The sequence below is a fragment of the Saccharothrix sp. NRRL B-16314 genome (genome assembly GCF_000716595.1).
Taxonomy (GTDB): domain Bacteria; phylum Actinomycetota; class Actinomycetes; order Mycobacteriales; family Pseudonocardiaceae; genus Actinosynnema.
The window spans coordinates 1-50,379 of record NZ_JNXC01000043.1 but is presented as its reverse complement, the minus strand read 5'-3'; the positions used below and the strand labels follow the sequence as shown (position 1 = coordinate 50,379).

The 50,379-nt window shown below is 71.8% G+C and carries 48 protein-coding genes and 1 tRNA gene; 37 read left to right on the top strand and 12 right to left on the bottom strand.

Going from position 1 to position 50,379, the window contains the following annotated elements; genetic code table 11:
* The first annotated feature begins 2 nt into the window (after positions 1–2).
* Both OQ02_RS36415 and OQ02_RS36410 read left to right on the top strand, forming a co-directional pair.
* Complete coding sequence (locus OQ02_RS36415; protein ID WP_269321662.1) at positions 3–356, top strand: Rv3654c family TadE-like protein; 354 nt, start codon at positions 3–5, stop codon at positions 354–356.
* 265 nt (positions 357–621) lie between these two features.
* Entirely contained in the window at positions 622–1,233 is a 612-nt protein-coding gene (locus OQ02_RS36410; protein WP_033443231.1) for a bifunctional DNA primase/polymerase, read from the top strand.
* Here the strand turns inward: OQ02_RS36410 and OQ02_RS36405 are convergent.
* A complete protein-coding gene (locus OQ02_RS36405) occupies positions 1,203–3,881 on the bottom strand; it encodes a DEAD/DEAH box helicase (protein ID WP_033443241.1) in 2,679 nt (892 codons plus the stop codon). The genes OQ02_RS36410 and OQ02_RS36405 overlap by 31 nt on opposite strands.
* Before the next feature lie 269 nt (positions 3,882–4,150).
* Here OQ02_RS36405 and OQ02_RS36400 point away from each other — a divergent pair, with 269 nt between their 5' ends.
* From OQ02_RS36400 to OQ02_RS36365, 8 genes are all read left to right on the top strand, one after another.
* A complete protein-coding gene (locus OQ02_RS36400; protein ID WP_033443230.1) occupies positions 4,151–6,454 on the top strand; it encodes a sodium-translocating pyrophosphatase in 2,304 nt (767 codons plus the stop codon).
* A gap of 117 nt (positions 6,455–6,571) precedes the next feature.
* Positions 6,572–7,156, top strand: a complete 585-nt coding sequence (locus OQ02_RS36395; protein WP_033443229.1) for a hypothetical protein — start codon at positions 6,572–6,574, stop codon at positions 7,154–7,156.
* 46 nt (positions 7,157–7,202) lie between these two features.
* Positions 7,203–7,823, top strand: coding sequence for a hypothetical protein (locus OQ02_RS36390; RefSeq protein WP_033443228.1), 621 nt, complete (start codon positions 7,203–7,205; stop codon positions 7,821–7,823).
* 102 nt (positions 7,824–7,925) lie between these two features.
* Entirely contained in the window at positions 7,926–8,507 is a 582-nt protein-coding gene (locus tag OQ02_RS36385; protein WP_033443227.1) for a hypothetical protein, read from the top strand.
* A gap of 126 nt (positions 8,508–8,633) precedes the next feature.
* Entirely contained in the window at positions 8,634–11,417 is a 2,784-nt protein-coding gene (gene topA, locus OQ02_RS36380) for a type I DNA topoisomerase (protein ID WP_051773239.1), read from the top strand.
* A gap of 12 nt (positions 11,418–11,429) precedes the next feature.
* A complete protein-coding gene (locus tag OQ02_RS36375; RefSeq protein WP_033443226.1) occupies positions 11,430–11,885 on the top strand; it encodes a hypothetical protein in 456 nt (151 codons plus the stop codon).
* Between the two features lie 84 nt (positions 11,886–11,969).
* Positions 11,970–14,000, top strand: coding sequence for a bifunctional MFS transporter/dTMP kinase (locus OQ02_RS36370; RefSeq protein WP_081916190.1), 2,031 nt, complete (start codon positions 11,970–11,972; stop codon positions 13,998–14,000).
* Between the two features lie 20 nt (positions 14,001–14,020).
* Positions 14,021–15,220, top strand: coding sequence for a DNA polymerase III subunit delta' (locus OQ02_RS36365; protein WP_033443225.1), 1,200 nt, complete (start codon positions 14,021–14,023; stop codon positions 15,218–15,220).
* A gap of 3 nt (positions 15,221–15,223) precedes the next feature.
* Here OQ02_RS36365 and OQ02_RS36360 read toward each other — a convergent pair whose 3' ends face one another.
* On the bottom strand, positions 15,224–16,813 hold the full coding sequence (locus OQ02_RS36360) for a hypothetical protein (RefSeq protein WP_033443224.1): 1,590 nt from the start codon (positions 16,811–16,813) through the stop codon (positions 15,224–15,226).
* Between the two features lie 125 nt (positions 16,814–16,938).
* On the opposite strand from OQ02_RS36360, the gene OQ02_RS36355 reads away from it, so the two are divergent.
* A tRNA-Thr gene (locus tag OQ02_RS36355) sits at positions 16,939–17,012 on the top strand.
* A 197-nt stretch (positions 17,013–17,209) separates the two neighbouring features.
* Positions 17,210–17,380, top strand: a complete 171-nt coding sequence (locus OQ02_RS36350) for a hypothetical protein (protein ID WP_156077524.1) — start codon at positions 17,210–17,212, stop codon at positions 17,378–17,380.
* Here OQ02_RS36350 and OQ02_RS36345 read toward each other — a convergent pair.
* Positions 17,367–18,317: a TIGR03617 family F420-dependent LLM class oxidoreductase gene (locus OQ02_RS36345; protein WP_033443222.1), complete on the bottom strand. Its 951-nt coding sequence runs from the start codon at positions 18,315–18,317 to the stop codon at positions 17,367–17,369. The two genes, OQ02_RS36350 and OQ02_RS36345, sit on opposite strands and share 14 nt — an antisense overlap.
* A 27-nt stretch (positions 18,318–18,344) precedes the next feature.
* A complete protein-coding gene (locus tag OQ02_RS36340; RefSeq protein WP_081916189.1) occupies positions 18,345–19,130 on the bottom strand; it encodes an excalibur calcium-binding domain-containing protein in 786 nt (261 codons plus the stop codon).
* A 96-nt stretch (positions 19,131–19,226) separates the two neighbouring features.
* Between OQ02_RS36340 and OQ02_RS36335 the strand changes: the two genes are divergently transcribed.
* Complete coding sequence (locus OQ02_RS36335) at positions 19,227–19,664, top strand: uL11 family ribosomal protein (RefSeq protein WP_033443221.1); 438 nt, start codon at positions 19,227–19,229, stop codon at positions 19,662–19,664.
* A gap of 12 nt (positions 19,665–19,676) precedes the next feature.
* Here OQ02_RS36335 and OQ02_RS36330 read toward each other — a convergent pair whose 3' ends face one another.
* On the bottom strand, positions 19,677–20,129 hold the full coding sequence (locus tag OQ02_RS36330; protein ID WP_033443220.1) for a DUF4442 domain-containing protein: 453 nt from the start codon (positions 20,127–20,129) through the stop codon (positions 19,677–19,679).
* A gap of 126 nt (positions 20,130–20,255) precedes the next feature.
* Here OQ02_RS36330 and OQ02_RS36325 point away from each other — a divergent pair, with 126 nt between their 5' ends.
* Both OQ02_RS36325 and OQ02_RS36320 read left to right on the top strand, forming a co-directional pair.
* Complete coding sequence (locus OQ02_RS36325; RefSeq protein ID WP_033443219.1) at positions 20,256–20,771, top strand: MarR family winged helix-turn-helix transcriptional regulator; 516 nt, start codon at positions 20,256–20,258, stop codon at positions 20,769–20,771.
* A complete protein-coding gene (locus OQ02_RS36320; RefSeq protein ID WP_033443218.1) occupies positions 20,771–22,453 on the top strand; it encodes an MDR family MFS transporter in 1,683 nt (560 codons plus the stop codon). Before OQ02_RS36325 ends, OQ02_RS36320 begins: the two co-directional genes overlap by 1 nt.
* A 67-nt stretch (positions 22,454–22,520) precedes the next feature.
* On the opposite strand, the gene OQ02_RS36315 is transcribed toward OQ02_RS36320, so the two are convergent.
* Complete coding sequence (locus OQ02_RS36315) at positions 22,521–23,024, bottom strand: inorganic diphosphatase (protein WP_033443217.1); 504 nt, start codon at positions 23,022–23,024, stop codon at positions 22,521–22,523.
* Between the two features lie 375 nt (positions 23,025–23,399).
* Between OQ02_RS36315 and dacB the strand changes: the two genes are divergently transcribed.
* From dacB to hpt, 4 genes are all read left to right on the top strand, one after another.
* Entirely contained in the window at positions 23,400–24,746 is a 1,347-nt protein-coding gene (dacB, locus tag OQ02_RS36310) for a D-alanyl-D-alanine carboxypeptidase/D-alanyl-D-alanine endopeptidase (RefSeq protein ID WP_156077523.1), read from the top strand.
* Positions 24,747–24,890: 144 nt separating this feature from the next.
* Positions 24,891–25,904 (top strand): zinc-dependent metalloprotease, encoded by a 1,014-nt coding sequence (locus OQ02_RS36305; protein ID WP_033443216.1) that lies wholly within the window; start codon positions 24,891–24,893, stop codon positions 25,902–25,904.
* 80 nt (positions 25,905–25,984) lie between these two features.
* Positions 25,985–26,896 (top strand): tRNA lysidine(34) synthetase TilS, encoded by a 912-nt coding sequence (gene tilS / locus OQ02_RS36300; protein WP_033443215.1) that lies wholly within the window; start codon positions 25,985–25,987, stop codon positions 26,894–26,896.
* A gap of 17 nt (positions 26,897–26,913) precedes the next feature.
* Positions 26,914–27,465, top strand: a complete 552-nt coding sequence (gene hpt, locus OQ02_RS36295; RefSeq protein ID WP_033443214.1) for a hypoxanthine phosphoribosyltransferase — start codon at positions 26,914–26,916, stop codon at positions 27,463–27,465.
* Positions 27,466–27,513: 48 nt separating this feature from the next.
* Here hpt and OQ02_RS36290 read toward each other — a convergent pair whose 3' ends face one another.
* Positions 27,514–29,214: a substrate-binding and VWA domain-containing protein gene (locus OQ02_RS36290; RefSeq protein WP_033443213.1), complete on the bottom strand. Its 1,701-nt coding sequence runs from the start codon at positions 29,212–29,214 to the stop codon at positions 27,514–27,516.
* 421 nt (positions 29,215–29,635) lie between these two features.
* On the opposite strand from OQ02_RS36290, the gene ftsH reads away from it, so the two are divergent.
* From ftsH to OQ02_RS36250, 8 genes are all read left to right on the top strand, one after another.
* Positions 29,636–31,939 carry an ATP-dependent zinc metalloprotease FtsH gene (gene ftsH / locus OQ02_RS36285; RefSeq protein WP_033443212.1) on the top strand — a complete coding sequence of 768 codons (2,304 nt, stop codon included), beginning with the start codon at positions 29,636–29,638 and terminating at the stop codon, positions 31,937–31,939.
* A 20-nt stretch (positions 31,940–31,959) separates the two neighbouring features.
* A complete protein-coding gene (gene folE / locus OQ02_RS36280; RefSeq protein WP_051773240.1) occupies positions 31,960–32,583 on the top strand; it encodes a GTP cyclohydrolase I FolE in 624 nt (207 codons plus the stop codon).
* A gap of 29 nt (positions 32,584–32,612) precedes the next feature.
* A complete protein-coding gene (folP, locus tag OQ02_RS36275) occupies positions 32,613–33,404 on the top strand; it encodes a dihydropteroate synthase (protein WP_033443235.1) in 792 nt (263 codons plus the stop codon).
* Positions 33,397–33,759, top strand: coding sequence for a dihydroneopterin aldolase (gene folB, locus OQ02_RS36270; RefSeq protein WP_033443211.1), 363 nt, complete (start codon positions 33,397–33,399; stop codon positions 33,757–33,759). Before folP ends, folB begins: the two co-directional genes overlap by 8 nt.
* The gene (gene folK, locus OQ02_RS36265) at positions 33,752–34,234 is read left to right on the top strand and encodes a 2-amino-4-hydroxy-6-hydroxymethyldihydropteridine diphosphokinase (protein WP_033443210.1); all 483 of its coding nucleotides are present in this window, start codon (positions 33,752–33,754) and stop codon (positions 34,232–34,234) included. Before folB ends, folK begins: the two co-directional genes overlap by 8 nt.
* A 66-nt stretch (positions 34,235–34,300) precedes the next feature.
* Positions 34,301–34,957 (top strand): maleylpyruvate isomerase family mycothiol-dependent enzyme, encoded by a 657-nt coding sequence (locus OQ02_RS36260; protein ID WP_033443209.1) that lies wholly within the window; start codon positions 34,301–34,303, stop codon positions 34,955–34,957.
* Between the two features lie 18 nt (positions 34,958–34,975).
* The gene (locus OQ02_RS36255; RefSeq protein WP_033443208.1) at positions 34,976–35,428 is read left to right on the top strand and encodes a DUF3180 domain-containing protein; all 453 of its coding nucleotides are present in this window, start codon (positions 34,976–34,978) and stop codon (positions 35,426–35,428) included.
* 50 nt (positions 35,429–35,478) lie between these two features.
* Positions 35,479–37,317: a DUF6779 domain-containing protein gene (locus OQ02_RS36250; protein WP_156077522.1), complete on the top strand. Its 1,839-nt coding sequence runs from the start codon at positions 35,479–35,481 to the stop codon at positions 37,315–37,317.
* A gap of 19 nt (positions 37,318–37,336) precedes the next feature.
* Here the strand turns inward: OQ02_RS36250 and OQ02_RS36245 are convergent, their stop codons facing one another.
* From OQ02_RS36245 to OQ02_RS36235, 3 genes are read right to left on the bottom strand one after another with little or no spacing between them, the layout of a single operon-like run.
* Positions 37,337–38,401 (bottom strand): NADH-quinone oxidoreductase subunit D, encoded by a 1,065-nt coding sequence (locus OQ02_RS36245; RefSeq protein ID WP_033443206.1) that lies wholly within the window; start codon positions 38,399–38,401, stop codon positions 37,337–37,339.
* Between the two features lie 42 nt (positions 38,402–38,443).
* The gene (locus OQ02_RS36240) at positions 38,444–38,965 is read right to left on the bottom strand and encodes a DUF1203 domain-containing protein (RefSeq protein ID WP_156077521.1); all 522 of its coding nucleotides are present in this window, start codon (positions 38,963–38,965) and stop codon (positions 38,444–38,446) included.
* Positions 38,953–39,864, bottom strand: a complete 912-nt coding sequence (locus OQ02_RS36235; protein WP_033443204.1) for an SAM-dependent methyltransferase — start codon at positions 39,862–39,864, stop codon at positions 38,953–38,955. The genes OQ02_RS36240 and OQ02_RS36235 overlap by 13 nt, the downstream gene beginning before the upstream one ends.
* Before the next feature lie 30 nt (positions 39,865–39,894).
* On the opposite strand from OQ02_RS36235, the gene OQ02_RS36230 reads away from it, so the two are divergent.
* From OQ02_RS36230 to OQ02_RS36210, 5 genes are all read left to right on the top strand, one after another.
* The gene (locus OQ02_RS36230; protein WP_442973731.1) at positions 39,895–41,067 is read left to right on the top strand and encodes a PrsW family intramembrane metalloprotease; all 1,173 of its coding nucleotides are present in this window, start codon (positions 39,895–39,897) and stop codon (positions 41,065–41,067) included.
* Positions 41,068–41,157: 90 nt separating this feature from the next.
* Positions 41,158–42,051: a Rossmann-like and DUF2520 domain-containing protein gene (locus tag OQ02_RS36225; RefSeq protein WP_033443203.1), complete on the top strand. Its 894-nt coding sequence runs from the start codon at positions 41,158–41,160 to the stop codon at positions 42,049–42,051.
* On the top strand, positions 42,048–42,938 hold the full coding sequence (panC, locus tag OQ02_RS36220; protein WP_033443202.1) for a pantoate--beta-alanine ligase: 891 nt from the start codon (positions 42,048–42,050) through the stop codon (positions 42,936–42,938). The genes OQ02_RS36225 and panC overlap by 4 nt, the downstream gene beginning before the upstream one ends.
* Positions 42,939–42,948: 10 nt before the next feature.
* Complete coding sequence (panD, locus tag OQ02_RS36215) at positions 42,949–43,434, top strand: aspartate 1-decarboxylase (protein ID WP_033443201.1); 486 nt, start codon at positions 42,949–42,951, stop codon at positions 43,432–43,434.
* A 24-nt stretch (positions 43,435–43,458) separates the two neighbouring features.
* The gene (locus OQ02_RS36210) at positions 43,459–44,244 is read left to right on the top strand and encodes a type III pantothenate kinase (RefSeq protein WP_033443200.1); all 786 of its coding nucleotides are present in this window, start codon (positions 43,459–43,461) and stop codon (positions 44,242–44,244) included.
* Between the two features lie 28 nt (positions 44,245–44,272).
* Here OQ02_RS36210 and OQ02_RS36205 read toward each other — a convergent pair whose 3' ends face one another.
* Positions 44,273–45,028: a class I SAM-dependent methyltransferase gene (locus tag OQ02_RS36205; RefSeq protein ID WP_231500386.1), complete on the bottom strand. Its 756-nt coding sequence runs from the start codon at positions 45,026–45,028 to the stop codon at positions 44,273–44,275.
* A gap of 573 nt (positions 45,029–45,601) precedes the next feature.
* On the opposite strand from OQ02_RS36205, the gene OQ02_RS36200 reads away from it, so the two are divergent.
* The 4 genes from OQ02_RS36200 to OQ02_RS36185 all read left to right on the top strand — a co-directional run bounded on the left by OQ02_RS36200 (position 45,602) and on the right by OQ02_RS36185 (position 49,062).
* Positions 45,602–45,949 carry a histone-like nucleoid-structuring protein Lsr2 gene (locus OQ02_RS36200; protein ID WP_033443198.1) on the top strand — a complete coding sequence of 116 codons (348 nt, stop codon included), beginning with the start codon at positions 45,602–45,604 and terminating at the stop codon, positions 45,947–45,949.
* Positions 45,950–46,214: 265 nt separating this feature from the next.
* Positions 46,215–47,204, top strand: a complete 990-nt coding sequence (locus OQ02_RS36195) for a FecCD family ABC transporter permease (protein ID WP_033443197.1) — start codon at positions 46,215–46,217, stop codon at positions 47,202–47,204.
* Complete coding sequence (locus OQ02_RS36190) at positions 47,201–48,250, top strand: FecCD family ABC transporter permease (protein ID WP_033443196.1); 1,050 nt, start codon at positions 47,201–47,203, stop codon at positions 48,248–48,250. The genes OQ02_RS36195 and OQ02_RS36190 overlap by 4 nt, the downstream gene beginning before the upstream one ends.
* Positions 48,247–49,062 carry an ABC transporter ATP-binding protein gene (locus tag OQ02_RS36185; protein ID WP_033443195.1) on the top strand — a complete coding sequence of 272 codons (816 nt, stop codon included), beginning with the start codon at positions 48,247–48,249 and terminating at the stop codon, positions 49,060–49,062. Before OQ02_RS36190 ends, OQ02_RS36185 begins: the two co-directional genes overlap by 4 nt.
* Positions 49,063–49,108: 46 nt before the next feature.
* Here the strand turns inward: OQ02_RS36185 and OQ02_RS36180 are convergent, their stop codons facing one another.
* On the bottom strand, positions 49,109–49,942 hold the full coding sequence (locus OQ02_RS36180) for a (2Fe-2S)-binding protein (RefSeq protein WP_197043655.1): 834 nt from the start codon (positions 49,940–49,942) through the stop codon (positions 49,109–49,111).
* A 338-nt stretch (positions 49,943–50,280) separates the two neighbouring features.
* Here OQ02_RS36180 and OQ02_RS47330 point away from each other — a divergent pair.
* On the top strand, positions 50,281–50,379 hold a 99-nt coding region (locus tag OQ02_RS47330; RefSeq protein WP_156077520.1), incomplete at its 3' end, for a Clp protease N-terminal domain-containing protein.

The window sequence follows — 50,379 nt, the reverse complement described above, 5'->3', positions numbered from 1 at the left end:
GGGTGGGGCGGCGAGGGCGGTTGGGGGGTGATCGGGGGTCGGCGTCTGTGGTGGCGGTGGCTGTTGCGGGGGTGTGGTTCGCCTTGGTGGTGGTTGGAGTGCAGTTGGGACAGGCGGTCGTGAGCAGGCATCGGGTGGCTGCGGCGGCTGATCTTGGGGCGTTGGCGGCGGCCGGGCAGTTGGTCTCCGGGGCCGATCACGCCTGCGGGCGGGCCGCGTGGGTGGTCGGGCGGATGGGCGGTCGGCTGGCTGCGTGCCAGGTCAGCGGGTGGGAGGTGACCGTCACCGTGTCCGGTGAGCCGTCGGTGTTCGGCGCGCCGACTGCACGGGCACGGGCAGGTCCGGCCGAAGAATGACCCGTTCCGCCGCGACGAACGGTTGTCCGCCGGCGGTGAGCGGACTCACATGACCGCAGTTCCGCGGCTTAGCGGCGGATGAACGGCCCCCACGGCGTTCTGCTCCCCGCCCCCACCCTCCGCGCTCACCTGGCCACATCGACCAGTTATCGACAGGCGACTACCAAACCTCCCGGCCATGTCGTTAGTTCAAGTGGAGGCACCGACACGGTGTCGAACAACACGCGACACGGTGTCGTTGATAGCAAGCAGGAGGCGACGAAAGATGGAGTGGTCGGATAGCTGGCGCGGGGCCTTCCGCATCGAGCTGCGCGCAGAGGCGGTCAACCTCGCGTGGCACGGGTGGCCTGTGCTGCCGGGCACCTATCCGGCGGGCGAGCAGTGGGCCGGGCGCGACGGGGTCGAGGACGACGGCCCGACGCCGGTGCACCACGACTGGCAGGAGCGCATCGGCACCAAGGCGGAGCAGGTCGCCACCTGGTGGACGGGTCACTCCTACAGCATCCTGCTGGCCACCGGCCATGGCGTCGACGCCATCGAGGTGCCCGCCGACCTCGGCCGCCGGGCCGCGGTCGAGCTGCGCGCCACCGGCATCCCGGTGCCGATCGTGGCGACCCCGGCGGGCCGCTGGATGTTCCTCGTCGCCTCGGGCGGGAGCGCCGCGGGCACGGACGCCGACGCGGACGTCAGGCACTACGGCAAGGGCGAGTACGTCCCGCTGCCGCCGAGCCCGTGCGACGTCGGCGTCGTGCACTGGCGGGTCAAGCCGCAGATCTGCGCGTGGCAGCTGCCGCACGCGAGCGTGGTCCGGGAAGCCCTCGTCCAGGCCGTCAACCCGACCGCCGACTACGGCTTGGTCGCCGCCGACCGGTCGTGATCGACATGGCCGTGCCGGACGTCGTGGAATTCCTCCCCGACCACCCCGAGCACGACGTCCAGCACGGCCACCCCGCCCGCCTTGTCCAGCGGATCGTTGCCGTTCCCGCACTTCGGCGACTGCACGCAGGACGGGCACCCGGCCGGACACGCGCAAGCAGCGATGGCCTCCCTAGTAGCGACCAACCACGGGACTACCGCGTCGAATCCGCGGTCGGCGAACCCGGCTCCTCCGGGATGACCGTCGTGCACGAACACCGTCGCCTCCCCGGTGTCCTCGTGCAGCGCGGTCGAGACTCCGCCGATGTCCCAACGGTCACAGGTCGCGAAGAGCGGTAGCAGGCCGATCGCCGCGTGTTCGGCGGCGTGCAGTGCGCCGGGGATGCGCGCCGGAGCCAGACCGGCGCCCCCCGGCGCACTGCCTGACAACCCACTGTCGGGCAACCCACCGCCGGACAACCCACCGCCGGACAACCCCCTGTTCGGCACCGGCACCGGCACCGGCTCCGGCACTGAATCCGGGCCGGATTCTGCGGCCGACCCCGAGCCGAATGGCCCTGTGTCCGGTGAGTCCGAGCCCGGTTCGAAGCCGGATTCAGCGTCCGGCGAGTGTGTGCCGGGCGAGTGGGTGCCGAGCGAGTTTGGGCCGGGTGAGCCGGTGTTGGGCGAGTGGGTGTCGGGCGGGTGGGTGCTGGGCGAGCCGGTGTCCGACAATGCCTTGACCAGCAAGTCGGCGGACACCGTGTACCAGACAGCCCGCGTCACCAGCGTCTGCGCGGGCAGCGCCAACGGCACGGAGTCGATCACCTGGCCGGACGGCAGCTTCCGCAGGTAGCCGACGACCTGTGACGTCACCTCCACCTCGCCCAGGCACACCGTCACCCCGTCGAACGACCGCTGCTCCAGCACCCGCACCACCGCGATGTCCTTGGTGTCACGGGCCGTCGTCGTCCACTCCGGCTTCTCCGCGTGCACCAGCGCGATACCGCTGTCCAGGTCCAGCTCGTCCACCACGTACGACTCGCCCTGGTGCAGGTAGACGGCCCCGGAGTGCACCTGCCAGCACGCCGAGCCGTGGTCGACCGTGCCGAGCATCCGCCCCGAGTCGGCCTCCACCACCACGACCTGCTCGCCACCGGACCCGCGGATGTCCACCTCGCCGTGCGGACGGTCGTGCGCGGTCCAGTACCAGCCGTTCGGGCGGCGGCGCAGCACTCGCCGCGCGACCATGTCCTCCACCACGGCGAGCGCCGCGTCACCGCCGAACGCGGCCAGCGACTCGGGTGTCAACGGCAGCTCGGCCGCCGCGCACGCCAAGTGCGGCTCCAGCACGTACGGGTTCGTCGGGTCCAGCACCGTCGCCTCGACCGGCTTGTCCAGCACCGCCGACGGGTTGTGCACCAGGTACGTGTCCAACGGGTCGTCCCGCGCCACGAACACCACCAGCGCGTCCGTCGCCTCCGTCCGCCCCGCCCGCCCGGCCTGCTGCCAGAACGACGCCAGCGTGCCGGGGAACCCGGCCACCACCACCGCGTCGAGCCCGACGATGTCGACGCCCAGCTCCAGCGCGTTCGTCGTGGCGACACCGAGCAGCTCACCCGACGACAGCGCGCGCTCCAACGCCCTCCGCTCCTCCGGCAGGTACCCGCCGCGATAGGCCGCGACCCGCGCACCCAGCGACGGGTCGACCTCCGACAGCAGCCTCCGAGCGCCCAACGCGGTCAGCTCGGCACCCACCCGCGACCGCACGAACGCCAGCGACCGCGCTCCCTCCACCACCAGCTCGGCCAGGATCCGCGCCGTCTCCGCACCGGCCGACCGCCGCACCGGGGCGCCGTTCTCGCCTTCCAGCTCCGCCAGCAGCGGCGGCTCCCACAGCGCCACCGTCCGCCCGGCCCGCGGCGACCCGTCCTCCGTCACCGCCGCGCACGGCACCCCGAGCAGCGCCGAGGCCGAAGCCCCCGGATCGGCCACCGTCGCCGACGCCAGCACGAACACGGGGTCCGCGCCGTACCGCTGGGCGACCCGCCGCAACCGCCGCAACAACAACGCCACGTGCGAACCGAAAACACCCCGGTACGCGTGGCATTCGTCGACCACGACGTACGACAGCCGGCGCAGGAACCTGATCCACCGGGCGTGGTTCGGCAGCACGCCTCGGTGCAGCATGTCGGGGTTGCTGAACACCCAGTTGGCGTGCGCCCGCACCCAATCGCGTTCCGCCATCGGGGTGTCACCGTCGAACGACGCCGCCCGAACACCCGGCACGCCCAACGAGTCCACCGATCTCAACTGGTCCGCACCCAACGCCTTCGTCGGCGACAGGTACAGGGCCGTTGCCTTCGGATCAACGGTCAACGCGCTCAGCACCGGCATTTGGTACGCCAGCGATTTGCCCGAGGCGGTGCCCGTCGCCACCACGACGTGTGATCCGGACCACGCCAGCGAAGCGGCTTCGGCCTGGTGCCGCCACGGCGTCGTCACACCCCGTTCGACCAGCGCGGACACCACTTCGGGCGGCGCCCACGAGGGCCACGGAACGGGCTGCGCCGGGCGCGCCGGCTGGTCTTCGGTGTGCGTCAACGGCGATTCGCCCGCCGGAACTCCGGCGAGGACCCGGTCCAGCAAACGACGTCCCTGGTTCGCCACGGGGCGCAGCTTCGCACACCCCACCGACAGCACCGCTCCACGGCGGGCACCCCCGACCGTGGTCAGTTAAAACTGCCTGTGTGGATAACGGTGTGTGCACGGATCGGGACGCGTTGTTGCCTACTTGCGGTCTATGAATAGACTCCGCCGCTATCGCATCCAATGAGGGGTGCATCACGTTGTGTCGGGGTAGACAGTCGCGTGAGTGACCCGCCCCACACCGCGGGGTGGCCCTGCCATTGGGCTTGGAAAACTCACCAGGAGGACGGATGTCCCGGCATTTCCTCGCGGAGGGCCTAGAGCTCTCCGGAGGTGATCGCGGCCTCGTGGCCGTGGTCGCCGTGGTCGCCCTGGCTGCCCTGGCCGTGGGCTATGTGCTGCTCCGGGAGGTGCTGGCCGCGGGCCAGGGCACCTCCAAGATGCAGGACATCGCCAAGGCGGTCCAAGAGGGCGCAGCGGCCTACCTCAACCGGCAGTTCCGAACGCTCGGCATCTTCGTCGTCATCGTGTTCGTGCTGCTGTTCCTGCTCCCCGCCGAGGACATGGGGGAGCGCATCGGCAGGTCGCTGTTCTTCATCGTCGGCGCGGTGTTCTCCGCGATCATCGGTTACCTGGGCATGTGGCTGTCGACCCGCGCGAACGTGCGCGTCGCCGCCGCGGCGAAGGAGACCGGCGGCCGGGAGAAGGCCATGCGGATCGCGTTCCGCACCGGCGGCGTGGTCGGCATGTTCACCGTCGGGCTCGGCCTGTTCGGCGCGGCGCTGGTCGTGTTCGTCTACGTCGGCCAGGCACCGCGGGTGCTGGAGGGCTTCGGCTTCGGCGCCGCCCTGCTCGCCATGTTCATGCGGGTCGGCGGCGGCATCTTCACCAAGGCCGCCGACGTCGGCGCGGACCTGGTCGGCAAGGTGGAGCAGGGCATCCCGGAGGACGACCCGCGCAACGCCGCGACCATCGCGGACAACGTGGGCGACAACGTCGGCGACTGCGCCGGCATGGCCGCGGACCTGTTCGAGTCCTACGCGGTCACGCTGGTGGCGTCGCTGATCCTCGGCACCGCCGCGTTCGGCGCGAAGGGCCTGCTGTTCCCGCTGATCGTCCCGGCGATCGGCGTGCTCACCGCGGTCATCGGCGTGTACATCACCAGCGCCAGGACCGGCGAGAGCGGCCTGGCCGCGATCAACCGCTCGTTCTACATCTCGGCGGTCATCTCGGCGGTGCTGTGCACGGTGGCGGCGTTCGTCTTCCTGCCCAGCTCCTTCGGGAGCCTCCAGGGCGTGTCCGAGGACGTGGCGGCGACGCCGGGCAACCCGGCCCTCATCGCGGCCGTCGCGGTGATCATCGGCATCGTGCTGGCGGGCGTCATCCTGTGGCTGACCGGCTACTACACCGGCACCGAGCACAAGCCGGTCAAGGAGGTCGGCCGCACCTCGCTCACCGGCGCGGCGACCGTCATCCTGTCCGGCATCTCGGTCGGCTTCGAGTCGGCGGTCTACACCGCGCTGGTCATCGGCGGCGCCGTCTACGGCGCGTTCCTGCTGTCCGGCTCGGTCGTCGTCTCGCTGTTCGCGGTCGCGCTGGCCGGCTGCGGCCTCCTGACCACGGTCGGCGTCATCGTGGCCATGGACACGTTCGGCCCGGTCTCCGACAACGCGCAGGGCATCGCCGAGATGTCCGGCGACGTCGACGGCGAGGGCGCGCAGATCCTCACCGAGCTGGACGCGGTGGGCAACACCACCAAGGCGATCACCAAGGGCATCGCGATCGCGACCGCGGTGCTGGCCGCGACCGCGCTGTTCGGCTCCTACAAGGACGCCATCGAACAGGCGCTGCGGGAGGTTCAGGTGGGCCTCGGCGAAGTGCCGGTGTCGTTCACCAACGTGGTGTTCAGCCCGAACGTGCTGGTCGGCCTGATCATCGGCGCGGCCGTGGTGTTCATGTTCTCCGGCCTCGCGGTCAACGCGGTGACCCGTGCGGCGGGCGCGATCGTGTTCGAGGTGCGCCGCCAGTTCCGCGACAACCCCGGCATCATGGACGGCACCGTCAAGCCCGAGTACGGCCGCGTGGTCGACATCTGCACCAGGGACTCGCTGCGCGAGCTGGCCACCCCCGGCCTCCTCGCGGTGATGGCGCCCATCGCGGTGGGCTTCGGCCTCGGCGTCGGCCCGCTGGCCGGCTACCTGGCCGGCGCGATCGCCACCGGCACGCTGATGGCGGTGTTCCTGGCCAACTCCGGTGGCGCCTGGGACAACGCGAAGAAGCTGGTCGAGGACGGCAACCACGGCGGCAAGGGCTCCGACGCCCACGCCGCCACCGTCATCGGCGACACGGTCGGCGACCCGTTCAAGGACACCGCCGGTCCGGCCATCAACCCGCTGATCAAGGTGATGAACCTGGTCTCGGTGCTGATCGCGCCCGCGATCGTCGGCTTCTCGGTCGGCGCCGACGCGTCGGCCGGCGTCCGGTACGCCATCGCGTTCGTGGCGGTGGCGGTCATCGTGGCGGCCGTGGTCGTGTCCAAGCGGCGCGGCACGGCCATCGCGGACGCCCCGGCGGAGGCGACCACTTCCGCGTGACACCGGTGTGAAGGCGGGGCGTCCCCGGTCGGGGGGCGTCCCGCCTTCGCTTGGTCGGGGTAGGCCGAGTGGGTGCACACTGGTCGGTGACGATTGGGAACTACCGGGAGCGACCTCATGAGACTTCTGCCGCTGATCGCCGCGACCGCGCTGGTCGTGACGGTGACCGGGTGCGGGTCCGGGGGTGACTCCACCGCGCCCACGACATCGTCCACCTCGCCGTCCGACGCCGCGGCCGTGGAGTACATGGACAAGGTGTGCACGGCCGCCGCGTCGTTCGCCACGGTGCAGAAGACGCCGCCGAAGCTGGACGCGAACGACCCGGCGAAGCTGAAGGCCGAGATGGGCACCTACATGGGCCAGATGGCCGACGCGTTCACCCAGACCGCGACCAAGCTGCGCGGCATCGGGCCGTCGCCGGTGGCCGGCGGTGACGAGCAGGTGGAGAAGATGGCGGTGACGTTCACCGGCATCGCGAAGAACTTCACCGACGCGAAGGTGGCCATCGAGGCGGCGGACGCGAACGACCCCGTCGGCGGGCTCCAGGCGGCCGGCGAGGCCATCACCCGGTTGGATGACTTCGTGGCGCCCTTGAAGCAGCTGGAGGCGTCCCCGGAGCTGTCCGACGCGGCCCGGAAGGCGCCGAGCTGCCAGGACCTGCGGACGGCCACGCCGTCGGAGCCCGCGGCACCCACGTCGTAGTAGGTTGTGCCCCCTTCGGTTTTCGGACTTCCTCCGGGGGGATTTAGTGCAGCGCAACTTCAAGTCTCGGGCCGGGCTGGCGGGCGTGTTCGCCGCGGTCCTCGTCACCGCCGCGTGCGGAGGTGGGGGGACGTCGTCCTCCGGCGCGTCGACGACGGCCGCCACCACCACGACGACGGCTGCGGCGGCGGCCGACCCGGTCAAGTGGACCGGCACGTTCTGCGAGGGCATCGGCCCGACCATCGAGGGCGTGATGGCCCTGCTCAAGACCATGTTCGAGGGCGGCGCGGAGGACCCGGCCGTGCAGAAGGCGGCGCTGCTCGACTACAGCGGCAAGGCCGGCAAGTCGATGTCCGAGGCGGGCGAGAAGCTGGACGCGCTCGGCGCGCCGTCGGCGAACGCGCAGGAGCTGCACGACGAGCTGGTCAAGTTCTTCACCGAATCGGGCAAGACGGCGACCGAGGTCAACACCGAGCTGGCGAAGCTCGACCCGGCCGACCCGGAGTTCTCCGCCAAGCTGGAGAAGCTGGGCGGCGACCAGGCCGACCCGTCCAAGCTCCAGGAGCAGATCAAGAAGCTCCAGGAGGACCCGGAGCTCGCCGCGGCGTTCAAGCAGGCGCCGGAGTGCGTGGCGATGGCGGAGACGCTGAAGGGCCTCGGCGGCTGACCTGCGGTCGGGTGCTGGTGAGACACCTGAGGCCGTTGGGGTGGGTGGTTCAGCCCTTCGGAGACTGGCCGTGGTCGAACGTGTGTTCTACGCTGCCTGTCCGTGGGGCAACTGTCCTTCTTCTCGGCCGAGGCGCGACAGCCTTGCGTCGGTGACCTGGCGGGCCTGCTGTGCGGGCCCGGCCAGGCGCTGGGCTTCGCCCGGGGTCGGGCGGCCAGGGTGTCGGTGACCGTCGACACCCGTGCTCGCGCCGCGGCCGTCGCAGCCGCGTTGGCCGAGCGCGGGGTGCAGGCGAAGACCGATCCGGACGAGGCCGGGTCGGTGCAGGTCACGACCCCGTTCCGGACCGACCTCACCGGCCTGGCCGGGCAGTGGCTGGACGGCTGCCGCAAGATCGTCCCCACCGATCTCGCGCTCGACGGCGGCGCGCTGCGGCTCTGGGCGCTGGCCTCCGGGCGCTGGGTGGAGACCGGGTACTTCCTCGGCCTCGACCCGGACGCGCCGGACACCCACGAAGCATTGCGAAAAGCGTTGGCCACGTCGGGCCTCCCCTCGACACTCTGGACGGGGAAAGAAGGGGGACCGGCGCTGCGCGTCGTCGGCCGGCGGCGGCTCGAACGGCTCGCGGAGCTGGTCGGACGGGCGCCGCGGGGCGTCGCCGAGCGCACCTGGCCGGCTGCGTAGCGCGTCCTCCTGACGGAAGATCAGGCACAGTTGTGTCACCCTGTCCCGACCAGGGCTGCCCAGCGGCGACAAAGGACAGTGCACACTGGCGGGTCGGGACACAGTGTTCGAAGAGAGCGGGACGGCGTGGCTGGATCGACACGGGCGAGGAAGACAAACGGGGGATCAGCGAGCGGAAATCGACGGTTGGTGATCGTCGAGTCGCCCGCGAAGGCGCGGAAGATCGCGTCGTACCTCGGCAGCGACTTCGTCGTGGAGTCATCCAAGGGGCACATCCGGGACCTCCCCCGGGGCGCCGCCGACGTGCCCGCGAAGTACAAGGGCATGCCGTGGGCGCGCCTCGGTGTCGACGTCGACCACGACTTCGAGCCCCTGTACGTCGTCACGCCCGACAAGAAGGCGACCGTCTCGGAGCTGAAAGAGCTGCTCAAGGACGTCGACGAGCTCTACCTCGCGACAGACGGCGACCGCGAGGGCGAGGCCATCGCCTGGCACCTGCTGGACACGCTGAAGCCGAAGGTCCCGGTCCGGCGGATGGTGTTCCACGAGATCACCGAGCCCGCGATCCTCGCCGCCGCCGCGAACCCGCGCGACCTGGACCAGGACCTGGTCGACGCGCAGGAGACCCGCCGCATCCTCGACCGCCTCTACGGCTACGAGGTCAGCCCGGTGCTGTGGAAGAAGGTCATGCCGAAGCTCTCGGCGGGCCGGGTGCAGTCCGTGGCGACCCGGATCGTGGTGGAACGCGAGCGCGAGCGGATGAAGTTCGTCACCGCCTCGTACTGGGACGTCTCGGCGACCATGGACGCGGGCGAGGACGCCTCCCCGAGCACGTTCGGCGCCCGCCTGATCGCGGTCGACGGCACCCGCCTCGCGGCGGGCCGCGACTTCGGCTCGGACGGCAGGCTCAAGGCCGGTTCCGAGGTCCGGGTGCTGGACGAGGCCCAGGCGAGGGCCATCGCCGACGGCCTGGTCAACGCCACGATGAAGGTCTCCTCGGTCGAGGAGAAGCCGTACACCCGCAAGCCGTACGCGCCGTTCATGACGTCCACGCTCCAGCAGGAGGCGGGCCGCAAGCTGCGCTTCTCCGCGGACCGGACCATGCGCACCGCGCAGAAGCTGTACGAGAACGGCTACATCACCTACATGCGCACCGACAGCACGACGCTGTCGGAGACGGCGATCACGGCGGCCCGCGCGCAGGCCACCGAGCTGTACGGCTCCCAGTTCGTGGCCAAGGAGCCCCGCCAGTACACCCGCAAGGTCAAGAACGCGCAGGAGGCGCACGAGGCCATCCGCCCGGCCGGCGAGGTGTTCCGCACCCCCGGCCAGGTGGCCCGTGAGCTGGAGTCGGACGAGTTCAAGCTGTACGAGCTGATCTGGCAGCGCACGATCGCCTCCCAGATGGCCGACGCCCGCGGCAACACCACGTCCATCCGCATCTCCGGCACGACCCAGGCCGCCGGCTCGGGCGGTGGCGGTGGCGAGGAGGTCACCTTCGCCGCTTCCGGCCGCACGATCACGTTCGCCGGCTTCCTCAAGGCGTACGTGGAGACGGTCGACTCGGAGGCGGGCGGGGAGTCCGACGACGCCGAGTCCCGCCTGCCGCAGCTGGTCAAGGACCAGGCGCTGCTGGCGGCGGAGCTGTCCGCGGACGGCCACTCGACGTCACCGCCGCCGCGCTTCACCGAGGCCAGCCTGATCAAGACGATGGAAGAGCTGGGCATCGGCCGGCCCTCCACCTACGCCTCGATCATCAGCACCGTCCAGGACCGCGGCTACGTGTGGAAGAAGGGCTCCGCCCTGGTCCCGTCCTGGGTGGCGTTCGCCGTGGTCGGGCTGCTGGAGCAGCACTTCGGCCGGCTGGTGGACTACGACTTCACCGCCGCCCTGGAGGACGAGCTCGACGGCATTGCCGCGGGCCGCCAGGAGCGGACCACGTGGCTGTCCGGGTTCTACTTCGGCGGCAACGTCGGCCCGGAGTCGTCGGTGGGCCGGTCCGGCGGGCTGAAGAAGCTGGTCGGCTCCAGCGTCGAGGCGATCGACGCCCGCGAGGTCAACTCGATCCCGCTGTTCGCCGACGTCGACGGCCGCACGGTCTTCGTCCGGGTCGGCCGGTACGGGCCGTACCTGGAGCGCGAGGTGCAGGGTCCGGACGGCGAGGTCGCCGCGCAGCGCGCGAACCTGCCCGACGACATGCCGCCGGACGAGCTGGACCGCGAGATCGCCGAGAAGCTGTTCGCGACGCCGCAGGAAGGCCGTTCGCTGGGCAACGACCCGGTCACCGGGCACGAGATCGTGGCCAAGGAAGGCCGGTTCGGGCCGTACGTGACCGAGGTGCTGCCGGAGGCGCCGGAGGGCGCGAAGAAGCCGCCGAAGCCGCGCACCGGCTCGCTGTTCAAGTCGATGGCGCTGGACTCGGTCACGCTGGACGACGCGCTGAAGCTGCTCTCGCTGCCGCGCGTGGTCGGCAAGGACCCGGAGACCGGCGCGGAGATCACCGCGCAGAACGGCCGTTACGGGCCCTACCTGAAGAAGGGCACCGACTCGCGGTCGCTGACCAGCGAGGACCAGCTGTTCACGGTCACCCTCGACGAGGCGCTGAAGATCTACGCCGAGCCGAAGAAGCGGGGCCGGGCCGCCGCCGCCCCGCCGTTGAAGGAGCTGGGCGCGGACCCTGTCTCGGGCAAGCCGATGGTGGTCAAGGAGGGCCGGTTCGGCCCGTACGTGACCGACGGCGAGACGAACGCGTCGCTGCGCAAGTCGGACAGCGTCGAGGGCCTGTCCGACGAACGGGCGGCCGAGCTGCTGGCCGAGAAGCGGGCCAAGGGGCCGACGACGAAGAAGAAGGCTCCGGCGGCGAAGAAGCCGGCGGCGCGGAAGAAGGCCCCGGCCAAGACCAAGAGCTAGCGGAGGTGGGCGGTGGACGACGTCGGCGCGGGCAGTGCCCGCCCGTCCGGTCAGGACGGAACGCAGGCCCCACCGCCCCCGCGCGTGTTCCCCGACCCGCTCGCGGGGTTGGTGACGGGCGAGCGGCCCTACCGGCCTGAGGCCGTGGCACCGGTCGTGGTGCCGCAGGTCGTGGTGCCGCCGTTGGCGTCTCCCCCACCGCCGAGCGCGCCGTACGTCCAGTCCGCCCGCCGCCCGGCTCGTGCGCAGCGGCCCGCGACGCCCCACCTGCAGCCGTCAGGTCAGCCGACGGCTCACCTGCCCCACCCCGGGTTGGCCCGCCGGCCCGCGCCGGCGCCCGTCCCGCCGGAGCAGAAGAAGAGCCGAGGCGGTCTGATCGGGTGCCTGGTGCTGCTGGCCGCGTTGAGCGGACTCCTGTTCAACGTGGTGCGCGAGATCGTCCAGGCAGTGGCCGACCTGCTGCGATGATCTCACTTTGGTCACCCGAATGGCGGCTGTGTCATGGGGGGTGAATAGCCCCGGCTACCCTTACGTCCTGCACGATCGGCGGGGGTGAGCACCATCCAAGACGGCGGCACAGCGGCTTCGACCAGCCACCGGATTCGCAGCGTGTTGGCGATCCGGCCGTTCCGCAGGCTCTGGGGCGTCACCTACCTGTGCAGCGTCGGTGACTGGCTGTCACTCCTGGCGTTGACCGGCCTGGTCCGGCAGATGCTGAACGAGAGCTACCAGTGGCAGAGCTTCTCGCTCAGCCTGGTGGTGCTCACGCAGCTCCTCCCCGGCATCCTGTTCGCCCCGCTGGGCGGCGTGCTGGCGGACCGGTTCGACCGCCGCAAGATCATGGTCGTCTGCGACGTGCTGCGTGGCGGCCTGTTCATCTCGATCGCCCTCGTCGGCACCGCGTGGTGGCTGTTCGTGGCGAACTTCCTGGTCGGCTGCTGCGCCATGCTCTGGATCCCGGCCAAGGACTCGGCGGTGCCGAACCTGCTGCGCCGGCCCGACCAGGTGGAGACGGCCAACCAGCTCGGCCTGGTGATGACCTACGGCATCGCGGTCATCTCCGGCGCGGGCCTCTACTCGATCATCTCCGGCATCCCCGGCTACCTGCACCTGCAGAGCTCGGACCTGGAGTTCCGGATCGCGACCATCGCGGTCATGGTCAACGGCGCGCTGTACCTGACCGCGGCGCTCCTGGTCGCCACCCGCATCCCCGAGCTGTCCGGCCGGATGGCGCCCGTCCACCGGGCGTCCGCCGACGGCGAAGCGCCCGGCTTCTTCGCCATGCTGCGCGACGGGATGCGGTTCGCGGCCCGGACACCGCTGGTCCGCGGCCTGGTCATCGGCATGATCGGCGCGTTCGCGGCGGCGGGCGCGGTCATCGGCACGGCACCGCTCTACGCGGACTCGCTGCTCGGCGGCGAGTCGGCGTTCGGGCTGCTGTTCGTCGCCGTGTTCACGGGTCTGGCGGTCGGCATGGCGACCGCGCCGCGGTTGGCCCGGCGGCTGCCCTACGACCGGCTGTTCGGCGTCACGATCGTGGTCGCCGGCCTGAGCCTGGTGCTGGTCGCGGTGGCGCCGCACCTGTGGGTGGCGCTGATCGCGGTGGCGTTCGTCGGCGCGTCGGCGGGCATGGCGTTCCTCACCGGCCTGACCATCGTGGGCGCGCAGGTCGAGGACGCGATGCGCGGCCGGACCGTCGCGCTGCTCCAGTCGCTGCTCAAGATCGTGCTGTTCGCCACGTCGGCCGCCACGCCGCTGCTGGTGTCGCTGGTGCAGAAGCGCACGGTCACCGTCTTCAACCACCCCATGCAGGTGGACGGCACCCGGCCGGTGCTGCTCGGCGCGGCCGTGATCGCCGCGCTGCTCGGGCTGATCGCCTACCGGCAGATGGACAACCGGCGCACCGAGCCGCTGTTCTCGGACCTGCTCTCGGCGTTGCGCGGACGGGGGCGGCGGACCACCGGCGTGCTGATCGCGGTCGAGGGTGACACCCGGCTGGACACGTCCGTGCAGGCCAGGAAGCTGGCCGAGGTGCTGCGCGAGAGCGGGCGTCAGGTGGTGCTGGCGTCCGACCCGGACCTGGACGAGCAGCGGCTGCGCAACCTGCTGTCCACCGCCGACCTGGCCGGGGTCCGGGCGCACGCGCTGGTCGCCGCCGCGGTCCGGGCGGACGTGGTGGAGCGCGAGGTGCGGCCGGCGCTCGCCGAGGGCGCGCTGGTCGTCATGGAGCGGTACGTGGACAGCCCGCTGGCGCACTTCAGCGCCGCCGGCACGGTCGAGCCCCGCGAGCTGGAAGGCCTGGTCGACTGGGCCACCGGACGGCTGCGCCCCGACGTCACCGTGCTGCTGGACCGGATGCCGTCCGAGGTGCGGGCGGCCGGGGGCACGCTGGACACGGTCGAGCACCACTGGCGGGTGCAGAAGCTGCTGACCGACATGGCGTCGGCCGACCCGGAGCGGTACGTCGTGGTCGACGCGGACGGACCCGAGGACGAGGTGGCCGAACGGGTGCGCGCGGCGGTGGTGCCGCTGCTCGCGCGGCGGGCCGGCATGCCGCCGAAGCCGGTGGCCGAGACGTCCTGACGGATCGGTACGGTCGCGTCGTGAACCGTGGTGTGTGGGGCGACGTCGTCGGTCAGCCCGAGGCGGTCGCGGTGCTGTCGGCGGCGTCGGAGGCCGCCGCGTCGATCGTGGCGGGCGGGTCGCCGGCGCCGGGCGCGATGACGCACGCGTGGCTGTTCACCGGGCCGCCCGGTTCGGGGCGTTCGGTGGCAGCACGGGCGTTCGCCGCCGCGTTGCAGTGCGTCGCCCTCGACGACCGGCCCGGCTGCGGCGAGTGCCCCGGGTGCCACACGGCCTTGGCGGGCACGCACGCCGACGTGCGGGTGGTGTCCCCCGAAGGGCTGTCGATCTCCGTCGGCGAGATGCGCGCGCTGGTGCAGGTGTCCGCGCGCCGGCCGACGTCCGGGCGGTGGCAGGTCGTGATCATCACCGACGCCGACCGGCTCACCGAGGGCGCGGCGAACGCGCTGCTCAAGGCGGTGGAGGAGCCGCCGGACCGGACCGTGTTCCTGCTGTGCGCGCCGTCGGACCACCCGGAGGACGTGTCGGTGACCATCCGGTCGCGGTGCCGGATCATCTCGTTGGCCACGCCCCGGGCGGCGTCGATCGCGTCGGCGCTGGAGTACGAGGGCGTGGCGCCGGAGATGGCGTCGTGGGCGGCTTCGGTGTGCGGTGGGCACGTGGGGCGGGCGCGGCGGTTGGCCACGGACGAGCAGGCGCGGGCACGGCGTGAGTCCGTGTTGCGGATTCCGCTGGCGCTGCGGCGCCCGGCGGACATCTTCACGTGCGCCGACCAGCTCGTGTCGGCGGCCGAGGGTGACGCGCTGACCGCCAACGAGGGCCGTGACCTCGCCGAACGCGAGGCGATGGAGATGGCCATGGGCGCCGGCGGCACGGGTAAGGGCACCGCCGCCGCGACCCGCGGCGCCAAGGGCGCGTTGAAGGACCTGGAGAAGCGGCAGAAGTCGCGGGCGACGCGGACCCAGCGCGACTCGCTGGACCAGGCGTTGGTCGACCTGGCCGCGTTCTACCGGGACGTGCTGGTGGCGGCGTCCGGCGCGCGGGCCGTGCCGAACCACCCGGACCGGGCCGAGGACGCCCGGTCGGCCGCGTCGTCGTGGACGCCCGAGTCGACGTTGCGCCGGCTGGAGGCCGTGCTGAACTGCCGGACCGCGCTGGAGCTGAACGTGAAGCCGCGGATCGCCGTCGAGGCCATGCTCACCACGCTCCAGCGCGGCTGACCCCTACCCGGCGGACGGCCCGGTCGGTCGGACGGTCTTCGCCGGACGACGGCGGGTCGGCAGGGCGGCCACCACGACGACGCCGATCAGCAGCAGGGCCGTCCCGGTCCAGAAGATCGGGACCGTCTTGTACGCCGCGTTCGTGTACGCCAGCGGCTGGTCCGCGCGCGGCGGCGCGGGTTGGCCACCACCACCGGGCGGTGCCTGCGCCGGAGCGCAGACCACGCCTCCGTTCGGGGCGGCCGCGCGCACGATCTGCTCGCCCAGGGACACCTGTGCCAGCGCCGACGGCAGGTTCGGCAGACCGAGGGCATCGGTCGGCAGCAGCTGGAGGTCGAGCAGGCGCGCGGTCGCCCCGAGCATGTACCCCTTGATGGTGGGACCGCCCTGCTGGAGCGGGCCGTCGATCACCACGTCCTTCTGGTTGAGCTGCGCGACCTGGAGCCGCAGCACGCCGATGTCGAGCACGGGCAGGCCCCGGGCCAGGTCGCCGACGAGCGGCAGCTCCCGGCCGGGGGCGACGCCGATCGGGACGTCCAGCTTCGGGTTGGCCGCGTCGAGCGTGCCCAGCTCCTTGCCGCCCTGGCTGACGCGCAGGACGGGAGCGGTGTACGTGATCCCGGACGTGGCCTTGTCGCCGGTGGAGAGCGCGACGAGCGTCGGCGGGCTCACCACGTCCACGCGGATCTCCGCGGACGTGCCCGCGAGGAGGCGGACGCTCGCCGCCTGGAGCGTGGACGTGGAGCGGATGGCCTTGTTCGCGCTGCCGGGCAGGTCGACCAGTTCGACGGTCGAGCGGGCGCTGAGCGTGTCCGGGAGGCTGAGCAGCGAGCCGTTCGCGCCGCTGTCGGGCGTGCCGGAGAGCAGACCGCCCAGTCGGCTCAGCGGGGCGCTCAGCTGCTTGACGCTGTCGATCAGGGACTGCTTGGCGGCGGCGTCGAGCTTCGGCGTGTCACCGGTGAGCATGCCGGTCAGGTCGGGGGAGCTGGGCAGGGTCGGGATGGCGTTGAGCACGCTCAGGGTCGTGACGGAGGTCTTGGCGTCCGCGAGCGGCTGCACGCACGGGCCCAGCTCGTCGTCCCAGCGGGCGTGCACGCTGCCGTCGAGGAGACCGACCTTGAGCAGGGCGTCGAGCGGTGTCGTCGGCGGCGTGAGGCCACCGGTGATCGGGGCCGCGTTGTCCGGTGACGCGGTCTGCACCAGCGTGCCGGGTGTCTGAGGAGCCCTGCCCTGCACGGCGAAACCCATCGGCGACGCCTGCGCCACCGCCCGCTCGTACGTCAGGAACGCCTCCGTGTTCGCTTGTGCCGACGCCAGCCCGACCCCGATCTCCGCGGCCGACTGCTTGGGCAGCTGCTCGCCGAAGCCGGGCAGGATCGTGCCGGTCGGCGTCGAGTCCGGCGCGACCCTGACCACGGCCAGCCCGGTGCCGGCGTCCCCGATCGCGTGCGCCCGGGTGGCCGGTGCCGCGGACACCGGCGGCTGGTTCGGCTCACGCGGTCCGGGCACCGGCGTCGTCGACGGCTGGGCGTGCGCGGGGGCGGTGCAGAGCGCGACCAGCACGGCGGCGGCGGGCAGGGCCATCAGGCGCATGTGGTCGGACCTCCAGGACAGCGACGTGATCCGTGCGGCGCCCGCGTGAGCCCCGTCACTCCTGGTCCAACGAGCCGGCCCCCGCGCGGTGACGGCCGGAGCTTGGGCTATAGTTGTCGCGTCTCGCCGCCTTAGCTCAGTCGGCCAGAGCAGCTCACTCGTAATGAGCAGGTCATCGGTTCGATTCCGATAGGCGGCTCCGCGGGACAGGGATCAGGTCGGTCTTCCGGCCTGGTCCCTTTCTTCTTCTCCGGCGCCCACCGGGACTACCGCTCACCGCAATGTTGCGCCGTGCGTAGTCGAACGGCGTCGAACGACTGCTCCATCGGAGTGACCTTTTCACCGTTGGCGTCAGTCGTGGGCGACGGTGTCGTTGCCACCCTGGAGGTGAGGGCGATGATCACGATGATCGTGTCGACGGTGCTGGCGTTGCCGTTGGCAGTGCTCGCGGCGCGGGTGGGACGTCGGCGGTGGGTGCGTCGGCGGACCGTGGCGCGGGTCCGGGCGGAGTTGTTCCGGCACTGGGTGCGGGACGAGCCGAGCGGGCGGTACCTCATCCGGTCCTGACGACCGGCGCCGCGATCCTGGTGATCACGTCGCCGTACCGGCGGATCAGCTCGGCCTTCGCCGCCGCGGGCGTGCCCACGACGGCGAAGGCGGCCAGGACCTCGTCGCTGACGGCGGCGGCCATGTCGTCCCACAGCTGCCGCCGGGACATCCGGTGCAGCTCCTCGTGCAGCTCGCCCCAGCCGTGCAGGTCGAGCACCTTGCGGTAGGCGGGCGTCGAGCCGTAGAACGCGATCTGGCGCCGGACGTCGGCCACACCCGCCTCGTCGCACGCCACCAGCGACGGGCCGCTGATCTCCAAACCCGCCAACGGCTTCCCGGCCTTCGCCCGGCCACGCGCCAACGCCGGCAGCGTCACCTCGCGCAGGTAGCGCTCGGTGGTGAAGTTGTGGCACAGGAACCCGTCCGCGACCTCGCCCGCGACCTCGGTCATCAACTCGCCGACGCCCGCCAGCCACACCTTGGGCGTGCCGTGCGGGTTCGGTCCCGGCGAGAAGAACGGCGTCATCACCGTGTGCGTGTAGAACTCGCCGCGGAACCTCAGCCGCTCGCCGGTGGCCCAGCTGTGCCAGATGGCCCGCAACGCCAGCACGAACTCGCGCATCCGGGCGGCCGGGTGCGACCACGGCATGCCGAAGCGCTTGGTGATGTGCGCTTCCACCTGCGAGCCGAGGCCGAGGTGGAACCGGCCGCCGGACAGCAGCTGGAGGTCGTTCGCCTGCACGGCGGTGCTCATCGGGTTGCGCGCGAACGCCACCGCGATCGCCGTGCCCAGCTCGACCCGTTCCACCTGCGCGGCCACCAGGCCGAGCGCCAGGAACGGGTCGTGCCGGGTCTCCGCCAGCCAGAAGCCGTCGCACCCCTCGGACTCCGCCGCGCGGGCGGCGTCGAGCACGGTCGTCGGGTCGTACGCGATCTCCAGCCGGTCCACCTTCATGGGGATGGTTCTACTACTCGTCGGCGGCTACTTCTCGCAGGCCGTCCCGTCGCCGTCCCGGTCGAGTCCGGAACGGTAGCCGGGCTGACCGGCGTACAGCGGCGCTTTGCCCGCGGCGCGGACGGCGTCGCAGTTCGCGTAGTACACGGCGGCCGGCTGTTCGGGCTGGGGCTGCGGTTGAGGCTGAGGTTGGGGTTGGGGCTGCACGGGTTGCGGCGCGGGCGGCGTGTACACGGGTGGTGGTGGCGGGGCCGGCGCGACGGTGTCCGCCCCGGAACACGGTGCGCCCCAGAGCCCGAGCCCGGCGGACGTCGCCGCAGCCTGGGCCGTGGTGAGGGCGGCGGCGGCGCCCTGTTCGGCCCGCGCCATGCCCCGGCTCAGCAGGTGCACGGCCACGTCGACGCCGTCGGGCAGCAGCACGGTGCCGCCGACGACCCGCAAGTCCTTGCCCGCCACCGTGTTCTTGAGGAAGTCGACCGCGGCGGCGGCCCAGCACTCGCCGGGCTTCGTCAGACCGGCCAGCTGCACCCGTCCGCCACCGGCCACGGTGATCGTGCGCGCGTCCACGACCTCCGCGACCCGCACGGCCGGGGGAGTGGTCGTGGTCGGGGCGGTGGTGGTGGTCAGCGACGTGGTGGTCGTGGTGGTGGTGCTCGTGATCCCTGCGGCGGCCGGCTCGGCGGGATCTTCACCCGAACAGGCGACGGCGACGAAAAGCAGGAATGTCAGCACGGCGGCAGCGGTGACGACGATCCGGCGCTCGGCGGCGAGCCGGCGCCAGGAATCTAACGGCCCTGCGGGGGAATCTGCCATGCACGCCTCATCGCTCGCGCACCGGCCGGGTGTTACCCACGTCACCGCGGAAATCGGCTTGAGTCTGCCGTTACGTCAATTCCTACGTTCGTCCGCATGGCACCCGCGAAGAAGATCCACGAGATCACCATCAACCTGGAGGCCGGCGCCGCGTCGATGATGGACCTGGGCAAGGTGCTCGGCCAGACCGGCGTGAACCTGGTCGGCGTCAAGCGCGCCTACGACGAGGCCACCGCGGGTCAACGCGGCGACGTCGTCCCCGTCGTGGTGACGGTCCGCGACGACAAGTCGTTCGGGCTGCGCCTGAAGACCCCACCGACCGCGTTCCTCATCCGGAAGGCGCTGGCCGCTCAGGGCCTGGGCGGCAAGGGCTCCGGCAGGCCGGGGCACGACTCGGCGGGCACGCTCGGCGCGGCGCAGTTGCGCGCCATCGCCGAGCGCAAGCTCCCGGACCTGAACACCGCCGACATCACGACGGCGATGCGGATCGTGGCCGGCACCGCCCGTTCGATGGGGGTGGCGGTAGAAGGCTGATCAGGAGCTCGGTCAGCGATTCGGACGGAGGGTCCACACGACGGTCATCTCCCCGGTCGTCACGCCCTCCGCGTTGGTGATGGTCACGCTCACCGGGAACTCGGGCCGCGTGCCCGCCGCCAACTCGGCCACCACGTCCGCCGCGGGCCGCCCCAGCACGGCCTCGGCGCGCAGGGTGCCGCGTGCCACCTTCTTGTAAGCGATCTCCGACCGCACGACCAAGGGCGTCGCCTTGTCCATGTGCGGGCCGAACGCGGCGATCACCACGGCGCCGGACGCGGTCTCCGCGACGCCGAACATCATCGCCGCGTGCGGCCCGCCGACGTGGTTGCGCAGGTCCTCCCGGTCGGGCAGTTCGGCGACCACCCGATCGGCCGCGACCTCGGGGAACTCGACGCCCACGGTCTTCACCCAGGGCACGGTCTGCTTCATGGCATCCGCGACGAACGAGTAGTCAGCGCTCATGGACCGATGCTACCGGCCGGTAACCACGAGACGCGAGTCACCGCCAACCGGTTTGCGACCACCCTCCCCGCAGGTGCATGCTTGTACTCAGCAACTAGTTGGTTGATGCAAGCAATGGAGTGTGCGATGGCGACCCCGCCGAGTGACCGGCTGACGGCCGACGACATCGTGTTAGCCGATCGGCTGGGCATGGCGCTGGTCCGCATGCACAAGATGCACGCCTGCGTCTCCGCCCACATGAGCAAGTCGGGCATGGACAAGGCCTCTTTCGTCCTGCTGGCCAACCTCAACCAGCTGGGCCCCTCGCGGGCCGGTGCGCTGGCCGAGGCCGTCTTCTCCGACCCGTCCACGGTCAGCCGCCAGGTGGCGACGCTGGTCAAGGACGGCCTGGTGGAACGCCGGGCCGACCCGGAGGACGGCCGCGCGAGCGTGCTGGCCGTGACCGGGGAAGGCGCCCGCCTGCTGCACGAACGCCGGGCGCAGCGCAACGAGACGCTGGCCCGCCTCTTCACTGACTGGCCCGCGGAGGACCGCGGCCGGTTCATCGACTACTTCGAGCGCTTCGTGGGGGACTACGAGAAGGCGCTACCGGAATTCATCACCCAGAGCGGACTTGGGCCGCGCTCCGAAGGGGAGAAGTGATGTCGGAGACGACAACCCGAGCGGACACGCCGCCACCCGGCGCCGCACTGCTCACCCACCGGCAGATCCTGACCATCCTGTCGGGCCTGCTGCTGGGCCTGTTCCTGGCCGCGCTCGACCAGATGATCGTGGCCACCGCCATGAAGACCATCGCGGACGAGCTGCACGGCCAGACGCTGCAGGCGTGGGCGACCACCGCCTACCTGATCACCGCGACGATCTCGACGCCGCTGTACGGCAAGCTGTCCGACATCTTCGGCCGCAAGCCGATGTACCTGACCGCGATCTCGCTGTTCCTGGCGGGCTCGCTGCTCTGCGGCATCGCGGACTCGATGTACGAACTCGCCGCGTTCCGCGCGGTGCAGGGCCTCGGCGCCGGTGGCCTGATGTCGCTGGCCATGGCGATCATGGCGGACATCACGTCGCCGCGTGAGCGCAGCCGGTACGCCGGCTACTTCATGGCCGTGTTCGGCATCTCCAGCGTGGCCGGCCCCGTCGTCGGCGGCCTGTTCGCCGGCATGGAGTCGTTCCTGGGCGCGGCCGGCTGGCGCTGGGTGTTCCTGATCAACGTGCCGATCGCGCTGATCGCGCTGGTCGTCGTGGCGAAGGTGCTGAACATCCCGCACCAGCGGGTGAACCACCGGATCGACTTCGCCGGCGCGGCCCTGCTCACCCTCGGCCTCGTGCCGCTGCTGGTCGTGGCCGAACAGGGCCGCGAGTGGGGCTGGACGTCCGGCACCTCGATCGCCCTGTACGTCGTCGGCGTGCTCGGCCTGATCGGGTTCGTGCTCGTCCAGCAGCGGATGGGTGACGAGGCGCTGCTGCCGCTGAGGCTGTTCAAGCGGCACACGTTCTCGCTCGGCAACCTGGTCAACTTCGTGCTCGGCGCCGGGATGTTCGGCGGCATGGTCTCGCTGCCGCTGTACCTCCAGATCGTCAAGGGCTACTCGGCGACCGAGTCCGGCCTGATGATGCTGCCGCTGACGCTGGGGATCATGACGGCGGCGGCGACGAGCGGCATCCTGACCGCGAAGACCGGCCGCTACAAGGTGTTCCCGGTCGTCGGGTTCGGGTTGATGACCGTGGTGCTGTGGCTGTTCAGCACGGTCGGCACCGACACGCCGATCTACCAGCCGCTGGTGCTGATGTTGTTCATGGGCATGGGGCTGGGCCTGTGCATGCAGACCCTCCAGGTGGCCATCCAGAACGACTCCGAGCCGCGGGACATGGGCGTGGCGACCTCGTCGGTCACGTTCTTCCGCCAGATCGGCGGCACGGTCGGCACCGCGGTGTTCCTGTCGATCCTGTTCAGCACGGTCGGCGACAAGATCGGCGAAGGGCTGCGCGCGGCGGCCGGCAACCCGGACTTCCAGGCGGCGCTGGCCCGGCCGGAGAACCGCGAGTTCGCCACCGGCCTGCAGAGCGGCACCGGCTTCGACCTGAACAACACCGAGTTCCTGGCCCAGCTCGACCCGGTGCTGGCCCGGCCGTTCCTGGACGGCTTCTCCGGTTCGATCGACCTCGTGTTCCTGGTCGGCGGGATGGTGACCCTGATCGGCTTCGTGGCGATCTGGTTCCTGCGCGAGGCCCCGCTGTCCCGCCGTTCCGGCCTGGAGCGGGTGCAGGACGCCAACGCGGCCAAGGACGAGGCGGCCGAGTCCGCGCCGATGCCGACGCACTGAGCCGCACCGGCCCGACGAGAAGAGGCCCGCTCCCCGATCGGGGAGCGGGCCTCTTCGGCAGTTCAGGTCAGTGCTCTTCGCCGCGAGCCACGGCGTCCTTCAGGCGCTGGTACGAGCGGACGATCTCGGCCTCGGCCTCGGTGCGGCCGACCCAGGTCGCGCCCTCGACGCTCTTGCCCGGCTCCAGGTCCTTGTAGACCTCGAAGAAGTGCTGGATCTCCAGCCGGTAGAACTCGTTCAGGTGGTGGATGTCGCGCAGGTGCTCGGACCGCGGGTCCTCGGCCGGGACGCAGAGCAGCTTGTCGTCGCCGCCCTTCTCGTCCGTCATCCGGAACATGCCGATCGCGCGCGACTTGATCAGGCAGCCCGGGAACGTCGGCTCCTGGACGATCACGAGCGCGTCGAGCGGATCGCCGTCCTCACCGAGCGTGTCGTCGACGAAGCCGTAGTCCGCCGGGTACTGAGTGGCCGTGAAGAGGGTCCGGTCGAGCCGGATGCGTCCCGTCTTGTGGTCCATCTCGTACTTGTTGCGGACCCCCTTGGGGATCTCGATGGTGACGTCGAACTCCACTGCGCGGTCCTCGCTCGTCTTCGCCGTTCGTTACGCCACTAGTGTGGACTACGACGTCTCGTCAACCCCTTGCCGAGGGTGTGACGTTGCCCGTACTCGACCGCGGAGGACTGCGTGCCCGACGAGCCATCGTGGCCGACCGTCGACGACGACGACGTCGACCGCGAGCCGCCGACGGTGCAGGTCAGACAGCCTGACCCGGCCACCATGCGAATCCCCTTGCCGAAGCCCGCGAGGATCGCGCCGAGGCCCTTCACACCTCCTCCGGCACCTCGGCCGGACCCGGTGACCGAGATCAAGTCGGAACCTGAACCGGTCCCTGAACCGATCACGGAAAGTGAAGCCCCGCCCGCCCGCCGGAGCAGGAAGCCGTTCGTGCTCGGCGCGGCGGCGGTCCTGGTGGTCGCCCTCGCGTGCACCGCGGTCGCCGGTACCCAGATGGGGTGGTTCGAGGGCACGCCCGTGCCCACGACGGCCGCCCCGCTGCCGCCCGCTCCCGTGGTGCTGGCGATGAAGGGCGTCGGCGCGGACGGCAAGGTGCCGACGGCCGCCGGCGTCCGGGCCGTGCTGGCCGGTCCGGCGGCGAACGGGCTGCTGGACCCGGTGGCCGGCGTCGTGGTGGACCCGGTGACCGGCACGGAGCTGTGGAACCAGGGCGAGACGACGCCGCAGACGCCCGCGTCCACCATCAAGGTGCTGACCGCGGCGGCGGCGCTGCTCGCGCTCGACCACACGGACACGCTGTCGACGACCGTCGTGCAGGGGCCGCAGCCGGGGACGGTGGTGCTGGTCGGCGGCGGTGACCCGACGCTGTCGTCGCTGCCCGCCGGTCGGACCACGGTGTACCCCGGCGCGGCGACGATCGACGACCTCGCCGCGCAGGTGAGCGCCGCCGGACCGGTGACGCAGGTCCTGTACGACGTGTCGCGGTACGCGGGCCAGGGGATGGCGCCCGGCTGGGACCCCGCCGACGTGCAGAACGGGTACGTGTCGCCGATCGAGCCGGTGATGCTGGACGGCGGTCGGGGCGACCCGACGAAGTACGACACGCCGCGCACGTCCACCCCCGCCGCGACGGCCGCGCAGGCGTTGGCGCAGCGGCTCGGCGTCGCGTCGGTGGCCGCCGGTACCGCACCGACCGGCGCGAAGGTGCTCGGCGAGGTGAAGTCCGCGCCGATCGCCCGGCTGGTCGAGAACATGATGCAGATCTCGGACAACGTGCTGGCCGAGACGATCGCGCGCGAGGTGGCGAAGAAGAGGGGCGCCGAGCCGTCGTTCGCGGGTGGGGCGAAGGCGGTGCGCGAGGTGCTGACCGAGCACGGGTTCGACGTGTCGACGTCCACCGTGGTGGACGGCAGCGGGCTGTCGCCGAACGACAAGGTGCCCGCGAAGCTGCTGGCCGACGTCCTGGTGGCGGCGGCCAAGCCGGACGCGTCCGACCCGAGGACGGCGAAGCTGCGCCCGCTCCTGACGGCGCTGCCGGTGGCCGGTGGCAGCGGCACGCTGGCGGGTCGTTACGCGGAGCAGGGCGCGGCCGGGCGCGGTTGGGTCCGGGCCAAGACCGGCACGCTGACCGCCGTCAACTCCCTGGCCGGCGTGGTCCTGGACGCCGACGACCGGCTGCTGGTGTTCGCGTTCATGTCGCTCAGCCCGGACTCGACGCCCGGCGTCCGGGGCGCCCTGGACGAGATGGCCGCCGCCCTACGCACCTGCGGCTGCTGACCCACCCGCGTGAGTCCTACGTTCAGAACCCGTGAGTCCTACGTTCGGAACACCCGTGTCCTACGTTCGGAACCCGTGAGTTGAACGTTCGGGACGGGCTGCGGGAGTGTTGTCCGCACGGTCCTCGCAGGTAGCGTCAGGAGGGTGAACCCGGCGACGCAGGACCGCAGTGCCCCGGTCGATTGGGCCCTGGCCGTCACCACGGCGACCAGGCTCGTCCGCCCCGGCCCGATCGTGCCCAGAGCCGAGGCGGACATCGCCGTGCACCGGCTCCGGGAGCAGGCCGTGGACGCCGAGGTGCACGTCCGCGAGCACACCGGCCTCGGCCACGGCCTGCCGCTCAAACCCGGCGAGGTGGTCGACCGGCCGGGGTGGGTGCGCGCCGCCGTGCAGGGGCTCTCCGCGCTGACCGGCGACGCCATGCCGAAGCAGTCCGGCGCGTTCAGCGGTGTGCTGGCGGGCACGGCGGGCGTCCAGGCGGGCGTCGTCATCGCCTTCCTCAGCGGCCGGGTGCTCGGCCAGTACGACCCGTTCTCGGACGGCGGCCGGCTGCTCCTCGTCGCACCGAACATCGTCGGCGCCCAGCGCTCCCTCGACGTCTCCGGTGAGGACTTCAGCATGTGGGTCTGCCTGCACGAAGGCACCCACCGCCTGCAGTTCACCGCCGTGCCGTGGCTGGCCGGGCACTTCGCCGGCCTGGTCGCCGACCTGCTCGGCAGCATGGACGAGAGCTCCGCGCCACGCCTGCGCGACCTGCCGAAGCGGCTCCGCGAGGCGGGTGGCCTGATCGAACTGCTCCAGAGCCCCGCCCAGCGCGAGCTGCTCGACCGGCTCATCGCGCTGTCGACCCTGCTCGAAGGCCACGCCGACCACGTGATGGACGGTGTCGGCCCGGACGTCGTGCCGTCCGTCCGCGTCATCCGCGAACGCTTCACCGCACGTCGCCAGGGCGGTGGCGTGCTGGACCGGATGCTGCGCACCCTGCTCGGCGTCGAGGCCAAGGTCCGGCAGTACGCGGAGGGCGCGGCGTTCACCGGGCACGTGGTCGACGCGGTCGGCATGGACCGCTTCAACACCATCTGGACCAGTCCCGACACCCTCCCCACGCGGGCCGAGATCGCGGACCCGGCCGCGTGGCTCCGCCGGGTCCAGCCGTGAGCGCAGAGCAATGAGCGCAGAGTCGTGAGCGCAGAGCAATGAGCGCAGAGTCGTGAGTGCAGAGTCGTGAGCGCAGAGCTGTGAACGGCCCGCTCGCCGAGGTGCGCACGGCGGTCAAGCGGTTCCTGGCCGAACACCGGCCGGAGCGGGTCGCCGTGGCCGTCAGCGGCGGCGCGGACTCGCTCGCCCTGGCCGCCGTCACGGCCGGCCTGACCGAGGCGTCCGCCGTCGTGGTGGACCACGGCCTGCAACCCGGGTCCGCCGACGTCGCCGAACGCGCCGCCCGGACGTGCCGCGACCTGGGCCTGCCCGCCGAGGTGCGCCGCGTCCACGTCACCGGACCGGGTGGACCCGAAGCCGCCGCCAGGCGGGCCAGGTACGCCGCCCTGAGGCCGGAACGCGGCCTGGTCCTGCTCGGCCACACCAGGGACGACCAGGCCGAGACGGTCCTGCTCGGCCTCGGCCGCGGCTCAGGCCCGCGGAGCATCGCCGGTATGCGCCCGCACGACCCGCCGTGGGGCCGTCCGCTCCTACGCGTGTCCAGGACCACGACCACCGCCGCGTGCGACGAGCTCGGCCTGACGCCGTGGAGCGACCCGCACAACGAAGACCCCCGCTACACCAGGGTCCGGCTGCGCCGGGAAGTCCTGCCGCTGCTCGAGGAGGTCCTCCAGGGCGGGGTCGCCGACGCCCTCGCCCGCACCGCCGCCCACCTGCGCGAGGACAACGACGCGCTGGACGAGCTGGCCGAGGCGTTCGACGGCGACTGCCGCTCGGTGGAGGACATCGGCCGCCTGCCCACCGCGCTCAGGCGCCGCGTCCTGCGCCGCTGGCTGCTCCGTGAGAACGTGCCCGAGTTGTCCGACTCGCACCTTCGTCGGGTGGACGCCCTGGTGCACGAGTGGCGAGGTCAAGGCGGTGTGTGGTTGCCCGGCGGCTTTGTGGCACGGCGCGCGCATGGCAGGCTGCGAGTGGAACCAGTGCAGTCATGACAAAAGGGGAACCGTCCGTGTACGACGGCGACATCAGTTCCGTGCTCATCACCGAGCAGGAGATCAGCGACAAGGTCACCGAACTGGCCAACAAGGTCGCGGCTGACTACCCGGCCGACGGAACGAACGACCTGGTGCTGATCACCGTGCTCAAGGGTGCGGTGATGTTCATGACCGACCTGGCCAGGGCGTTGCCGGTGCCGGTCCAGTTGGAGTTCATGGCGGTGAGCTCCTACGGCTCGTCGACCTCGTCCTCCGGCGTGGTGCGCATCCTGAAGGACCTCGACCGCGACATCGCGGACCGCGACGTGATCATCGTCGAGGACATCATCGACTCCGGCCTGACGCTGTCGTGGCTGCTCAAGAACCTGGCGTCGCGCAAGCCGCGGTCGCTGGAGGTCTGCACGCTGCTGCGCAAGCCGGACGCGGTCAAGGTCGAGGTGCCGGTGCGGTACGTCGGGTTCGAGATCCCGAACGAGTTCGTGGTCGGCTACGGCCTCGACTACGCCGAGCGCTACCGCGACCTGCCGTACATCGGCGCGCTGGACCCGAAGGTCTACTCCAGCTGACGACGGACGGGGGCGGCCCGTGACAGGGCCGCCCCCGTTCCGCCGGTACTAGCAGCTGGGCCGGCAGCGCCGCTGCGAGATGGCGTCCAGCAGCACGCCGCGGATGTCCTCCGGCTCCAGCGCCTGGTAGGCCTTGCCGCCGGTGACGTCGGCCAGCTGCCGGAGCGCGTCCATGTCGGCGTCGCGACCCAGCCCGACCATGATCAGTGGCACCGGCCGCGCCGGGTCGACCTCCTTCTTCAACGTGGCCAGCAGCTCGGCCAGGTCGATGCTGGAGATGTCGTCGTTGCTGCCGTCGGTGAACAGCGTGACCGAGTTGATCATCGACGGCTCGTACGTCTTCTGCATGTGCCGGAACGCGGCCAGCGCGGTGTCGTTCAACGCCGTGCCGCCGCCGACCAGCGCGGGCAGGTTCCCCGCGCCCTTCTGCAGCTGCGACCGGCGGGTCGCGCCGGCGATCGGCTCGCCCAGCGGCCCGACCGGCACCAGTTCGATCCAGTCGTTCGGCGGCTTCTTGTCCGTGGAGAACGCCCACAGGCCGATCTCCGACGTGTCGGGCAGCATGGCCAACGCGGTCAGCGCCGCCTCCTTGGCCGCGTCGACCCTGGTCTGCCCGTTGCTCATCTTCTCGGCCATCGAGCCGGACACGTCCAGCACGGCCAGCATCCGGGTGTCCAGGCTGACCGCGCCCCACGTGCGCAGCAGCTCGGAGACCTGGTCCGGGTCCGGCGTCTTCAGCACGGCCACGTCGTCGCCGCGCAGGCCGTCCTGCTCGTTCGTCCAGCCGTCCGGCGCGTTGCCGTCCGGCGTGCGGAAGCCCGCCTCGGCGAACCGCTCGGCGGTCCGCGCGGTCCGCAACGCCTTCTCGAAGCCCACGGCGGCCTCCGCGATACCCGCCTGCTCACCCGTGCGGGTGACTCGGACGACCGGGTAGTCGAACGCGACCGTGCCCTCCTTGGGGTAGGAGGCGACGACCCGGCGCGACCCGGCGGCCCGGTTCGCGGCCAACACGGACTGCTCCGAAGCGGTGAACACCGGCGCGTTCTCCGCACCCTGCACGACCTTGCCGAACGCGTCCCGCACGGACGGCAGCGCGTCCCGGCCGACCCGCAGCAGCGCGCCGATCAGCTCGGGCTTCGGCGAGCCGTCCGGGTTGCCCAGCTGCGCGCGGATGACCGCCAGCGTGGCCAGGCCCTCCGTGGACGTGGTCGGGTCGCTCAACGCCACGGTCACCTTCGGGTCGAGCAGCTTCGCCCAGCTCACCGGTGCGATCGGCCAGCCGAGCGCGGCCAGCGCCTGCTCCGAGCCCGCGATCACCACGGGTGAGGAGGCCAGCGGGTCGAGGATGTCCAGCCTCGGCGCCTCCTCGCCCTGGTCACCGGCCTGCCGCCGGCTCTCCGCGGCCCACATCGACGAGTCCGGGATCCACAGCGCGGGCGGGTTGATCTGCGCGGTGGGCAGGTCGTGGGAGACGTCGGCCGCGCCGCGCGCCTCGACCAGCACCTGCACGCACTTGCCGTCCACCACCGGCTGGGTGGTCTGGTAGTCGTCGGCGGCGCCGCGCACCACTTCCTCGACCGCGGGGGTGACCGCGATCTTGAGCGGTAGGGTGCCCTTGCACTCCGGGCCGCTGGTGGCCCGCAGCGCGACCACCGTGACGCCGGCGGCGGCGACGACGCCGAGCAGCGCGCCGAGGGGCAGGATGACGCGGCGGAAGCGACCGGGCCGGTTCGGGTTGCCAGCTGACATGCTTCGTACCTTTGGTCGGGTGTTCACCCTTCCGGGTGGGCGAAGAACACACGGGTGGTTGCCGAGGATGACACGGACCACTCTCATGACAAACTCTCGTGTTCCAAGTCACCCCAGTGGCCCTCGCATCGTCGCTACCTGCGCTTAACGAGCTACGCCTGGTGAGTGTTACGGGCCGGCGGCCCGTCCGGTTCACAGTTGTCGAGCCGATCCGGTCGAACCCGGTTGACCTGGGAGCCGTGTCCGGCGTCACCGCGGGAACACCGGACGGCTCCCGCCCGTTGGTCCGGCAAGACGCGACAGGGCCCGCACGCGGAGCGCTCCGCCCAGACCATGGGCGGTAGGCTGGTCGGACGGGTGTGCCCGTCTGCGCCCGTCGACAAGTCAGGGAGGGTCGAGGCCGCCCGCCGGCCGTAAGTGCATGGACCGCAAGCGCCTGCTTCGCAACCCGCTGCTGTGGATCGTGGCGGTGTTGGTGCTCTTTTACGCCTTCAGCGTGCTCTTCGACGAGAACCGGGGTTACACCCCGATCAAGACGTCCCAGGCACTGCAACAGATCCGGGACGGCAACGTCAAGGAAGCCACGATCGAGGACAAGGAGCAGCTCCTCAAGCTCACCCTCAAGGACGGGGTGACCGTCGAGGGCGGCAACCGCGTGCGCGCCCAGTTCCCGGCGAGCTCGACGGACGAGATCTTCACCTTCCTCGACCAGGCCGGCAACAAGCCCGTGCTCGAGACGAAGGTCACGCAGGACTCGTTCCTGATGCAGATGCTGCTGTACCTGGTCCCGCTGGGCCTGCTCCTCATCCTGCTCATGTGGATGATGAACAACTCGCAGGGCGGCGGCAACCGGGTGCTCAACTTCGGCAAGTCCAAGGCCAAGCAGTTGTCCAAGGACATGCCCAAGACGACGTTCGCCGACGTCGCGGGCGCCGAAGAGGCCGTCGAAGAGCTGTACGAGATCAAGGACTTCCTGCAGAACCCCGGCCGCTACCAGGCGCTCGGCGCGAAGATCCCGAAGGGCGTGCTGCTGTACGGCCCGCCCGGCACCGGCAAGACGCTGCTGGCGCGCGCCGTGGCCGGTGAGGCCGGCGTGCCGTTCTACTCGATCTCCGGCTCGGACTTCGTCGAGATGTTCGTCGGCGTCGGCGCCTCGCGCGTCCGCGACCTGTTCGAGCAGGCCAAGCAGAACGCGCCGTGCATCATCTTCGTCGACGAGATCGACGCGGTCGGCCGGCACCGCGGTGCGGGCCTCGGCGGCGGGCACGACGAGCGCGAGCAGACGCTCAACCAGCTGCTCGTCGAGATGGACGGCTTCGACTCGCGCGGCGGGATCATCCTGATCGCGGCGACGAACCGGCCCGACATCCTCGACCCGGCCCTGCTGCGCCCCGGCCGCTTCGACCGGCAGATCCCGGTGTCCGCACCGGACCTGAAGGGCCGCAAGCAGATCCTCCACGTGCACGCCAAGGGCAAGCCGCTGGCCCCCGAGGCCGACCTGGACGGGCTGGCCAAGCGCACCGTCGGCTTCTCCGGCGCCGACCTGGCCAACGTGATCAACGAGGCGGCGCTGCTCACCGCCCGCAAGAACGGCACGACCATCACCAGCGTCGAGCTGGAGGAGTCCGTCGACCGGGTGATCGGCGGTCCGGCCCGCAAGAGCCGGATCATCTCCGAGAAGGAGAAGAAGATCACCGCGTACCACGAGGCCGGGCACGCCCTGGCCGCGTGGGCGATGCCGGACATCGACCCGGTCTACAAGGTCACGATCCTGGCCCGCGGCCGGACGGGTGGTCACACCCTGTCCGTGCCCGAGGAGGACAAGGACCTGATGACCAGGTCGGAGATGATCGCCCGGCTGGTGTTCGCGCTGGGCGGCCGTTCCGCCGAGGAACTGGTCTTCCACGAGCCGACCACGGGCGCGTCCAACGACATCGAGCAGGCGACCAAGATCGCCCGCGCGATGGTCACCGAGTACGGCATGTCCGCCCGGCTCGGCGCGGTCAAGTACGGCCAGGAGCAGGGCGAGCCGTTCCTCGGCCGCACGGCGGGCCGGCAGGCCGACTACTCGCTGGAAGTCGCGCACGAGATCGACGAGGAAGTCCGCGAGCTGATCGAGGCCGCGCACACCGAGGCGTACGAGGTGCTGAACACGTACCGCGACGTGCTCGACGCGCTGACGTTGGAGCTGATCGAGAAGGAGACCCTGCACCAGAAGGAACTGGAGCGGATCTTCGCCGCGGTCGAGAAGCGCCCGCGGATCACCAAGTTCAACGAGTTCGGCACCCGCACCCCGTCGGACAAGCCGCCGGTCAAGACCCCGGCGGAACTGGCCCGGGAGCGCGGCGAGCCGTGGCCGCCCGCGATCGAGGACACCCTGGACGACACGCGCGTCCAGGACGCGGTGCCGACGCCGCCGAACGGCAACGGCGCCCAGCCCCACCAGCCGGGTCAGCCGCAGCCGGGCCAGTACCAGCCGCAGCCGTACCAGCAGCAGGCGCAGCCGCACCAGCAACAGCAGCCGTACCAGCCGCAGCCGCACCAGCAACAGCCGTACCAGCCGCAGCACCCGTCGTCCGGTCCGCCGAACTACGGAGCGCCTCCCGGCTGGACCCCGGCCACGGTGCCCGGCGGCGCACCGCAGCCACCACCGTGGCAGCCGGAGCCGACGGACGCGGAAGCGGGCAAGCGGTCCTTCGACACGGACCCGGACAACCGCAAGTGACCGAGATCGACCGCACCTCGATCGACCAGGCCGGCCTCTCCGGAAACGGGGGGGCCGGTCTCGCGCGCCGACCCTTCGACCAGAAGCGCGCCGAGGACGCGGTGCGTGAGCTGCTGCTCGCGTGCGGTGAGGACCCGGACCGGGAAGGCCTGCGGGACACGCCGGCACGGGTGGCGCGGGCGTACCGGGAGCTGTTCGCCGGCCTCTACACCGACCCGGACAGCGTGCTGGCGAAGACGTTCGACGAGAGCCACGAGGAGTTGGTGCTGGTCACCGACATCCCGATGTTCTCGTTCTGCGAGCACCACCTGCTGCCGTTCCACGGCGTCGCGCACGTCGGGTACATCCCGAACGAGCACGGCCGGGTGACCGGCCTGTCCAAGCTCGCGCGGCTGGTCGACCTGTACGCCAAGCGGCCACAGGTGCAGGAGCGGCTGACGTCGCAGGTGGCGGACGCGCTGGTGCGGCGGCTCGAACCGCGCGGCGTGATCGTCGTGGTCGAGGCGGAACACCTGTGCATGGGCATGCGCGGCGTGCGCAAGCCCGGCTCGCGGACCACGACGTCCGCGGTGCGCGGGCTGCTGCGCAGCTCGGCGTCGTCGCGGGCGGAGGCCATCGAGCTGATCAGAGGACGTCTGCGGTGAGCGTGCCCAGGCCGGGGCACTGCGTGGTGATGGGCGTCCTGAACGTCACCCCGGACTCGTTCTCGGACGGCGGCCGGTACCTCGACGTGGCCGACGCGGTGGCGCACGGCGTGGCCATGTTCCGGCGCGGCGCCGACCTGGTCGACGTCGGCGGCGAGTCCACCCGTCCCGGCGCGTCGCGGGTGTCGGCCCCGGTGGAGGCCGCGCGGGTGGCGCCGGTGATCCGGGCGCTGGTCGCGCAGGACGTGCCGGTCAGCGTGGACACCACGCGGGCCGAGGTGGCGTCGGCCGCGCTGGAGGCGGGCGCGTCGATCGTGAACGACGTGTCGGGCGGTCTGGCCGACCCGGCGATGGCGTCGGTCGTGGCGTCGGCGGGTGTGCCGTACGTGCTGATGCACTGGCGCGGGCACAGCCGGCAGATGGACCGGCTGGCCGTGTACGACGACGTGGTGCGCGACGTGCGGGACGAGCTGAGCCGCCAGGTGGACGCCGCGTTGGCCGCCGGTGTGTCGTCGGACGACATCATCCTCGACCCGGGGCTGGGGTTCGCCAAGGACGCCACGCACAACTGGCAGTTGCTCAACGGGCTGGACGTCCTGCTGGACCTGGGTTTCCCGGTGCTGGTCGGAGCGTCCCGCAAACGGTTCCTCGGCACCCTGCTGGGTGATCGCAATCCGGACGGCCGCGAGAACGCGACCGCGGCGGTGTCCGCGTTGGCGGCGTTCGCCGGCGCGTGGGGTGTTCGGGTGCACGACGTGGACCGGTCCCTGGACGCGGTGGCCGTCGCGCGGGCGTGGAGGCGGGGGCAGGGCCATGACTGACCGGATTTCGCTGACGGGCCTTCGGGTCCGCGGGTTCCACGGCGTGTTCGAGCACGAGAAGCGGGACGGCCAGGACTTCCTGGTGGACGTCACCGCCTGGCTGGACCTGTCGAGGGCGGCGGCGACGGACGACCTGCGCGAGACGCTGCACTACGGCGAGTTGGCCGAGCGCGCGGCGGCGATCGTGGCGGGCGGGCCGTACGACCTGATCGAGACGGTGGCGGGCAAGGTCGCCGACGAGGTGATGACCGACCTGCGGGTGCGGGCGACCGAGGTGACGGTGCACAAGCCGTCCGCGCCGATCGCGCTCGCGTTCGGCGACGTGTCCGTGACGATCAGGCGGACCCGTGACTAGGGCGGTGCTGTCGCTCGGCTCGAACCTGGGCGACCGGCTGGGGTACCTGCGGCTGGCGGTGGACGGGTTCGCCGACGTGCTGGTGGCGGTGTCGCCGGTGTACGAGACGGCGCCGTGGGGCGTGACCGACCAGGACGACTTCCTCAACGCGGTGCTGATCGTCTCCGGTGACGTGGACGAGTGGGGCTGGCTGCGGCGTGGCCAGGCCCTGGAGCAGGCCGCGGGGCGGGTGCGCGAACGCCGTTGGGGGCCGCGCACGTTGGACGTGGACGTGGTCGCGGTCGACGGGGTCCTCTCCTCCGATCCCGACTTGCTCCTGCCTCACCCCGGGGCGCACGAGCGCGCGTCGGTGCTGGTGCCGTGGCTGGACGTGGAGCCGGACGCCGTCCTGCCGGGGCACGGTCCGGTGCGCGACCTGGTGGCCGGGCTCGACCTCGGCGGGGTCACCCGGAGGGTCGATCTACCGCTGGGGTGAGGAGCGGTGCGCACCGGCACTGCGGCGCGTGCACGGCGGGGTTAGCGTGGGCGCGGAGGTGGCGCGATGAGCAACGCGATCACTTACGACGCCGCGCGGCGGCGGATCATCAGCCTGGTCACCGGTGGCGATCCCGACGCGCCGGTCGAGGCCTGTCCCGGGTGGACGGTCAAGGACGTGGTCGCGCACCTCGCCGGAGGCCTCGGCGACTTCACCGAGGGCCGGTTCGACGGGGTCGAGGACGGCTCGTGGGGCGAGCGGCAGGTCCACGACCGGCGCAACCGGAGCATGGGCGACCTGCTGGTCGAGTGGGAGCGGAACTTCCAGGTCGCCGAAGGGCTGTTCGACTCGCCGATGGGCGCGGTGCTGATCGCGGAGATCGTCTCGCACGAGCACGACGTCCGGACGGCCCTGGGGCGACCCGGCGAACGGGACAACGTGGCGGTGCGCGCGGCGTTGACGCGGCCGTTGCAGGAAGTCGACAAGCGGCTGCGGGCCAAGCACCTGCCCGCGTTGCGGATCACGCTGGAGCACGGCGACCGGGTGCTGGGCGAGGGCGAACCGGCGGGTGCGCTGCGGGCGTCGTCGTTCGAGATGCTGCGGGTCCTGGGCGGACGGCGCAACGAAGACCAGATCCGGGCGATGGACTGGGACGGCGATCCGGGGCCGTGGCTCGGTGTGCTGCCGGTGCTCGGCAGGCGCGACACCGCCCTGGTCGAGTAGTTCGGGGACGATGGTGGGGTGAGGTTCACCAAACCCCGTGACCTGCTCGCCGCCGGACTCGTCGCGGGCCTGCTCGCGCACCTGCTGATCCGGCTCGCCTACGACACGCTCCCACCGCTGCCGACGTTCGCCGGGTTCACCCTGCTCGTGATCGCCGTGGTCAACCTGTGGCTGGCTTTCTCGCTGCGCGCGAGGATCCTGCGCAAGCGCGGCGCGCGTCCGGTGGAGCCGTTGACCGCGGCACGGGCGGTGGCGTTCGCCAAGGCGTCGTCACTACTCGGAGCGATCATGCTAGGAGGGTGGGCCGGCGTGCTCATCTACGTGCTGCCGGCGCGCGGGCAGTTCCAGGCGGCCGACAACGACATCGTCACCGGTGTCGTCGGGATCGTCTGCGCCGCGCTGCTGATCGCCGCCGCGTTGTGGCTGGAACGCTGCTGCAAGACGCCGGACGACCCGCATCTGGATCAATGAATACCGACACCGAGGTCTCAATCGGATAACTGACCGGTACGGTAGGCGCCATGACCGGGCGAGGCGCGTCGGAAGATGACGAGCAGCAGGATCGCGGTCGTGGCACCGGGCGACTACTGCTGGTAGCGGCTTTGGCGCTCGCGATGGGTGCCGCGGCGGTGCTGGTGCTGAGCGACAACGCCCGCTGGCTGCGGTTGGCCGTGGTCGCCGCGCTGTGGGCCGCGCTCGTCGGCGCGTTCCTCGCGGCCCGCTACCGCCGGCAGGTCGCCGAGCGCGTGCACGAGGTCGCGGACCTCCAGTCGGTGTACGAGCTGGAGCTGGAGCGCGAGGTCGCCGCCCGCCGCGAGTACGAGCTGGAGGTCGAGGCCGAGACCCGCAAGCGGGTGCAGGAGGAGGCCAGGGACGACCTGGACGCGCTGCGCGGCGAGCTGCGCACGTTGCGGGAGAACCTGGAAGCCCTGCTCGGTGGCGAGGTGCTGGTCGAACGGGTGGCGCTGCGCGCCGAGTCGACCCGGATGCGCGCCCTGTCCGACCACTCCCGGCTGATGGCGGTGGGTGACAAGCGGGTGATCACCGCCGGTCCCGCCGCGCCGGCCACGCCGAAGGCCGCGGACAAGCCGCAGAACGACCGCACCGAGTTGATCGAGCGGGTCACCGTCGACCGGGTCAGCGTCGAACGCTCGAACGTCGACACCGCGCGCAAGGACCAGGTTCGGCGCCCCGAACCGACCCGCCCCGAGCCCGCCCGGCGTGAGCAGTCCCAGCCGGCGCGCCGCGAGCCGGCCCGTGCCAACGCCCAGGCCCGCCCGACGCCGCCGGTGGTGGTGCGGCGGGAGGCGACGAAGCCTGATCCGACGGAACGGGTGAACCGGGACGTGGCGGCGCGGCTGGGTGCGCCGGTGCCGCCTCCCGCTCGTCCGGCGGAACCCGCGGAGCGGTCGCGGCCGGCCGAGACCTCGGGCACCGAGCACGCGGTGCAGCGGCGGAGCCGGGTGGCCGACCGGACCGAGATGATCAGCCGGGAGGCGTTGACCGAGGCGCCGGCGCGGCGGCCGGGACCCGTGCGGCCGGAGGGGACCGGCGAGCAGCGTGTGGTCCAGTCCACCGGTGAGCAGCGCGTCGTCGCTCGTCCGCAGTCGACGGGTGAGCAGCGGGTCGTGCCCCGTGCCGACTCGACCGGCGACCAGCGTGCGACGCCGGGCGACGTGCGCCGGCCGTCGACCGCGCGGGCCGAGCTGACCGGTGAGCACCGGCCGGTGGAGGTGCGGCGGCCGAGCGCCGGGCGGGCCGACCTGACGGGCGAGCACCGGCCGGTCGGACGTCCGGACGCGGTGGCCGAGCCGGCACGTCGACCGGTGCCCCAGGCGGGCCTGACCGGCGAGCACCGGCCGGTCGGCCGTCCCGACGCGGTGGCCGAGCCCGCGCGTCGACCGGCCGACCTGACGGGCGAGCACCGGCCGGTGGGTCGCCCTGACCCGATCAGCGAGCAGGTGCGTCGGCCGGTCGTCCGGGCCGAGCTGACCGGTGAGCACCGCCCGGTGCCCGCCGGTGAGCCGGCGCGTCGGCCTGCCGTGCGGGCCGAGTTGACCGGCGAGCACGTTCCGGTGACGGGTCGGCCGGCCCCGGCGGACCCGCCGTCGGCCTCCGCGACCTCGTCCGAGGGCCGCCGCCGGGCACCCGAGCCCACCGCCGGCGACGCGGGCGGGCGGCGTCGGGCCGACGACACGTGGGACTCGTGGGAGGACAGCCCGAAGCCGGCCGGTCGGCGCAGCGCGCCCGAGCCGGTCGAGCCCGCCGGCGCCCACGCGGACGGCAAGTCGGTCAGCGAACTCCTCGCCGCGCTCGGCGGTGCGGATTCGCCGCGCCGCCGTCGCCGCCGCGAGGACTGACAGCCGGAAGGCCGGACGGCTACTTGTCGATGTCCCCGACGACCACGGCGAACGACCCGAGCACCGCGGGCAGGTCGGCCACCTTCGTGCCCGGCAGCAGCGCGGACAGGGCCTGGACGTTGTTGAACGACGGCGTCCGCAGCTTCAGCCGCCACGGCGTCTTCTCACCCCGTGACGCCAGGTGGACGCCGGACGTGCCCAGCGGCGCTTCGACCCACGTGTAGACCGACCCCTCCGGCGCCTTCACGGCCTTGGGCAGGCGCAGGTTCACCGGCCCGGTCGGCAGCGCGTCCAGGCACCGGCGGGCGAGTGCGACGGACTGGTGGACCTCGTCCACCATGCCCCGCACGCGGGCGAGCGCGTCGCCCTCGGTCCGGACCACCGGGCGCACGTCGAGGTCCCGGTAGCCGGGCAGCGGGTCGTCGCGGCGCAGGTCGAAGTCGACCCCGGACGCCCGGCCGATCGGACCGGTGACGCCGAACGCGAGCGCGGCGTCCCGCGTCAGCACCCCGAGCCCGGCCAGTCCTCCCGGCGCCCCACCGGGGTCCACAGTGGACAGCACTTCGCGCACCCGGTCGGTCCAGCCGGCCGGCACGTCCTCGCGCAGGCCGCCGATCCGGTTGAACATGAAGTGGATCCGGCCGCCGGACGCTTCCTCCAGCACGGCCTGCACCGCGTCGCGGTCGCGGGCGCCGGTGATCGGCGCGAGGAACACCAGGTGCGCCATGATCCGGTTGAGCTCGCACAGCAGGACCCGCAGGGCATGGGCGCGCGGCGGCACGTCCATGCCGGTCATCCGCTCGACGGCCAGCGCGACGGCCAGCTCGTTGCAGAACGCGGCGAGCCAGTCGTGCCGGTTGGCCAGCGTCAGCACCTGCCGGTAGTCGCGCACCTCGAACAGCTTCTCCGCGCCGCGGTGCAGGTGCCCGACCAGCGGTTCGGCGGCCGTGATGACCTCGTCGTCCCGGACCGTCAGCCGCAGCCGGTACGCGCCGTGCGCCGACGGGTGCAGCGGGCCGAGGTCGACCACCCGGTCGACCCCCAGGTGCCGCGCACCGGCGCCAACGCCAACGGTGATCTCCACCCGTTCATGCTCGCACGGCCGCGCCGTCGCCGGAGGTGAGGGCTATTCGCGGGTGATGGCGAACAGAAAGCACCCGTGGGAAACGCTGCGGACCTGGATTTCGGCCACCTCCGGATTGTCGAGCAATGCGGTGACGCGGTCGTCCAGGGTTCCGGGCTGGGCGATTTCGCCGTCGTGGATGCGGCCTTCGGCGGTGTAGGCGCGGAGGGTTCGCGCGGCGTGGCGGAACGCTTCCGGGAACTCCGCGGTGCTCTTCGGGCCTTCGCACGGTTCGGCGTGCGCGAACACCGGGCCCACTTCCTCGTACGGTCCGACCCCGGCGGTCGGGGTGTACCGGAAAAGGATCAGCGGTTCGCCGGCTTCGGCTTTGCGCAGGCAACACCGCAGTGGCGCGCCGGCGGATTCCCGGTGCGACTCGTGGTGCCCGTCGACGGCCGCCCGCTCGCGCGCGCGGTCCAGCACATCGGTCGGTAGCGCGTGGATTCTCATGCCCTCGACCGTTGTCCGCGACGTCCCGCGCCGCCGGCGGTCTTCGGCCCTTTGAATGGCGGTCAGGGCTGCCACGGTGGCAAAGGCGGGAGCAGGGACGACACCGGCACACCCCGTCCGTGCAGGAGCCAGCCGAACGATCCCAGCCCGCCTTCCGCGCGCAGTTCCGCGATCCGCGACGCCCTTTCGGCCGCCGTCAGCCAATCCGCGCCGACACCGGCGTCCACCGTGCCGACCAATCCCAGGGCCGCCAAAGCGTCCCGTTGCGACACCAGCACCCAGTCACCACCGGCCGCCGCCGCGCACGCGTCCAGCGCGACGTGGGCGGTCAGGTCGCAGCTCCCGTCGAACACCGGCTCCACCCGCCGCCCGTCCCGGTACGCCGCGAACGTGCCGGCCGCGTACCGCCCCGCCGCCCGGTCGGCCAGCACGTGCCCGTAGTCCACGGCCAGCGCCGCACCGCGCACCCGCGCGACCGCGTCCGCCCACGCCACGTCCCGGGGAGCGCCGATCTCGGCCTGCCCGCCCTCGCCCACCGGCCACCACCGGTCCAGCCAGGGATCGGACACGGGGCCGGTGACCAACGGACAGGGCACCGCGTCCAGCCATTCGTGCCCCACGAGCAACCCGCACACCGAAGATGGCAGCGACGACGTCCACTCCACACCCGGCACCGACCGCGAGGGCCCCACGTCGACCGCCGTCACCACCAACCGCTCCGCGAGCGACCCCGAAGCCATGGACCGCACCGTCGCCGAGAGCTCCCCGCCGCCCGCACCCACGTCCACGAAGTCCAGCCGCGCGGGACGGCCGAGGCCGAAGTCCACCCGATCGAGCAGCACGAGCAGCGCTTCCGCCAGCTCAGGGCCTACGAGGGGCGCGGTGCGGAAGTGGTCGGCGGGCACCGCGCCGCGGGTGAAGAACCCCGACGGCCCGTACAACGCCTCCCGCCACAGGGCTTCCGAGTCCACCATCAGTCAAGTGTCCCTTTAAGGTTGCTCCCCGTGACCACTCCCGCCCGCAAGCGCGCCGACCAGCACCGCTGGACCGTGCTGCTCCCGGTGGTGGGCCTGATCGCGCTGGGCGTGTGCGGGCTGGTGCTCCTGGGCCTCGGCACGAGCAGCGTCGGCCTGCTGCCCATCCTGGTCGGCGCGCTCGCCGCGCTGGTGCCCGTCGTCGGCGTGATCAGCGCCTACCTGTGGGTCGACCGCTGGGAGCCGGAACCGGCGAAGATCCTGCTGCTGGCCTTCCTGTGGGGCGCGTGCGGCGCGACGATCACCTCGCTGGTGTTCAACCAGACCGCGCACGTGCTCGGCCAGCTGATCAACGGCGGTGACGGCAGCATGTTCGCCGCCGTGGTCGGCGCCCCGATCACCGAGGAGGCCGCGAAGGCGGCGTTCATCGTGGTGCTGTTCCTGCGCCGCCGGCAGGAGTTCGACGGCGTCGTGGACGGCGTGGTCTACGCGGGCGTGACGGCCGCCGGCTTCGCGTTCACCGAGAACATCTGGTACTTCGCCCGCGTCTTCTCCGACAGCGGGTTCGGCGACCTGAGCAGCGGCGTGATCGCGCTGTTCATCCTGCGCGGCGTGCTCTCGCCGTTCGCGCACCCGCTGTTCACGTCGATGACCGGTGTCGGGATCGGCATCGCCACCATCACCAGGAACCGGAAGCTGCGGATCGCCGCACCCGTCCTCGGCTACCTCGCGGCGGCCGGCCTGCACTCGCTGTGGAACTTCTCCACCACCGTCGGCACCGGCTCCACCTTCATCAACCTGTACTTCCTGATCATGGTGCCGATCTTCGCCGGCATGGTCCTGATGGTGGTCTGGCAGCGCCGCCGCGAGCAGCGGATCGTCGCGGGCCAGCTGCCGGACATGGCCGCGCGGAAGTGGATCGCGTCCAGCGAGGTCACCCTCCTGGCCAGCCTCCAGGGCCGCAGCCGCTGGCGGCGCACGGTCCGGCGCAAGGTCGGCGACGAGGCGGCCAAGGCGGTCGCGGGCTACCAGATCGCGGCCACCGAACTGGCGTTCCTGCGGCACCGCATGGCCAGCGGCACCGCGGGCCACGACGCCGACGAACGTCACTCGAAGCTGCTCGAAGCACTCGTCGTCGCACGTCAGGCGGCCGTCGAAGCGCCCGGGGCGCTGAAGGCCGCGGGTGGCGTTCGTCGCAGTTGAAGGTCCACCGCAACCCACCGGATTACGCTCGCGCCCGTCGTCCGGTACCCAGCCCAAGGGACTGGAACGCCGCCTGAAGGAGTACGTCGCATGGACGCGACCCCCCGCCCCGCGCGGCTGGCCGTCGGAGTGATCTCGGCCGGCCGGGTCGGTTCGGTGCTGGGTGCCGCGCTGGCCCGCGCCGGACACGCCGTGAGCGCCGTCGCCGCCGTCTCCCGCGACTCGCTGCGCCGCGCCGAAGACCTCCTGCCGGACGTCCCCGTGCTGCCGCCGCCCGAGGTCGCCGCGGCGGCCGACCTCGTGCTGCTGGCCGTTCCCGACGACGAGCTGCCCGGCCTGGTCCGCGGCCTCGTCGCCACCGGTTCGCTGCGCGCGGGGCAGATCGTCGTGCACACGAGCGGCGCGCAGGGCGTCGCCGTGCTGCGGCCTGCCGCTGAACTGGGCGCCCTGTGCGTGGCGCTGCACCCCGTCATGACGTTCACCGGCCGCGCCGAGGACGTGCAGCGGATGAACGCCTGCTCGGTCGGCGTCACCGCGGCCGACGGCGACGAGGTCGCCTGGAACGTGGGCGAGGCGCTGGTGGTGGAGATGTCCGCCGAACCGGTGCGCATCCCCGAAGCCGCCCGCCCGCTCTACCACGCCGCCCTCGCGCACGGCGCGAACCACCTGATCACCCTGGTCGCCGACTGCGCGGACCTGCTGCGCGGCGCGGGCATCGCGGACGCCGAACGGATGCTCGGCCCGCTGCTGTCCGCCGCGCTGGACAACGCCCTGCGGCACGGCGACCGGGCGCTCACCGGCCCCGTGGCGCGCGGCGACGTCGGCACCGTGGCCAAGCACCTGGCGGTGCTCGCCGGCCAGGACACCCTGCCCGCGTACCGGGTCCTCGCGCTCCGCACCGCGGCGCGCGCACAGGCCGCCGGACTGCTCAAGCCCGAACTGGCGTCCGACGTCCGCACCACTCTCGACGAGGAACAGGCATGACCAAGCCGCTCACCAAGGACGACTACGCGCCGAACGACGTGACGGTGCACCGCGACCCGGACCGGCTGCGCCGCGTCACGAGGGCGTTGAAGGCGGCGGGTCGCAACATCGCCCTGGTGCCGACCATGGGTGCGCTGCACGAGGGCCACCGGCAGCTGATCCGCGAAGCACACGTCATGCAGAACACCGTGGTCGTCGTGTCCGTCTTCGTGAACCCGAAACAATTCGGGCCGAACGAGGACTTCGGTCGCTACCCGCGCAGCTTCGAGTCCGATGTGGACATCTGCCGGGCGGAACGCGCCGGCATCGTGTTCGCGCCGTCGGTGGACGACATGTACCCGCCCGGCGGCACCGTCACGGTCGACCCCGGCCCGCTCGGCGACGAGCTTGAGGGCCAGTCGCGGCCCGGCCACTTCACCGGCGTGCTGTCCGTGGTGGCCAAGCTCTTCAACATCGTGCAGCCGACCTACGCGGTGTTCGGCGAGAAGGACTACCAGCAGCTCACGCTGATCCACCGGATGGCCCGCGACCTGAACTTCCCGCTGGACGTGGTCGGCGTGCCGACGGTGCGCGAGCCGGACGGCCTGGCGCTGTCCTCCCGCAACCGCTACCTGTCCGAAGAGGAGCGTTCCGCCGCGACCGCGTTGTCCGCCGCCCTGGTGGCGGGCGCGTACGTCAGCGGCCAGGGTGCGGACGCCGTGCTGAAGGCCGCGCGCGACACCCTCGCCGCGGTGCCCGGCGTCGACCTCGACTACCTGGAGCTGCGCGCGCCCGACCTCGGTCCGGCGCCGGAGAACGGCGACGCCCGCCTGCTGGTGGCCGCCCGCGTCGGCTCCACCCGACTGATCGACAACACCGCCGTGCTGCTCGGCACCGGTGACGAGTAAGGGGACCGCGATGTTCCGCACCATGCTCAAGTCGAAGATCCACCGGGCCACCGTCACCCAGGCCGACCTGCACTACGTCGGCTCGGTCACGGTGGACGAGGACCTGATGGAGGCCGCCGACCTGCTGGCCGGCGAGCAGGTCGCGATCGTGGACGTCACGAACGGCGCGCGGCTGGAGACCTACGTCATCCCCGGCGACCGCGGCACCGGCGTGATCGGCATCAACGGCGCGGCGGCGCACCTCGTCAAGCCGGGCGACCTGGTGATCCTCATCGCGTACGGGCAGATGGACGACGCCGAGGCGCGAGAGTACGAGCCGAAGGTGGTCTTCGTCGACGCCGACAACAAGGTCGTCGAGCTCGGCGCGGACCCGGCGCACGCGCCCGAGGGTTCGGGGCTGGTGAACGGGTCCACGACCGCGCAGCCGGAGGCGGTGGCGGCGGAGACCGAGGACGCGGCGGCGCTGGACGCGTTGATCCAGGCCGAGGACCAGTAGGCCGAGAACAAGGGGAGACCCGCAGTGCTGCTCGCCATCGACGTCGGCAACACCAACATCGTGCTGGGCCTGTACGACGGCACGGGAGCCGCCGCGGCGCTGGTCCGCGACTGGCGGATGCGGACCGACGCCCGGATGACCGCCGACGAGCTGGCGCTGACGATGCGCGGTCTGCTCGGCGAGTACGCCGACAAGATCACCGGCATCTCGGCGCTGTCCACCGTGCCCGCGGTGCTGCGCGAGCTGCGCGTGATGCTCGGCCGCTACTACTCCACCGTGCCCAAGGTGCTGGTCGAACCGGGCGTGCGGACCGGCGTCCCGCTGCTGGTGGACAACCCGAAGGAGGTGGGCTCGGACCGCGTGATCAACACGTTGGCCGCGCACCACCTGCACAGCACGGCGTGCGTCGTGGTCGACTTCGGCACGTCCACGAACCTCGACGTGATCTCGGCCAAGGGCGAGTTCCTGGGCGGCGCGCTGGCGCCCGGCATCGAGATCTCGGTGGACGCGCTGGCCGCGCGCGCCGCGCAGCTGCGGAAGGTCGAACTCGTCCGGCCCCGGTCGGTGATCGGCAAGAACACCGTGGAATGCCTCCAGTCCGGCATCGTCTACGGGTTCGTCGGCCAGGTGGACGGCCTGGTGCGCCGGATCGTGGACGAGCTCCAGCTCAGCGAGCCGGGTCCGGTCACGGTGATCGCGACCGGCGGTCTCGCGCCCCTGGTGGTGACCGAGTCGGCCACCATCCACTCGCACGTGCCGGACCTGACCCTGCTGGGCTTGCGCCTGGTGTTCGAGCGGAACATGAAGTAATCGGCGCCCGACGGCGGTCCGACGGCGGTCAGACGCGGCGCAGGCGTTTCACGTAGGTGGTGAGGGGCAGGTCGAACTCGCCGTCGGCGGTTTCGGGGCGGGACTTGAGGAACGCGAGCATCCGCGCGTTCAGCTCGGCCCGTTCGTCCGCCGCGATCACCAGCGCGTGCGAGTGGGTGTTGACCATCGCGAGCAGGGTCTCGGCGGTGCGCCGGTGCACGTGCTCGAACGCGGCCGGCGCCGGGTCGGTGAACAGCTCGTGCTCCGTCAGCGGGTCGAAGGCGAGCTCGTCCTGCGCGCTGACGCTGGAGCGGGCGGTCCGGACGAAGTCCGCGACCCACGGCACCGAGGTGTCGTAGTCGTTCCACAGCGCCGCGAGCACACCGCCCGGCCGCAGCACCCGCGCGATCTCCGGCAGCGCCCGTTCCGGGTCGAACCAGTGGAACGCCTGCCCGACCACCACCGCGTCCAGCGTGCCGTCCGGCAACGGGATCCGCTCCGCGGTGCCGGGCAGGGCGCGCACCGAACCGTGGTGGCGCACCAGTTCCGAGAGCATCGACTCGTTCGGTTCGACGGCCGTCACGTGGTGGCCCTCGGCGACCAGGCCGCCGGTCAGCTTGCCGGTGCCCGCGCCGAGGTCCAGCACGTCGCGCGGCCCTTCTCCCAGTGGTTCCAACGCCCAGCGGACGGCCGCGAGCGGGTAGTCCGGTCGGTGTTCCGCGTAAGCCGAGGCGTGCGCTCCGAAGGAGTTCGCCCGCCGGGTCCGCAAGTCATCTCCGGTCACCACCCAGAGCCTAGTGAGATCCGGTTCGTTTTCCCGAGTGGTCTTTCCGTACTCTTCCGCTTGTGCGCGCACAGCCCTGTCCGGTTCCCGTCACGGGTTCCGTCTCGGGTTCCGCGACCGGGGACGGTCTCCCCGTGCGGGTGCGGCGCATCGGGATCGGAGGCGGACGGCGGACGATGGCGGCGAAGAAGTTGCGCAGCCCGGACATGCGCGATCGGGCAACGCGACTCGTTGTCGGACCCGGTCGGTGAAGAAGTCACGTGCGAAACCACGGTGTCGACCTCGCAGTTCACCCTCGCGCGGTGGCCGGTCGATGAAGACTTTCCGCGATCGTCGCGGTACGGAATGCCACCGCTGTGGTGTGAATGGTCATCGGCCGGGCGCTGATGGCGCGCGCGGGTCTCGGTATCGGGGAGTGGATCCCCTTCACCCCCGTTCACGTCCGTTCGCCCTGAATGAGTAACTTCTCGGACTCCAGGCGGCGCATTCCGGGAGTTGTGCGCTAACCTGCACTCGCCAATGCTTTAGGTCGCGGTCGGGGAACACCGCGCATTCGAGTCCAGGAGGATACGCATGGCGCAGAAGGTCACCGTGACCCTGGTCGATGACCTGGACGGTGGGAAGGCAGAGGAGACGGTCGGCTTCGGATTGGACGGTGTGTCCTACGAGATCGACCTTTCCGCGGGCAATGCGGGCAGGCTCCGCGACGCTCTCGCCGACTTCGTCGCCAGTGCCCGCAAGGCGGGTGGCCGCAAGCGCGGCCCGGGTCGTCCGGCCGGTGTGAAGGCAGCGCGTCCCGCTTCGGCGGATCGTGAGCAGAACCAGGCCATTCGGGAGTGGGCGCGCAAGCAGGGCATGAAGGTGTCCGATCGCGGTCGCATCCCGGCCGAGGTGCTGGAGGCTTACCACCAGCAGGGCTGACGGGAGTCATTGCCGTGGTCCAGGCCACGGCAATTACGTCAATCGACGAAGGGGCGCCGGGATTCTCCGGTGCCCCTTGGTTGTTTTTCAGACGGGGTGCCCCGAGGGCAACCCCTGAAATGAAGATCCTTTTCACAGAGTACTACGGGTGTTCATGAGTTTCGCTCGGACGCGGTCGTCGGCACGGAGTGTGCCGAGCGGTGACCTGACAGTGTTCGGTTAGGCTTGCCTCACCAAGTCGGGTCGCCGTGGGAGGAGCAGCACCTTGGCCCTCCGCACCACCCGCCTGCTGCTGCTCGTAGGGCTCCTCATCCTCGTCTCGCTCGCCAGCGTGGCCATCGGCGCGAAACCCATTCCGCTCGGTGACGTCTGGCACGCGCTGACCGCACCGACCGGGCTGGAGAACGACCTCGTCGTCCGCGAGTTGCGGGTGCCCCGCACGTTGCTCGGCGTCGCCGTGGGCATCGCACTCGGTCTCGGCGGCGCGCTGATGCAGGGCCACACCCGCAACCCGCTGGCCGACCCGGGCATCCTCGGCGTCACCCAGGGCGCCGCTTTCGCCGTCGTCCTCTCCATCTACACGCTGGGCGTGACCAGCCTCTACGGGTACGTGTGGTTCGCGTTCGCCGGTGCGCTGGTGGCCAGCGTCGTGGTGTTCCTGCTGGGATCGGGCCGATCCGGGCCGACGCCGGTGACGTTGGCCCTGGCGGGTGCGGCGGTGAGCGCGCTCATGCACGGGCTGGTGTCCGCGCTGGTGCTGCTCGACCGGCAGAGCCTGGACGCGTTCCGGTTCTGGCAGGTCGGCGGGATCGCCGGGCGTGACGTCGCGGTGCTGTGGCAGGTGCTGCCGTTCCTGGTCGTCGGGCTGGTGCTGGCGGCGGTCAACGCGGTCGGGCTGAACGCGCTGGCGCTCGGTGACGACGTGGCCCGGTCGCTCGGGCAGCGGGTGGCGTGGACCAGGGTCGTGGGGGTCGTCGCGATCACCCTGCTGGTGGGCGGAGCGGTGGCGGTGTGCGGGCCGATCGGGTTCCTCGGGCTGGTCGTGCCGCACGCGGCGCGCGCGTTGACCGGGCCGGACTACCGGTGGCTGCTGCCGTTCTCGGCGGTGATCGGCGCGATCGTGCTGCTGGTCGCGGACATCGTCGGACGGGTGGTGGCGAGGCCGGGCGAACTGGAGGTCGGCGTCGTGATGGCGCTGGTCGGCGCGCCGTTCTTCGTCGCCCTGGTGCGGCGGCGGAAGCTGGTGAAGCTGTGACGGGGTTCCGGCTCGGACCGGTGTCCGGCGCGCTGCGGTGGCGGCCGTTCGCGGTGGTGGTAGTCGGGCTGGGGCTGCTGGTGCTCGCGGCGGCGGTGAGCGTGGCGCGCGGTGACTTCCCGATCCCGCTGGCGCAGGTGTTCGACGTGCTCACGGGCGGCGGGCAGCGCGGGCAGCGGTTCATCGTGCTCGACCTGCGGCTGCCGAGGGCGTTGACGGGGGTGTTCGTCGGCGCGGCGCTCGGGGTCGCGGGGGCCGTGTTCCAGTCGATCGCGCGGAATCCGCTGGCGAGCCCGGACATCCTCGGCGTGACGTGGGGTGCGGGTGCCGGTGCGGTCGGCGTGATCACGTTCGGCGGGTCGCTGGGCGTGGTCGGCGGGACGATGGCGGAGGTCGGCGTGCCGTTGGCGAGCCTCGCCGGCGGGCTGCTGGCCGGGCTGCTCGTGTACGGGCTGGCGTGGCGGCGGGGGATCGAGGGGTTCCGGCTGGTGCTGGTGGGCATCGGTGTCTCGGCCGTGGCGAGCAACTTCACCCACTACCTGCTGACCGTGGGCGACGTCACGGACGCGTCGCGGGTGATGGTGTGGATCACCGGCAGCCTGAACGGGCGCGGGTGGGAGCACGTCGTGCCGGTCGGGGCGGCGTTGGCGCTGCTGATCCCGGCGATCCTGGTCGGGACGCGGCTGCTGGGCGCCCTCCAGTTCGACGACGACACCGCGCGCGGGCTCGGGGTGCGGCTGAACGGCGCGCGGAGCGTGATGCTGCTGCTCGGGGTCGTGCTGGCCGCCGTGGCGACCGCCGCCGCCGGTCCGGTCGCGTTCGTGGCGCTGGCGTCACCGCAGATCGCGCTGCGGCTGGCCGGCACCGCCACGCCGCCGCTGCTCGGGTCGGCCGTGGTCGGCGGGCTGCTGGTGGTGGTGTCGGACCTGGTCGCGCGGCTGGCGTTCGGCGGGTTCGAGCTGCCGGTGGGTGTGGTGACGGCCGTGCTGGGCGCTCCTTATCTGATGTACCTGCTCGTCCGCAGTCGCCGGGAGGCACGGGTATGACCGCTGTTCGGCTCCAGGCCCAGTCGCTGTCCGTCGGGTACGGGGAGCGGCTGGTCGTGTCCGGGCTCGACCTGGACGTGCTGTCCGGTTCGGTGGCGGCGGTGATCGGGCCCAACGGGTGCGGCAAGTCGACGCTGCTGCGCGCCCTCGGGCGCCTGCTGCCGGCCCGGTCCGGCGCGGTGGTGCTGGACGGCAAGCGCATCGACCGGACGCCCACCCGTGAGGTGGCGAAGGTGCTGGCGATGCTGCCGCAGGCGCCGCAGGCTCCCGAAGGGCTGACCGTGGCGGAGCTGGTCGCGCGCGGCCGGCACCCGCACCAGGCGTGGTACCGGCAGTGGTCGCCGGAGGACGAGGCGGCGGTGGCGTCGGCGCTGGAGATGACCGGCATGGACGGGTTGGCGGACCGGACCGTCGACGAGCTGTCCGGCGGTCAGCGGCAGCGGGCGTGGATCTCGATGGCGCTGGCGCAGGGGACCGACCTGCTGCTGCTGGACGAGCCGACGACCTACCTGGACCTGGCCCACCAGATCGACGTGCTGGACCTCGTGCAGCGGCTGCACCGCGAGTTCGGACGGACCGTCGTGATGGTGCTGCACGACCTCAACCTGGCGGCCCGGTACGCCGACCGGCTGGTGGCGATGAAGGACGGCCGGATCGTGGTGGAGGGCCCGCCCGCGGACGTGCTGACCGAGGCCAACCTCCTGGACGTCTTCGGCCTGGACGCCCGCGTGGTCCCCGACCCGGTCTCCGACACGCCGCTGGTGATCCCGATCGGCCACCGCCACCGTTCGCCGGCACGTTCCGAGCGTTGAACTCGGGGGTTCGGAACGTAGGACACGGGTGTTCCGAAGGTACGACTCACGCGTTCTGAACGTAGGACTCTCGGGGTTCGCAGACGCGGGGGCAGGTGGAGCAGGCGGCGGCGTCCGGCAGGGCGTAGTGGAAGCAGCAGCTCTCGCGGCGCCTGGTCCAACCGGTGTCGGTGGCCTTCAGCGTGGACGCCGAGGTGAACGGGTCGAGCTTGGCCGGCAGCAGCAGCGCCGCGTCCACCACGCCGCCCGTCTCGTCGCCGCACAGCTGCCCCGCCGTCCACGCCGCGCTGTCCAGCGCGTCCGTGGCCGCCGCCCACAGCATCCGCCGGCCCAGCCGCACGGTCGACCCGAACGATCCGACGAACTGCGCGCTGTGCGCCGCGAAGCGGGCCCTCAGCAACGCCGCCAGCGCGGTCTCGTCGGTCACTGCGGTCGCGCCGGGGTGGTGCGCCGCCGGGTCGTCCGGCAGGCACGCGAACTCGTCCGACAGCAGCGCCACGCCGACCACGTGCGGACGACCCTCGGGCGCCAGCCGGATCGCGATGTCGGAGGGCCGCAGCGACGGCACCCGCCGCGCGCCGTGGAACAGCAGTCCGCCGAGCACGCCCACCACGTTGAGGTACCAGGTCATGACGTACCCGGCGGTGGTCCGCTCCGGCGCCTCGCCGTACTGGTCGCGCAGCCACTCGGCCAGCTGCTCGCGCCACACGTCGAACCGCTCCGGCTCGCTGACGAACTCCGAGCACACGACCCAGTCGCCGCGGTCGGCGGGAAGCCCGAACCTGGCCTCGAAACCCTCGTACAGCGACACCCGCGCAAGGGACTCGGCGAGCGGCGTCGCCGCGTCGCACTCCGTCTCCCACACAGGTACGGTCGTCACCAGAAGGTCCTCGTCGGGTCGCTCGGGTTGAGGTTTGCCTTACCTTAGCAAGGTAGGCCTAACTTGCACCGCTGTGGTGACCCCGGTCACCCCCGATGACGCCGAACGGCTGAATGTTCGCGTTGAGCGGACAACACCCGATCCGTGGAATCTGCCAGCTAGATCACGCGTTGATACCGATGTCAGAGATCCCCGAAGACGACTGCCTGCGATCGGGAACTGAGAGTGTCGGGGCTGACGACTACAGTGGTCCCACGGTGCCGCGCTCTCCACGGTCAGCCAGACGGTCGGCCAGGGGTGAGCCCGAGGACCGCCGGCGCAGCAGTCAGGGAGTGCGAATGTTCGAAAGGTTCACCGACCGCGCGAGGCGGGTGGTTGTCCTGGCCCAGGAAGAGGCCAGGATGCTCAACCACAACTACATCGGCACCGAACACATC

Coding starts and splice junctions, on each gene's coding strand:
- OQ02_RS36185 (WP_033443195.1), top strand. CDS start 48,247: ATGACCGCTGTTCGGCTCCAGGCCCAGTCGCTGTCCGTCGGGTACGGG.
- panD (WP_033443201.1), top strand. CDS start 42,949: ATGTTCCGCACCATGCTCAAGTCGAAGATCCACCGGGCCACCGTCACC.
- OQ02_RS36320 (WP_033443218.1), top strand. CDS start 20,771: ATGTCGGAGACGACAACCCGAGCGGACACGCCGCCACCCGGCGCCGCA.
- OQ02_RS36335 (WP_033443221.1), top strand. CDS start 19,227: ATGGCACCCGCGAAGAAGATCCACGAGATCACCATCAACCTGGAGGCC.
- OQ02_RS36350 (WP_156077524.1), top strand. CDS start 17,210: ATGATCACGATGATCGTGTCGACGGTGCTGGCGTTGCCGTTGGCAGTG.
- OQ02_RS36225 (WP_033443203.1), top strand. CDS start 41,158: ATGGACGCGACCCCCCGCCCCGCGCGGCTGGCCGTCGGAGTGATCTCG.
- folB (WP_033443211.1), top strand. CDS start 33,397: ATGACTGACCGGATTTCGCTGACGGGCCTTCGGGTCCGCGGGTTCCAC.
- OQ02_RS36400 (WP_033443230.1), top strand. CDS start 4,151: ATGTCCCGGCATTTCCTCGCGGAGGGCCTAGAGCTCTCCGGAGGTGAT.
- OQ02_RS36250 (WP_156077522.1), top strand. CDS start 35,479: ATGACCGGGCGAGGCGCGTCGGAAGATGACGAGCAGCAGGATCGCGGT.
- OQ02_RS36360 (WP_033443224.1), bottom strand. CDS start 16,813: ATGCGCCTGATGGCCCTGCCCGCCGCCGCCGTGCTGGTCGCGCTCTGC.
- OQ02_RS36235 (WP_033443204.1), bottom strand. CDS start 39,864: ATGGTGGACTCGGAAGCCCTGTGGCGGGAGGCGTTGTACGGGCCGTCG.
- OQ02_RS36330 (WP_033443220.1), bottom strand. CDS start 20,129: ATGAGCGCTGACTACTCGTTCGTCGCGGATGCCATGAAGCAGACCGTG.
- panC (WP_033443202.1), top strand. CDS start 42,048: ATGACCAAGCCGCTCACCAAGGACGACTACGCGCCGAACGACGTGACG.
- OQ02_RS36290 (WP_033443213.1), bottom strand. CDS start 29,214: ATGTCAGCTGGCAACCCGAACCGGCCCGGTCGCTTCCGCCGCGTCATC.
- folP (WP_033443235.1), top strand. CDS start 32,613: ATGGGCGTCCTGAACGTCACCCCGGACTCGTTCTCGGACGGCGGCCGG.
- OQ02_RS36410 (WP_033443231.1), top strand. CDS start 622: ATGGAGTGGTCGGATAGCTGGCGCGGGGCCTTCCGCATCGAGCTGCGC.
- ftsH (WP_033443212.1), top strand. CDS start 29,636: ATGGACCGCAAGCGCCTGCTTCGCAACCCGCTGCTGTGGATCGTGGCG.
- OQ02_RS36345 (WP_033443222.1), bottom strand. CDS start 18,317: ATGAAGGTGGACCGGCTGGAGATCGCGTACGACCCGACGACCGTGCTC.
- OQ02_RS36340 (WP_081916189.1), bottom strand. CDS start 19,130: ATGGCAGATTCCCCCGCAGGGCCGTTAGATTCCTGGCGCCGGCTCGCC.
- OQ02_RS36260 (WP_033443209.1), top strand. CDS start 34,301: ATGAGCAACGCGATCACTTACGACGCCGCGCGGCGGCGGATCATCAGC.
- OQ02_RS36200 (WP_033443198.1), top strand. CDS start 45,602: ATGGCGCAGAAGGTCACCGTGACCCTGGTCGATGACCTGGACGGTGGG.
- OQ02_RS36325 (WP_033443219.1), top strand. CDS start 20,256: ATGGCGACCCCGCCGAGTGACCGGCTGACGGCCGACGACATCGTGTTA.
- OQ02_RS36395 (WP_033443229.1), top strand. CDS start 6,572: ATGAGACTTCTGCCGCTGATCGCCGCGACCGCGCTGGTCGTGACGGTG.